This window comes from Pseudomonas sp. FA-1 (assembly GCF_056856075.1).
In genome coordinates this window covers 273,523-328,121 of sequence record NZ_JBWXTH010000006.1, presented here as the reverse complement: position 1 = coordinate 328,121, position 54,599 = coordinate 273,523, and the positions used below count along the sequence as shown (strand labels likewise).

The 54,599-nt window shown below is 64.3% G+C and carries 39 protein-coding genes and 1 pseudogene (1 of these 40 running past the window's edge); 19 read left to right on the top strand and 21 right to left on the bottom strand.

All coding sequences use genetic code 11. The annotated features are described in order from the left end of the window. From AC1MHZ_RS13985 to AC1MHZ_RS13975, 3 genes are all read right to left on the bottom strand, one after another. The coding region (locus AC1MHZ_RS13985) for a hypothetical protein (protein ID WP_482966506.1) at positions 1-329 on the bottom strand (329 nt) is incomplete at its 3' end. Then, a complete protein-coding gene (locus AC1MHZ_RS13980) occupies positions 326-5,440 on the bottom strand; it encodes a SpvB/TcaC N-terminal domain-containing protein (RefSeq protein ID WP_482966505.1) in 5,115 nt (1,704 codons plus the stop codon). The genes AC1MHZ_RS13980 and AC1MHZ_RS13985, both read right to left, overlap by 4 nt. Then, positions 5,440-9,816, bottom strand: a complete 4,377-nt coding sequence (locus AC1MHZ_RS13975; RefSeq protein ID WP_482966504.1) for a SpvB/TcaC N-terminal domain-containing protein — start codon at positions 9,814-9,816, stop codon at positions 5,440-5,442. The genes AC1MHZ_RS13980 and AC1MHZ_RS13975 overlap by 1 nt, the downstream gene beginning before the upstream one ends. 407 nt (positions 9,817-10,223) lie before the next feature. Between AC1MHZ_RS13975 and AC1MHZ_RS13970 the strand changes: the two genes are divergently transcribed. The 5 genes from AC1MHZ_RS13970 to AC1MHZ_RS13950 all read left to right on the top strand — a co-directional run bounded on the left by AC1MHZ_RS13970 (position 10,224) and on the right by AC1MHZ_RS13950 (position 16,134). Then, on the top strand, positions 10,224-10,541 hold the full coding sequence (locus tag AC1MHZ_RS13970; RefSeq protein ID WP_482966503.1) for a DUF2388 domain-containing protein: 318 nt from the start codon (positions 10,224-10,226) through the stop codon (positions 10,539-10,541). Between the two features lie 252 nt (positions 10,542-10,793). Next, positions 10,794-11,849: a GlxA family transcriptional regulator gene (locus AC1MHZ_RS13965; RefSeq protein ID WP_416768093.1), complete on the top strand. Its 1,056-nt coding sequence runs from the start codon at positions 10,794-10,796 to the stop codon at positions 11,847-11,849. A 92-nt stretch (positions 11,850-11,941) separates the two neighbouring features. After that, on the top strand, positions 11,942-13,144 hold the full coding sequence (locus AC1MHZ_RS13960) for an NAD(P)/FAD-dependent oxidoreductase (protein ID WP_084857991.1): 1,203 nt from the start codon (positions 11,942-11,944) through the stop codon (positions 13,142-13,144). 270 nt (positions 13,145-13,414) lie between these two features. Further along, positions 13,415-14,251, top strand: coding sequence for a glutathione-dependent disulfide-bond oxidoreductase (gene yghU / locus AC1MHZ_RS13955; RefSeq protein ID WP_084857990.1), 837 nt, complete (start codon positions 13,415-13,417; stop codon positions 14,249-14,251). 179 nt (positions 14,252-14,430) lie between these two features. Beyond that, positions 14,431-16,134, top strand: a complete 1,704-nt coding sequence (locus AC1MHZ_RS13950) for an amidase (protein WP_084857989.1) — start codon at positions 14,431-14,433, stop codon at positions 16,132-16,134. A gap of 183 nt (positions 16,135-16,317) precedes the next feature. Here AC1MHZ_RS13950 and AC1MHZ_RS13945 read toward each other — a convergent pair whose 3' ends face one another. Continuing rightward, entirely contained in the window at positions 16,318-16,488 is a 171-nt protein-coding gene (locus tag AC1MHZ_RS13945; RefSeq protein ID WP_084857988.1) for a KGG domain-containing protein, read from the bottom strand. 416 nt (positions 16,489-16,904) lie between these two features. Here AC1MHZ_RS13945 and nspC point away from each other — a divergent pair, with 416 nt between their 5' ends. Both nspC and AC1MHZ_RS13935 read left to right on the top strand, forming a co-directional pair. Next, complete coding sequence (gene nspC / locus AC1MHZ_RS13940; RefSeq protein ID WP_084857987.1) at positions 16,905-18,002, top strand: carboxynorspermidine decarboxylase; 1,098 nt, start codon at positions 16,905-16,907, stop codon at positions 18,000-18,002. Positions 18,003-18,035: 33 nt separating this feature from the next. Beyond that, positions 18,036-19,280, top strand: a complete 1,245-nt coding sequence (locus AC1MHZ_RS13935) for a saccharopine dehydrogenase family protein (protein WP_482966502.1) — start codon at positions 18,036-18,038, stop codon at positions 19,278-19,280. 220 nt (positions 19,281-19,500) lie between these two features. On the opposite strand, the gene AC1MHZ_RS13930 is transcribed toward AC1MHZ_RS13935, so the two are convergent. Together AC1MHZ_RS13930 and AC1MHZ_RS13925 are read right to left on the bottom strand one after the other, a co-directional pair. Then, positions 19,501-20,547, bottom strand: a complete 1,047-nt coding sequence (locus AC1MHZ_RS13930) for a class I SAM-dependent methyltransferase (protein WP_465002122.1) — start codon at positions 20,545-20,547, stop codon at positions 19,501-19,503. Between the two features lie 148 nt (positions 20,548-20,695). Beyond that, positions 20,696-21,541, bottom strand: coding sequence for a type 1 glutamine amidotransferase domain-containing protein (locus AC1MHZ_RS13925; RefSeq protein WP_084857984.1), 846 nt, complete (start codon positions 21,539-21,541; stop codon positions 20,696-20,698). Between the two features lie 111 nt (positions 21,542-21,652). Between AC1MHZ_RS13925 and AC1MHZ_RS13920 the strand changes: the two genes are divergently transcribed. After that, positions 21,653-22,564: a LysR family transcriptional regulator gene (locus AC1MHZ_RS13920; protein WP_084857983.1), complete on the top strand. Its 912-nt coding sequence runs from the start codon at positions 21,653-21,655 to the stop codon at positions 22,562-22,564. Positions 22,565-22,662: 98 nt separating this feature from the next. On the opposite strand, the gene mqo is transcribed toward AC1MHZ_RS13920, so the two are convergent. After that, on the bottom strand, positions 22,663-24,246 hold the full coding sequence (mqo, locus tag AC1MHZ_RS13915; RefSeq protein WP_324816734.1) for a malate dehydrogenase (quinone): 1,584 nt from the start codon (positions 24,244-24,246) through the stop codon (positions 22,663-22,665). Positions 24,247-24,564: 318 nt separating this feature from the next. Between mqo and AC1MHZ_RS13910 the strand changes: the two genes are divergently transcribed. Next, positions 24,565-25,620 carry a zinc-binding metallopeptidase family protein gene (locus tag AC1MHZ_RS13910; protein ID WP_084857981.1) on the top strand — a complete coding sequence of 352 codons (1,056 nt, stop codon included), beginning with the start codon at positions 24,565-24,567 and terminating at the stop codon, positions 25,618-25,620. 144 nt (positions 25,621-25,764) lie between these two features. Here AC1MHZ_RS13910 and AC1MHZ_RS13905 read toward each other — a convergent pair whose 3' ends face one another. Next, positions 25,765-25,983: a hypothetical protein gene (locus AC1MHZ_RS13905; protein ID WP_324816737.1), complete on the bottom strand. Its 219-nt coding sequence runs from the start codon at positions 25,981-25,983 to the stop codon at positions 25,765-25,767. A 68-nt stretch (positions 25,984-26,051) separates the two neighbouring features. Beyond that, positions 26,052-26,516, bottom strand: a complete 465-nt coding sequence (locus AC1MHZ_RS13900) for a hemerythrin domain-containing protein (protein ID WP_084857979.1) — start codon at positions 26,514-26,516, stop codon at positions 26,052-26,054. A gap of 186 nt (positions 26,517-26,702) precedes the next feature. Here AC1MHZ_RS13900 and AC1MHZ_RS13895 point away from each other — a divergent pair, with 186 nt between their 5' ends. Beyond that, the gene (locus AC1MHZ_RS13895) at positions 26,703-27,212 is read left to right on the top strand and encodes a ferritin-like domain-containing protein (RefSeq protein WP_482966501.1); all 510 of its coding nucleotides are present in this window, start codon (positions 26,703-26,705) and stop codon (positions 27,210-27,212) included. Positions 27,213-27,286: 74 nt separating this feature from the next. Here the strand turns inward: AC1MHZ_RS13895 and AC1MHZ_RS13890 are convergent, their stop codons facing one another. The 3 genes from AC1MHZ_RS13890 to AC1MHZ_RS13880 form a co-directional block, all read right to left on the bottom strand. Next, positions 27,287-28,162, bottom strand: a complete 876-nt coding sequence (locus AC1MHZ_RS13890; protein ID WP_084857977.1) for a manganese catalase family protein — start codon at positions 28,160-28,162, stop codon at positions 27,287-27,289. 59 nt (positions 28,163-28,221) lie between these two features. Then, a complete protein-coding gene (locus AC1MHZ_RS13885) occupies positions 28,222-28,644 on the bottom strand; it encodes a con-10 family general stress protein (RefSeq protein ID WP_084857976.1) in 423 nt (140 codons plus the stop codon). 159 nt (positions 28,645-28,803) lie between these two features. After that, positions 28,804-29,289: a VOC family protein gene (locus AC1MHZ_RS13880; RefSeq protein ID WP_084857975.1), complete on the bottom strand. Its 486-nt coding sequence runs from the start codon at positions 29,287-29,289 to the stop codon at positions 28,804-28,806. A 125-nt stretch (positions 29,290-29,414) separates the two neighbouring features. On the opposite strand from AC1MHZ_RS13880, the gene AC1MHZ_RS13875 reads away from it, so the two are divergent. Then, complete coding sequence (locus AC1MHZ_RS13875) at positions 29,415-30,230, top strand: protein phosphatase 2C domain-containing protein (protein ID WP_084857974.1); 816 nt, start codon at positions 29,415-29,417, stop codon at positions 30,228-30,230. Here AC1MHZ_RS13875 and AC1MHZ_RS13870 read toward each other — a convergent pair. The 9 genes and pseudogenes from AC1MHZ_RS13870 to AC1MHZ_RS13830 form a co-directional block, all read right to left on the bottom strand. Next, positions 30,210-32,831, bottom strand: a complete 2,622-nt coding sequence (locus AC1MHZ_RS13870) for a bifunctional diguanylate cyclase/phosphodiesterase (protein ID WP_084857973.1) — start codon at positions 32,829-32,831, stop codon at positions 30,210-30,212. The two genes, AC1MHZ_RS13875 and AC1MHZ_RS13870, sit on opposite strands and share 21 nt — an antisense overlap. A 203-nt stretch (positions 32,832-33,034) precedes the next feature. Then, on the bottom strand, positions 33,035-33,748 hold the full coding sequence (locus AC1MHZ_RS13865; protein ID WP_084857972.1) for an HvfC family RiPP maturation protein: 714 nt from the start codon (positions 33,746-33,748) through the stop codon (positions 33,035-33,037). Continuing rightward, the gene (locus AC1MHZ_RS13860; protein ID WP_084857971.1) at positions 33,741-34,574 is read right to left on the bottom strand and encodes an HvfB family MNIO-type RiPP peptide maturase; all 834 of its coding nucleotides are present in this window, start codon (positions 34,572-34,574) and stop codon (positions 33,741-33,743) included. Before AC1MHZ_RS13860 ends, AC1MHZ_RS13865 begins: the two co-directional genes overlap by 8 nt. Before the next feature lie 147 nt (positions 34,575-34,721). Then, positions 34,722-34,991 (bottom strand): annotated as a pseudogene (locus AC1MHZ_RS13855) (HvfA family oxazolone/thioamide-modified RiPP metallophore); the annotation flags it as partial. Between the two features lie 166 nt (positions 34,992-35,157). Then, positions 35,158-35,709 (bottom strand): DUF4174 domain-containing protein, encoded by a 552-nt coding sequence (locus AC1MHZ_RS13850; RefSeq protein WP_084857970.1) that lies wholly within the window; start codon positions 35,707-35,709, stop codon positions 35,158-35,160. A 285-nt stretch (positions 35,710-35,994) separates the two neighbouring features. Next, positions 35,995-40,584 (bottom strand): NEL-type E3 ubiquitin ligase domain-containing protein, encoded by a 4,590-nt coding sequence (locus tag AC1MHZ_RS13845; RefSeq protein ID WP_482966500.1) that lies wholly within the window; start codon positions 40,582-40,584, stop codon positions 35,995-35,997. An 85-nt stretch (positions 40,585-40,669) separates the two neighbouring features. Further along, on the bottom strand, positions 40,670-45,214 hold the full coding sequence (locus AC1MHZ_RS13840; RefSeq protein WP_482966499.1) for an NEL-type E3 ubiquitin ligase domain-containing protein: 4,545 nt from the start codon (positions 45,212-45,214) through the stop codon (positions 40,670-40,672). 78 nt (positions 45,215-45,292) lie between these two features. Continuing rightward, positions 45,293-47,653, bottom strand: a complete 2,361-nt coding sequence (locus tag AC1MHZ_RS13835) for a DNA polymerase II (protein ID WP_084857967.1) — start codon at positions 47,651-47,653, stop codon at positions 45,293-45,295. 101 nt (positions 47,654-47,754) lie between these two features. Next, positions 47,755-48,675: a LysR substrate-binding domain-containing protein gene (locus tag AC1MHZ_RS13830; RefSeq protein WP_084857966.1), complete on the bottom strand. Its 921-nt coding sequence runs from the start codon at positions 48,673-48,675 to the stop codon at positions 47,755-47,757. A 156-nt stretch (positions 48,676-48,831) separates the two neighbouring features. On the opposite strand from AC1MHZ_RS13830, the gene AC1MHZ_RS13825 reads away from it, so the two are divergent. From AC1MHZ_RS13825 to AC1MHZ_RS13790, 8 genes are all read left to right on the top strand, one after another. Beyond that, positions 48,832-49,608 (top strand): YqcI/YcgG family protein, encoded by a 777-nt coding sequence (locus tag AC1MHZ_RS13825; RefSeq protein ID WP_324813343.1) that lies wholly within the window; start codon positions 48,832-48,834, stop codon positions 49,606-49,608. 2 nt (positions 49,609-49,610) lie between these two features. Then, positions 49,611-50,243 (top strand): LysE family translocator, encoded by a 633-nt coding sequence (locus AC1MHZ_RS13820; RefSeq protein WP_084857964.1) that lies wholly within the window; start codon positions 49,611-49,613, stop codon positions 50,241-50,243. A 40-nt stretch (positions 50,244-50,283) separates the two neighbouring features. After that, positions 50,284-51,378, top strand: a complete 1,095-nt coding sequence (locus tag AC1MHZ_RS13815; protein ID WP_482966498.1) for a hypothetical protein — start codon at positions 50,284-50,286, stop codon at positions 51,376-51,378. Between the two features lie 177 nt (positions 51,379-51,555). Beyond that, complete coding sequence (locus tag AC1MHZ_RS13810; protein WP_480463355.1) at positions 51,556-52,233, top strand: SEL1-like repeat protein; 678 nt, start codon at positions 51,556-51,558, stop codon at positions 52,231-52,233. A gap of 89 nt (positions 52,234-52,322) precedes the next feature. Continuing rightward, the gene (locus tag AC1MHZ_RS13805; protein WP_084857961.1) at positions 52,323-53,024 is read left to right on the top strand and encodes an AzlC family ABC transporter permease; all 702 of its coding nucleotides are present in this window, start codon (positions 52,323-52,325) and stop codon (positions 53,022-53,024) included. Then, positions 53,021-53,335, top strand: coding sequence for an AzlD domain-containing protein (locus AC1MHZ_RS13800; protein WP_084857960.1), 315 nt, complete (start codon positions 53,021-53,023; stop codon positions 53,333-53,335). The genes AC1MHZ_RS13805 and AC1MHZ_RS13800 overlap by 4 nt, the downstream gene beginning before the upstream one ends. Then, positions 53,332-54,165: a helix-turn-helix domain-containing protein gene (locus AC1MHZ_RS13795; protein WP_482966497.1), complete on the top strand. Its 834-nt coding sequence runs from the start codon at positions 53,332-53,334 to the stop codon at positions 54,163-54,165. The genes AC1MHZ_RS13800 and AC1MHZ_RS13795 overlap by 4 nt, the downstream gene beginning before the upstream one ends. A 268-nt stretch (positions 54,166-54,433) precedes the next feature. Next, on the top strand, positions 54,434-54,599 hold the 5' portion of the coding sequence (locus AC1MHZ_RS13790) for a hypothetical protein (RefSeq protein WP_043206911.1). It continues 62 nt past the right edge of the window; only the first 166 of its 228 coding nucleotides appear in the window; the start codon lies at positions 54,434-54,436; its stop codon lies beyond the right edge, outside the window.

Here is a 54,599-nt window from a genome sequence, read left to right as displayed (position 1 = left end):
CCCTGGGCATTGCGCGACCACAAGGGCCGGCCTGCCACGTCGGGCAGCGTGAAGGCGGCATCGCCATCGGCGGTATGTAGGCACAGCGGTTGACCGGCCAACCCTGAAACGGTGACCGCATCGGCATTGCCGGTGGCGGTATTGTTCAAGGCGCGGGCACCGAACAGCCGCGTGGTGCGGCTGAACGGGTGGACTACCGTGCGGCTGACCAACAGGCGCGCCGGTGCCTCGGGGGCCGAGGGGGTGCGTAAAAAGGCCAAGGCCCGAAAGGGCGCAGCCACCGCCGGAGTGGCTGCATGCATGGCGACGGTTCCATTCGCCTGGTTCATGGCACCTCTCCTGTTGCCTGACACGCCAACACCTCTGCCGCGGTATCGTTTTCATCTTCCGCTACCGTGAACCACGGGAAGGCCTGCGCCCGACGCTCGTACCCAGCCGCCGTCATCACCTTGAACTCGCGCCCCAACGCATCGTAGAAGTGCGTATCGGCATAGATACCGTCCCCGCTGACCAGACGCCAGTCATCGAGATAATAGGCGTGCCACGCCCGTACCGTGTTGCCCTTGTTGTCGTACTCGGCCCGGCCGGTCACGGCCCAGCGGATCGCCGCGTGCTTGACGATGGGCTTACCATCGGCACCGGTTTCCAAGGCGCCCTCGGCAGTGCGCACGAACGCTTCGCCCGGCGCGTTCAGCATGGCTGTCTGCAGTACCTGCCCACCACCGTGCATGATCACTTGCACACGTACTTGTTGCTGGGGATCGTCGTCGTAACGATCGGTCTGGACTCGAATGACATGGGGAGGCGTCCGTGCGGCCATGACGTCCGGTGCGGTGATCGCATCCCGTCTCAGGCACGCATCCTGCCGGGCCCGGGCCAAGCTGCCGCAGCGTTGCCCTGTGAGCTGGCCGTCGGCCGTGACCGCCAGGGGCATCCAGCTGTCGATGACGGTGGTGAAGGCTTCATGAACCGGTACCCCCTTGGCAGTATTCAACGCCAGGGCCTGCTCCACGGTGGCGGGCGGCGTGAACGGTTTGTCACGGGACGTCGAATAGCCAACGCTGACCGCTTCGCTCGCCCCGGCCGGGGTTTCGCTGCCATGAAAACGGGTGTGCTGTACGCGCCCCAGTGCATCCAGGGTGGCTTCGCTGGTATTACCGTTGGCGTCCGTGACCTGCACAGGGCTCAGGAAGCGCCAATCCAGGGCCGTCACCTGGGACGTGAAGCTCGAGCCATCGGTCGCGCCAACGACCGACAGAAGGTGCGGTGAATACGTCAAGGCAATCTGGGGAACCTGTTCATTTTCACGTACGCCCTTGGCCACCCAGAACATCGACTGGTCGTGGTACGCGGTGATGTTCTGCAAACCGCCCCAGACGTCCTTGACCTGCGGTTCGAACGGTACGGCCAGAGGCTTGTAGCCACCGCGTTGAAGCAGGTCTGCCAGGCTTTCTGATTGCACAGGTTGACCAAGGGTGTCCCTTAGGGTGGCCAAGGCTTGGTGATGCTCCTGGCCCGTGGCCAGTGCGCCGGACACTACCTGCCAATACAGTAGATCTGGCGTGATGGCGGGGTCGATGAGCGCCTGTTTCAGCGCTGCAAGGGCCTCATCATCACCAGGGTGTTGGTCAGCATAGGCCTGCACCGCCGAACACAGTTGAGTTCGTGGGACGCCGCCGCTAGCGCCGTGGGTACCCAAGGCTGCCCACAGAACGTCGGTCTCGATGGATCGCCGCCCACTGCTTTGGCCCTTCAGTGCCTCTTGCATGGCTTGCAGGGCCGCCTGGTACAGGCTGCCGCCCCCTGCCGATACCTGCTCCTGATGCACGGCGAATGCCATGAAGAGCTCAAAGAACACGTCCGGCGTCATGTGCACCTGAACACGTTCACGCAAGCGGCGCAATACCGCCGGGTCGATCACGCCGCCGGTATCGTTCAGGCAGGCATCGACCAGATCTGCCAAGGTCTGGTCGAAGTTCGGCCGTAGTACCTGCAGGGATATCTCATCCAACAAGGCGGTTTCGGTCCAGGCGACCAGGCCCTGGCGCGTGGGTATGTCCAGTTGTTCGTTGCCAGCGATCCCGCGCCATTGGGTTTTCGTATAGCCGGAAAACACCAGGGAACCAGGCTCTGCCAACAGATCAGCCATCGCCAGATTGTCGGCAGTGAAACCTCCCTCAGGGAGTGGGCGGTTCTTGCGCGCCTCGGGATTACCGTCCGGGTGGGTGGTGCCCCACCAGACCAGATCGGAGCGAGCGTCCTGCCCGAGCCCCACGACAAAGTCGTGGCCTGCCGTCAGGTGGTGTACACGGTTGCGGGTCAGCGTGACCCAGCAATCGTATTGCTGAGTGTCAGCGGTTTCCTTGATCACGCCGCCAGGCAGGGTCTTGGGATAGATGTCACGTGCGCGTTCTTCGGCCTCGACCTGGGCGGGCGTCAATTGCCGTGGGTAGCTGATGCTCACGCTATCGAGCGGCACCCCATAGGCGTCCAGCTGCAATACGATGGTCTGGGTCACCAGAGGATCGACCGCGATGCGCTCGCAGGCCAGCGACAAGGTTTCCAGCACAGTCACCTGGGTAACCGGATTGTTGCGGTCGGGCTTGCCATCCCGGCCGAGGCTGTCGCAGGCGCGGACCTGCAGGCGCTGCCTGGAGATGCTGTAGGGGGTCGCCGCTGCCGGGTGATCGTCCTCGCCGTACACCTCGGTGCGCATCACCTGGCCACGCACGGCCCGATACAGTTTCCGTCGCCGCTCGGCATTCGCCCCGGGCTCCTCGGGCTTGTCCGAACCCTCTTGCCAGGCGGTGAAGCGGATCTGGCCTTTGTTGAAGGCCTTGTCGATGTCTTCCCGAGCGTGCTCCAAAGGCTTGCTGTCGACCGCCTCGTTGCCGGTATAGAACCAGGTGCAGGTGCGCACGGGAGGGGACTCCACAGCAGCACGGGTCGCGGCATTGGCCTCGCTACGGCTGTTGCGATCGGTCTGCACGACACAGCGAAAGCCCGCGAATTCACGCTCGCTGCCATCCCATACGCCCCCCAGGTAACGGGTTTCGCTGCCCAGCGTCAGCCCAGTGATTTCATTGATCTGGGTGACCGTGCGAACCGTGTGCACCGGAAACGGGAGACAACTGACGGCGGCTTGCCCGCTCGCCTGCAAAGCCGCCTTTTCATCCAGCCAGCCCTGGGCCGAGCTACGATACGCCAGTTCGGTACGGCCACCGATATTGTCGACGACTGTGGTCAGCAGCCAGGGACGCGTGGCACTGAAATTCAGCACCCAGCTGCGCGGCATCATGTGCGGGACCGTCAACACCAGGCTGCCCATCCCCAGGCCTTGCACGTCTGCCACCTGCAAGCGCCAGGTGGCATCCGGCGTGACACCGGCAGGCGGTGGGATCACGCCTTTGTAGCGAAGCGCATTACCGCTCTGGTTGGCGAACACATGGATACCTTTTTGGCCGATCACCAGCAGGTCCGCAACGCCTGTGCCATCCGTATCGGCGAGGTAGATCCGTTCAGGGTCGAAGGCCAGGGCACTGCCGTCCTTGGCCCTGAGCAACTGCAACGAAAAGCCTGGCAACGACAGCGGGTTGCCGAAACGGCCATGCCCAAGCGATGGCCAGGCGGTGACGCCGTCGGCGGTGATTTCCACCAGGTCCGAAAGCCCTCCCCCGGTGATGTCACTGATCGCGACCATACGGGTACCATCGCCACTCGGGTAAGGCAATGAACGGCCTGGGTGGGCTACGGTCCTGTCAGGTTCCCACCCCTTCGGCCCGGCGGAGGGCCACAGGCGCACACTGGCAGGGCCGATCATCACCAGGTCGGTCAAGCCCGTGCCGGTCAGGTCGGCCTGCAGCGCTGCCGGGTGATCGAACTCTGCCGGAAAACGTGCGAAAGGCTTGAAACCACCCCAGCGCCCGTTCGGTTGCAAGGTGAAACTGCCCCGCATCCCGTGCACCGCTATTATCAGCTCGGGTTGGCCATTGCCCTCTAGGTCGGTCAATTGTGCCCTGCCGCCAAAGGGCAGCCGATGCAAGGGGGTCGCCGCAGCCCAGGTCACCCGGTCGTCGAGGGGAGCGTCGAAAAGCCCGGCATAGCCGGGCGCCATCTTGGACGCAGCGCCTTCGCCATCCCGAACCGGCGCCCGGTACCACCAGGCACCATCATCCTGGTAAAGCAACCCTGGGATACCCTCGCCGTAGAGGTCGGCCATTTGCCAGGACGAGTGGTTGAAGCCGTCCAGCGCAGGCACGTGTTGCCAGTGCGTCGCATCGGGTAATTCCTCAGGAGGCTCGGACAAAGCGAACTCCACCGGCGGCATGGACACCACCGTGCCATCGGCCTCGTATGCCAGTATCTGGGCGGCGCACAGTTGGGTGAGCAACGTGGACGATGCATAGCTAAGGTGAAGGCGCGATACCAGCTGCGCCGTCGCATCCTGGGAGGCGTCATCGGCCATCATCGCCGTGCGGTGCCAAAGCAGGATGTCGTGACACAGCCGGCGGGTGCGGACCTCGAAGCCGTAGCGGCGCAGCGACAGCGCATCTTCCCGGGCGGGCCAGGCCGACGTGGTGACCAGCGGCGGCGGCTGGTCAGTCGATGTACCGCGCTCGCCATAGTCGAACACCAGCAACGCCAGCCATTCGTTTTCCCAAGCATCGCCCGGGCCCATGCCAGGCCGCAGGAAATGCAGCGCCGGCGTGCGGTTCATCCAGTACAGGGTATCGGGGTACAGGCCGGCCACGTGCGGATGGTCGGCAAGCTCCTGTGCCGAGCATTGCTCGTTGTCTTCCTGACGCCAACGCCAAAGAATGTGCTCGCCTCGTGCCGTTACTGTCTCCTCGATATGCCACTCGGCCACACGCGAGGGGTCCTGTGGGTCGGCCAGCCTGGCATCGGCCGACCAACCGTACAGGGCCAGGCCGCCGTCGGGCGTGAAGTCGATCCAGAACGTGCGGCTCACCGCGCCGTCCGTACCAACCTCCTGCCAACATTCGATACGCGAATTCAAGCCCGAGAAGCGGTCCAGATAACGGGTAACGGTGTAGGTACCACTGTCGGTATCGGCAAAGGGAAGGCGCGTTTCGGTACGCACGGCCTCCTGGGCACGCAGCAGTTCATCGCCACGGGGCCCGTTCAGGCGGTCGGTGCCATCGTAACGGGGAACACCGTGTTGCGTACGCAGCCGGATGGCCGGTAAGGAAAGCTGCCAGCCCATCCCGTACACACCATTGCCGCCACCGTTGCTGTAGGCCAGCGCCAGTTCGGGCGCCAGGCCACGGGCCGGCGCTGCCGACACGGGCAGTGGAATGTGCCAACTGGCACCACCGTCCGGCCCGCCCACCGACAACGCCCCAGAGCTGCCGCCAAGGGTGCCACCGCCCTTGGGCAGGGATGGTGGTGTGAAAAAAGGGGTTTCTTGGTTCTCATTCATCATGCTTCTCGCTCTCGCAGTACATCATGGGCGGTGTCGTTTTCATCCTCGGCCACCGTGAACCACGGATAGAACTGCGTGCGCCGCTCCCAACCCGCCGCGGTGATCACCCTGTACACACGCCCCAGGGCGTCATACAGGTGGGTGTCGGCATAAACGCCCTCGCGGGCGCTGTCGTCGTAGACCGGGCGCCAGTCATCGAGGTAGAACGGCAGCCAGGTGCGAACGGGTTGCCCTTTGTTGTCGTATTCGGTCTTGCCAGTCACGGCCCAGCGCACCAAAGCGTGCCTGGTCACAGCCTTGCCGTCGGTGCCCGCCTCGAGCCCGCCCTCGGGCGTGCGCACCAGGGCATCACCTGGCGGGTGCAGGACGGCGGTCTGCAACAGGTTGCCGCTGCCGTCGCTGTAGGTGACGTTCAGGCGCACCTGCTGCTGCGGATCTCCGTCGTAGCGATCGGTCTGCAGGCTGCAGATGTGCGGGGGCACGCGCCCCTTGGCCAGGTCCACCTGCCCGAGCTTGTACGCCCTTGCCAAGCGTCGCAGCGCAAGCTCCCCGATGCGGGAGGCCAAGGGATGGCCCTGCCGGTCGCGCGCCAGCGGCATCCAGCTATCGGCCACCACGCGATGGGCAGTCGCCACGGGCACATCGCCGCCCTTGAGCGCAAGCATGCCTTCGACCGTTTCCGGCACCACAAAAGCGCGCCCACTGCAATAGCCGGTCATGATGCCTTGCTCGGTGCCATGGAAACGCGTCTGCGATACCCGGCCCAGGGCATCGACGACCACTTCCCGTACGTTGTCGTTCGGGTCGGTCAGCGATGTCGGTGTCAAGAAGCGCCAGTCGTAGCGCAAGGCGGTCTGCAGGCCGGCTGCGTCGGTCACCTTCGCCACCTGCAAGGCGTGGGGGGTCCACTCGATCAGCGTTTCGCCCACCAGCTCGCTTTCCCGTACGCCAGCCAGCCGATAGAAACCGGCGGCGCCGAGATAACGGGCCAGGCCATGGCGGCCGGTGTGCACACGCAGGCCATCCTCAGGCAGCGCAACGGCGTGATAACCGGCTTGTTCCAACATCCGCACCAACGCCTCGTCCGACATCAGGCTCTTGAACACCTCTACACAGGCTTCGTCCAGCATGGCGGTTTCGGTATAGGCAGCCAGGGCCTGGCGTATCGGTACAACGCTGGGGTTGCCCGCCTCGTCACACCACTGGGTACGGACATGGCTCGCCAGCGTGGCGTCGCCCAGGTCATCGAGAGGTCCCCCTGCCGACGACAGGCTTTCGATGCTGAAACCGCCCTGCGGTACCTGGCTTGGCGTCAGTTGCAGGACATCCGTGCGGGTCGATTCCACCAGGCCGACCACATGGCTATGGCCGGCGTCGAGGTTGTGCAGCCGGTTGCGCGTCAAGGTCAGCCAGGTGGGCTGCTGCTGAGGGGTGCGCGCGGCCAGTTCCAGGCCTTCAGGGAGGGTATCCGGATAGGGCGACGGCGTGGGCGCAGGCCTACGCGGGTAACGCACCTCCACGGCACGCACCACATTGCCGTAGCGGTCCTGTTCGAGCACGACCGACTGGGAGACCACCGGGTCCTGCACGATGCGCTCGGTAGCGAAGGTCAGGGTTTCCACCGGCGTGACCAGCGCCGCAGGCCTGCCGGCATCCGCGGTCTCGTACATACGCACCTGCCAGCGCTGGCGGGTGATACTGTAAGGCTGCGAGGCCAATGCGCTGCCATCGAGGCCATAGGTTTCGGTGCGCACCGGCCTGCCCTTCAGGGCTCGCAGCAACCAACGACGTACCTCGCCTTCAAGCTCGACAGGCTCATCCTGGCCACCGGCATCCAGACGGGTGATACGCAATGGGTTGAGCGTAAAGTCGCCCTCCACCGAGCCTTGCCCTGCAAAAGCGCCTTCCTGGACGCCGTCATACGCTTCGATGCCGCTCAAGAACCAGCTATGCACCTGTGCGGCCGGCGAGCGCTGCACGCCGGTACCTTGGGCATCGCTCAGGGTGTCGGTCTGGATCAACCGGGCAAAACCACGGAACTCGCGCTCGACACCATCCCAGATACCCTGCAGGTATCGCATGCCGCTGACAGTACGCAAACCGCTAATGTCATCGATCGCCGTGACCCGGCTGAGGATGTGCACAGGGAACGGCAGGCGGCAGACCGCAGGTTTGCCCTGGGCCTTGAGCGCCGCCTTCTCATCCAGCCAGCCCTGGGCCGAACTGCGGTAGTGGAACAGGGTGCGGCTCCCGGTATTGGTGCACACTTCGGCAAGCAGCCACGGCCGGCTGTCGTTGAACCGATACGTCCAGGTGCGCGGTGCCATATGCGGCACGGTCAGCACCAGCTCGGCCGTACCCTGGCCACGCAGGTCGGTCACCTGCAGCAGGCAGGTGTCGTCGAGGATGACGCCTGCCGGTGCCGGCACGGACGGCCCTTCCACGAAGCGATTGCCCGACTCACTGATGAATACACGGATACGGTCTGGTGTTACATAGAGGATGTCAGTGGTGCCGCTACCGTCGGTGTCCCCCAGGAATACCCGCGACGCGACGAAATCGTTCACTGCGAAGCCTGGCACACGCACCGGCTCACCGAACCGGCCGTGGCCGAGGGATGGCCAATAGGTCACGCCCTGGCCGGTGATCTCCAGCAGATGCTGCTGGCCACTGCCTGCCGGGTCGGCGAATGCCACCAGGCGGTGCTCGCCGCCTTGTATGGGCAACGGCGTATCCCCGTCATAGCCTGTTTCGCTCCCTGCGCGCCAGCCCGCACTCGCGGCGCTGGCCCACAGGCGCACACTCCGCGGCCCGATCATGACCACATCCTGCAAGCCGCCCCCGGTCAGGTCGGCCAGTTGCGCAGAGGGGTGCAGTAGCTCTGTGGGCATGGCCTGCAGCGCGATGAAGCTGCCCCAGTGGCCGTCGGGCGACAGGGTGAAGCTGCCTTGCAGCCCAGGCTGGGTGACCAGCCATTCGGGGCGGCCATCGCCGTTCAGGTCGGTCAGCGATCCGCCGGCCAACGAAGGGGTCAAGGGCAATACCTGCGGCTCTCCCCAGGTCACCGTATCGGTAGTGGGTTCCCCCTTGCGCTCCGGTGCCCGGTATCGCCAGGCGCCGCCGTCCTGATACAACAGCCCGGGCACCCCTTCCCCGTACAAGTCGGCCATCTGCCAATGGGGCGGGCTGAAGCCATCGAGCTCCGGCAGTGCCTCCCATTGCGGCGCCTCGCGCCCTGGGCGGCTCAGTTCGAACTCCACCGGTGGCAGCGCCAGCGGCGTGCCGTCGGGCTCGTAGGCGACCTGCCGGGCCGCCACCAGCAGGGTCGCTATGGCGGACGGTTCATAGCTCAGGTGCAGTCGGGAAACCAACGTGGGGGTCGGGTCGCTTTCCCCAGCCATCATCCGTGTGCGATGCCACAGCAGTACGTCGTGGCACAGACGACGGATCCGGTTATTGAACCCCCAACGCCAGAACGAAAGGCAATCCTCACGCACCGGCCATTGCGCCGTGCTTGCGAATGGCGGCGGCGTGTCCAGGTCGGTGCCGCGTTCGCCATAGTCCAGTAGCATCACGCGCATGAAATCGTCGGCACGAAAGGCCTGCTCCGGCACCAGCAGCGCGGACGCAGGCGTGGCGTTCATGGCATAGACGCCCGTGAGGTACTGACTCGCGACCTTCGGGTGGGCAATTCGCTCGTCTTCGTTGCAGCCGACGGCATCTTCACCGCGGTAGGTGTACACCACATGCTCGCCTTTGGCGGTCACGGTTTCCTCGGCGTACCAGCCGGCCACCCGCGCCGGATCGTGCGGGTCGCTCAAGCGGGCGCTGGCCGACCAGCCGAACAGCGTGATGCTGCCATCGGCGTGGTAGTTGAGCCAGAAGCCGGGGGACTCGGGAGCCGCCTGCGCGCGCCAATGCTCCAGGCGCTCATCCCGCCCACCACTGCGCGATACCCAGTTGGTCACGATGTGTGGCGCCGTTTTAGCAGAAAACGGCAGGGTCGCCTCAACCCGCGGCGCGCCCTTGGCGCGCAGGATTTCTTCGCCGTCCGGCCCCGCCAGGCGGTCGTCTTCGTTGTAACGAGGGATACCGAAACGGCTCATGCGGAACACGGCGGGTGGCGAGCAACTCCAGCCGGCACCAAAGGCATCGTTGCCCCCGCTGGAGCTGTAGCCCAGCGTCAGCTGCGGTGACAGTTCACGCCCGATAGGCAGTGGCAACGGCAGGGACCAACCCGCCGCACCATCGGCGTTGCCGACGGACAACATCCCGCCACCTGCGGAAACGGTACCGCCCCCCTTGGGCAGCGCGGGTGGGGTGAACAGGGGTTCACGGCTCGTCCCTAAGGGAGCGGCAGGTGTATCGGACATGATCTGACTCCGTGTCGGCCCTCCCGGTTGCCCTGGGAAGGTGAGGAAATGGAAGAAGCATCGGGCGTTGGCACCCAGGGTGATCAGCGCCACCTAGGTGCAGGGTGATGCCGCATTGGTGAGGGTTATCGATACGAAAAATCTTATGCAGGTACGCCCGGGCGATGAACTCGCAGGGCTGCGAGCTAGACAAGCCGCACAGGCCTGGACAACCTGGACAACCCCTTTCCTGATCCGTCCCGGCCGTTGTATTGGCGCGGCCACCGGCGGTGCGCCAATGATGAAAACAACAGGTTCACCCATGATGCGGCGGGGGCGGCTGCAGTCGGCCCACGGAACTCCCAGACACCTTCGCCGCTCTTAACAACATGCGGTAAATCCCTTGGGCTTCATCTGGAGGTCTCGCCATGCGCCACTTACTGCTCGTCCCTTCGCTGTTGCTCCTGCTGCCTGCAGGCGCAGCCCTGGCCCGTGTGGATGCGGGCGATGTCGCCACGTCGGCGGGGATCTCCGCCTCGCTGTACTCAACCTTCAAGGACGACAAACGGATCATTCCCGCACGGGATGAACTGTCTGCCTTCATCGCCAGCGGTTGCGCCATCCGGGGTGCCTATGTAGAGTCGGCACTGGAACAGGCCCGCAAGGCCAACCCAGGCCTGCAGGTCAGCGACGAGGAACTCGCCAAGGCCCTGCTTTCCCAGGACCAGCCGCTGACCGATAACTGACCCTAATGGGGCTGCTTCGCAGCCCATCGCGACGCAGGGCCACTCCGACCTCTGTGTGTACGGCCTTGCGTCGCGATTGGCCGGCCCTGCCACCGCGGTTGTATGGCAAGGGCTTCGCCCTTGATCGCGGGACAAGCCCGCTCCTGCAAAGACCCCGCAAAATCAAAGCGTTGTGCGTTTTTCCAGAGGAGCTGCCTTCGCCGCTTCATGCTGTGTAACATGGGCACATTCGTCCCCCTTGCGATGTGCACCATGACCCATCCCGCCACTGTGCCCGACGCCTTGCCGCCCTCGGTGGACCGCCCTCACCGGGTGGTATTTCTCGCCTACCCGCAAATGGGCCTGCTTGACCTCACGGGTGCGCAAACCGTGTTCTGGGCCGCAGGCAAGGCACGTGCCGAGCGAGGCCTGCCCGGTTATGAAATGCACACCGCCAGCCTCGATGGCAGCCTGGTCGCCACCGCCGAAGGCCTGGCGGTGGGCACCGAGCTGCTGGAGCCTTTGTTGCACAGCACGATCGACACCCTGGTGGTGCCCGGAGCGCCGGAAATCGTCCGTACCCTGCCTGAACATGCCGAGCTGGTCGGCTGGCTGCGCCTGGCTGCCGCGCGCGCCCAACGCACCGCTTCGGTGTGCAGCGGCACCTTTCTGCTGGCCGCCGCGGGGTTGCTCGACGGCCGCCGCGCAGCCACCCACTGGGCCATGTGCGAGGCCCTGCGCCGGCGCTTCCCCGAGGTCGAGGTGGACGCTGAGTCGATCTTCGTGCAACAGGGCCAGGTCTGGACCTCGGCAGGCGTCAGCGCCGGCATCGACCTGGCCCTGGCCCTGGTGGAACTCGACTGTGGCCGCGAGGTGGCCATGCAGGTGGCGCGGGAACTGGTGGTCTTTCTCAAGCGCCCCGGCGGTCAGGCCCAGTTCAGCGAACTGCTCAAGGCCCAAGGCGAGGACAATGGCGCCTTCGAAGCCTTGCACCTGTGGCTCAACGACCATCTGGGCGACCCGCAGCTGACCGTCGAACGCCTGGCCGAACAGGCACGCATGAGCCTGCGCAACTTCACCCGGGTGTACAAGCACAAGACCGGCCGCACCCCGGCCAAGGCCATCGAAGTGTTTCGCCTGGAGGCAGCGCGCCGCCTGCTGGAGAACACCGCCCAGCAGGTCGAGCAGATCGCCCGCCAGTGCGGCTTCGGCTCGGAGGAGCGCATGCGCCTGGCCTTCCAGCGCCACCTGGCGGTGACGCCGCGCGACTACCGTGCACGCTTCGCCCGTAGCGTGCCCTTGGCCGAAATCCAGGGATCTTTGGCCTAGGGCCGGCCACCCGCTGCGCTTAGCATCGTTGTTTCCAAGGCGCCAAGACGATGGGCGCCAGGCCTTCCCTTGCAATCGCCAGGAGCACAACGATGAAACAGATCCTGATCATAGGCGCAGGCTTCGCCGGCCTGTGGAGCGCCCTGGGCGCGGCGCGCCAGCTAGACCTGCACGACCGCGACGACGTCCAGATCACCGTACTCGCGCCCCAGGCCGAGCTGCATATCCGCCCGCGCTTCTACGAGCCCGATGTCCATAACATGGCCGCGCCACTGCAAGCCTTGTTCGATGCGGTCGATGTGCGCTTCGTCAAGGGGACCGCCTACCGGATCGACGAGGCCTCGCGCAGCGTGGCCTACCGCGAACCATCCGGGCGCGAGGCACACCTTGGCTACGACCGCCTGATCATGGCCTGTGGCAGCCAGCTCAACCGCCCTGACCTCGCAGGCTTCGAGCATGCCTTCGATGTGGACAAGATCGAGTCGGCTGTGCGCCTGGAGGAACACCTCAAGTCGCTGGCCGCCCTGCCCGAGAGCCCCGCACGCAACACCGTGGTGGTGGCCGGTGGCGGCTTCACCGGCATCGAGACGGCCACCGAACTGCCCGGACGCCTGCGGGCGATCCTTGGGCCGCAGGCAGGCCTGCGTATCGTGGTGGTCGACCGCGGCGCGAGGGTCGGCGCAGCATTGGGCGAAGGCATCCGACCTGCGATCGAACAGGCCTCCCAGGCATTGGGCGTGGAGTGGATCTGCGGCGCTACCGTCGCGTCGGTGGATGGCGAGGGTGTGGTGCTGGACAACGGCCAGCGCATCGCCGCCAAAACCGTGATCTGGACCGTGGGCTTCAAGGCCAACCCGCTCACCGCGCAGATCCATGGCGAGCGCGACCATCAGGGCCGCCTGCATGTGGACGGCAACCTCAAGGTCAAGGGCAACGATGCGGTGTACGCAGCCGGCGACGTGGCCTTCGCCGCCTGCGACGAAGTCGGCAACCATGCGGTGATGTCCTGCCAGCACGCCATCCCCTTGGGGCGCTACGCAGGCAACAACGCCGCCGCCGAGCTGATCGGTGTGGCGCCGATGACCTATAGCCAGCCCAAGTACGTCACCTGCCTGGACCTCGGCGCCTGGGGGGCGGTGTACACCGAGGGGTGGGAGCGCAGGGTCTCGCCACCGACAGACAAGGCCGAGGCGAAGCAGCTCAAGGCGCAGATCAACTCCGTATGGATCTACCCGCCGGCCGCGGATCGAGCCAGTGCGTTGGCAGCGGCGGACCCGCTGATCCCGGTTGCCTGAGCGCCTTGACGAGCCGATCCGTGTGGCACCCACAGAGATTTCGCAAGTCTTGAGAGCGGCGCAATATCGGTAGGAACTGGCGACGGCCTGCGATGGGCTGCAAAGCAGCCCCAAGCCCTCAAACGGTGGAGCCCTCCAGACTCAAGGGGCCGCTTTGCGGCCCATCGCAGGCTCCGCCACACACAGCATTTGCCCTTCGCGCCGAACCCATGGCATAGATGCAGGTCCACGTTCTACGTGACTGCTTCGAGCCTTCAGGAGATCCCGCGCATGAGCAAGCCCTACGTTCCACCCAAGGTCTGGACCCACGAAGCGCCATCCGGCGGCCAGTTCGCCAGCATCAACCGCCCGGTCGCCGGCCCGACCCACGACCAGGCGCTGCCGGTGGGCAAGCAGCCGTTGCAGCTTTACTCCCTGGCCACACCCAACGGCGTCAAGGTGACCATCCTGCTCGAAGAGCTGCTGGCCCTCGGGCACGCCGGGGCCGAGTATGACGCCTGGCTGATTCGCATCGGCGAGGGCGACCAGTTTTCCAGCGGCTTCGTCCAGGTCAACCCCAACTCCAAGATCCCCGCCCTGCTCGACCGCAGCGTCGAGCCGCCGGTGAGGGTGTTCGAGTCCGGCTCGATCCTGCTGTACCTGGCCGAGAAGTTCGGTGCCTTCCTGCCCAGTGCCGGCGCTGCGCGTACCGAGTGCCTGAACTGGCTGTTCTGGCAGATGGGTTCGGCGCCCTACCTGGGCGGCGGCTTTGGCCATTTCTATGTGTACGCGCCGGAAAAGTTCGAATACGCCATCAACCGCTTCACCATGGAAGCCAAGCGCCAGCTCGATGTGCTCGACCGTCGCCTGGCCGAAAGCACCTACCTGGGAGGGGCTGAATACAGCATCGCCGATATCGCCGTGTGGCCCTGGTACGGCCAGCTGGTGCTCGGCAACCTGTATGGCGCGGCAGAGTTCCTGGCGGTGCATGAGTACCGGCATGTGCTGCGCTGGGCCGAGGCGATCGGCCAACGACCGGCGGTACAACGTGGCACCCGGGTCAATCGGACCTGGGGTGACGAGGCCAGTCAGGTGCCGGAGCGGCATTCGGCAGCGGACCTGGGCTGAGTGCACAAGGGCCGCTCTGCGGCCCCGACACTACCCGCCCCACATGCACCAACGCACACTTCTCCGGCGCCGACACTGCCGCCATGCAAATAACCATTGCCACGGTGCATGCCTGCGCCGGGCCTGGGCTTCTTGCTACACTCGCGCCACGAGTTTCCACCTGCACAACTGGTGACAGCATGATCGAGGTAACCGAGGTTTCCATTGCCGAGCTGCGCGATGCGCTCGAGACCGGCCGCACGACGGCGGTCGAGCTGGTCAAGGCCTATCTGGCCCGCATCGACGCCTATGACGGAGCCGACACCGCCACTGCCCTGAACGCCGTGGTGGTGCGCAACCCTGACGCACTCAAGGAGGCCGAAGCCTCCGACGCCCGCCGGGCACAGGGCAAGACCCTCGGCCCGCTGGATGGCATCCCCTACACCGCCAAGGACAGCTACCTGGTCAAAGGCCTGACTGCCGCATCCGGCAGCCCGGCATTCAAAGACCTGGTCGCCCAGCGTGACGCCTTTACCATCGAGCGCCTGCGCGCCGCCGGGGCCATCTGCCTGGGCAAGACCAACATGCCGCCAATGGCCAACGGCGGCATGCAGCGTGGCGTCTACGGCCGCGCCGAAAGCCCGTACAACGCTGCCTACCTGACCGCACCGTTCGCCTCCGGCTCGTCCAACGGTGCCGGCACTGCCACCGCGGCCAGCTACGCGGCCTTCGGCCTGGCCGAGGAAACCTGGTCCAGCGGGCGCGGCCCGGCATCGAACAACGGTCTGTGCGCCTATACCCCTTCGCGCGGCGTGATCTCGGTGCGCGGCAACTGGCCGTTGACCCCGACCATGGACGTCGTGGTGCCCTATGCCCGTACAATGGCCGACCTGCTGGAAATCCTCGACGTGGTCGTGGCCGACGATGCCGACAAGCGTGGCGACCTGTGGCGCCTGCAACCCTGGGTACCGATCCCGGCTGCCTCGACCGTACGCCCTGCTTCCTACCTGGACCTGGCAGTCGATGCCAACGCACTCAAAGGCAAGCGTTTCGGCGTACCCAAGATGTACATCAACGCCGACCCCGAGGCCGGCACCTCGGAAAAACCCGGTATCGGCGGCCCCACCGGCCAGCGCATCCACACCCGGGCCAGCGTCATCGACCTGTGGCAGCAGGCCCGCCGGGCCCTCGAGGCGGCGGGCGCCGAAGTGGTCGAGGTGGACTTCCCGCTGGTGTCCAACTGCGAGGGTGACCGCCCTGGCGCCCCAACCGTGTACAACCGCGGTATCGTTTCCAAGGAATTCCTGCATGATGAGCTGTGGGAGTTGTCTGGCTGGGCCTTCGATGACTTCCTGCGCGCCAACGATGACCCGAAGCTCAACCGCCTGGCCGATGTCGATGGCCCACAGATCTTCCCCCACGACCCGGGCACCCTGCCCAACCGCGAAGACGACCTGGCGGCGGGCATGGACGAGTACGTCAACATGGCCAAGCGCGGCCTGAAGACCTGGGACCAGATCGAAACCCTGCCCGATGGGCTGCGCGGCCTGGAGAAGACCCGCAAGCTCGACCTCGAGGACTGGATGGACAACCTTGGCCTCGATGCAGTGCTGTTCCCCACCGTCGCCGACGTGGGCCCGGCCGATGCCGATGTCAACCCCGCCTCGGCGGACATCGCCTGGAGCAACGGTATCTGGGTCGCCAACGGCAACCTGGCCATTCGTCACCTGGGCGTGCCGACCGTGACCGTGCCCATGGGCATCATGGCGGATATCGGCATGCCGGTCGGCCTGACCTTCGCCGGTCGCGCCTACAGCGACAACGACCTGCTGCGCTTCGGCGCTGCGTTCGAGTCCACCGGTTCGCGGCGCAGGGTACCGCCGCGTACACCGCCGCTGGGTTGATCGAAACACAGGGCCGCACTGCACGCTTCATCGCCGGCAAGCCGGCTCCCACCTGTCCTGCGTTATTTTCAGAGCCTGTGGGAGCCGGCGATAGCCGGAGCAAGCAACTCAAGAACATTGCATCCCCACCAGGCCCGCGCTGCCCTCACAAGCCGTGCGGTACTGGGGCGGTGTTCCGGTCTGTCAGCCCTCGCCACGCCGCGGGGTACCCCCGTGGCTGTGCTGGCCTCCGACCCGGGCCTTCTCGGCCCGATCGGTCTTCACATCCTGCTTGGTGCTGCCCTTGCGGCCAGCCTCGCTGACTTTCTGTGGATCGTCGGCGAAGCCATGGCCAGCGTCGCGGTGCTTGCTCATGGAAACTCTCCTGATCGATTGGATTGCCTCATGTTCGAGCTCGCGCGATGCCGTGGGGTCCATTGCCTCGACCGACGGTCGTGGGCACAGAGGCAGTTCTCAGCACACCGCCCAGGCACCGTCCAGGCGCGCCCCCTGAACCGTCAGAAGCACAGTACCCATTAGACCCAGGAACCTGTCGGCACGGATGCCCTGGCCAGTTTGGCGAATATCGCAATGGTCACATTGCGCTGTTCAAATGGGCTTGGCGCCGGACGAGGAGCGCTGCTCGAAGGGTGCCCACGCCGAACGGCTGGCACAGGGCGGATAAATGCGTTGGCAAGTCGGACGAAATGCGCCTTCCACCCTTTCGATATAGGCTAAGTGAAGGCACAATGCGTGTCCTTTTTTTGGCCGGCCTGGCCGGGGGCCTTTAAATGATCAAGACGCCGTACTACCTCATCGACAAACAGAAGCTGCTGGGCAACATGCAGAAGATTGCCTACGTGCGCGAACAGTCCGGGGCCAAGGCCCTGCTGGCACTCAAGTGCTTCGCCACCTGGTCGGTGTTCGACCTGATGCAGCAATACATGGATGGCACCACGTCGTCCTCGCTCTACGAGCTCAAGCTCGGTCGCCAGAAGTTCGCCGGCGAGACCCACGCCTACAGCGTGGCCTGGGCCGACGATGAAATCGAGGAGATGCTCGAGAACTGCGACAAGATCATCTTCAACTCCATCGGCCAGCTGCAGCGCTTCGCCGAGCAGTCCGAAGGCAAGGTCCGCGGCCTGCGTGTCAACCCGCAGGTGAGCAGCTCCGACTACCTGCTGGCCGACCCTGCGCGCCCGTTCAGCCGTCTGGGCGAATGGGACCCTGAGAAGATCGAGAAGGTGATCGAACAGATCTCCGGCTTCATGTTCCACAACAACTGCGAGAACGGCGATTTCGGCCTGTTCGACAAGATGCTCTCGCACATCGAGGAGCGCTTCGGCCACCTGCTGCACAAGGTCGAGTGGGTCAGCCTGGGTGGCGGCATCCACTTCACCGGCGAAGACTATGCCCTGGATGCGTTCTGCGCACGCCTGAAGGCCTTCTCCGAAAAGTACGGCGTGCAGGTGTACCTGGAGCCAGGCGAAGCGGCGATCACCCAGAGCGCCTCGCTGGAAGTCACCGTACTCGACACCCTGTACAACGGTAAGCACCTGGCCGTGGTGGACAGTTCCATCGAAGCGCACATGCTCGACCTGCTGATCTACCGCCTGAACGCCAAGATGGCGCCCAACGATGGCGAGCACACTTACATGGTCTGCGGCAAGTCGTGCCTGGCTGGCGATATCTTCGGCGAATACCAGTTCGACAAGCCGCTGGCCATCGGTGACCGACTGTCGTTCGTCGATGCGGCAGGCTATACCATGGTCAAGAAAAACTGGTTCAACGGTCTGAAGATGCCGGCCATCGTGGTCAAGCAGCTCGACGGCAGCGTCGAGGTGGTGCGCGAATTCGGTTTCGAAGACTACGTTTCCAGCCTGTCCTGAGGCAGGCCCTTTAAGTAAGGAGCAACAGGTAAATTGAAGAAGAACGTTCTTATCATTGGTGCAGGAGGTGTCGCCAAGGTGGTGGCCCACAAGTGTGCGCAGCATAACGACGAGCTCGGTCGTATTGCCATTGCGTCACGGAACATCTCCAAATGCCAGGCCATCATCGACAGCGTCAAGGCCAAGGGTAGCCTGAAGGTACCCACCGACATCCAAGCCTTTGCGCTCAATGCCCTCGATGTCGAGGCGACCAAGGCACTGATCCGCGAGACCGAATCGCAGATCGTGATCAACGTTGGCTCCGCCTTCCTCAACATGTCGGTGCTGCGTGCCTGCATCGACACCGGTGCCGCCTACCTGGACACCGCGATCCACGAAGAACCAGGCAAGATCTGCGAAACGCCGCCCTGGTACGGCAACTACGAGTGGAAACACCTCGAAGAGTGCCAACAGAAGAACATTACCGCCATTCTCGGCGTCGGTTTCGACCCGGGTGTGGTGAACAGCTACGCCAAGCTTGCGCAGCAACAGTATTTCGACCGCATTGACTCGATCGACATCCTCGACGTCAATGCCGGCTCCCATGGCAAGTATTTCGCCACCAACTTCGACCCGGAAATCAACTTCCGCGAATTCACCGGGCAAGTCTGGAGCTGGCAGAACAGCCAATGGACCAGCAACAAAATGTTCGAGGTCAAGCGCACCGACGACCTGCCGGTCGTGGGCTCGCAGAACCTCTACCTGACCGGCCACGACGAAGTGCATTCGCTGTCGAAGAACCTCGACGTGCCGAACATCCGCTTCTGGATGAGCTTCGGCGAGCACTACATCAATGTGTTCACCGTGCTGAAGAACCTGGGCCTGCTCTCCGAGCAGCCGGTCAAGACCGCCGAAGGCCTGGAAGTGGTACCACTGAAGGTCGTCAAGGCCGTCCTGCCCGACCCGTCCTCGCTGGCTCCGGGCTACACCGGCAAGACCTGCATCGGTGACCTGGTCAAAGGCACCAAGGATGGCCAACCGCGCGAAGTGTTCATCTACAACGTGGCCGACCACGAAGAAGCCTTCGCCGAGACCGACAGCCAGGGCATTTCCTACACTGCCGGCGTACCGCCGGTGGCCGCGGCCCTGCTGGTCGCCCGTGGCGAGTGGGATGCCAAGCGCATGGTCAACGTCGAGGAACTGCCGGCCGAGCCGTTCCTCAAGGCGCTGGACGTGATGGGCCTGCCGACCCGCGTGAAAGACGAAAAAGGCGACCGTCCCTGGGACGCGCAAGCCTAAGCAGCAAACGGAAGGGGCGCCAGATGGCGCCCCTTCTGCTTTCAGGTCCGGTTTATTCGCAGATCCTGTTATCCCCGCTGTACCGGTGGGAGCGGGCTTGTCCCGCGATCAAGGGCGAAGCCCTTGCCAAGCGCCGGTGATATCAGGCCCGCCCCAATCGCGGGACAAGCCCGCTCCCACAGAGGGCGGCGCTCGCCAATCGTGAGCACCACGGATCCTGCTACTTGCGCGCCTCCAGGATCAGGTTGAACGGCGTTTGCGTCGCGCGCCGGAACCGGCTGAACCCCGCCTCCTCGAACACCGCCCGCAAGCGCGACTCCCCGGCCTGCGCCCCCAGGCCCAGCCCTACCTCCTGGGACAACGAATTCGGCGTGCAGATGAACGTCGAGGCCGCATAGAACAACCGCCCCACCGGGTTGAGGTTGCCCTCCAGCGAGTCCTCGGCATAGGGCTCGACCAACATCACCGTGCCGTCGTCCTTGAGCGCCTGGTAGGCGTGTCGCGCCGCGCCCACCGGATCGCCCATGTCGTGCAAGCAGTCGAAGAAGCACACCAGGTCATGGTCATGCCCCGGATAGTCCTTGGCCGACGCCTGCTCGAAACGCACCTGGCTGGCCACGCCGGCCTGTTCAGCGCGTTGACCGGCAATGACGATCGAAGGTCCATGGTAGTCGTAGCCGACGAAGCGCGAGGCAGGAAACGCCTGGGCCATGACGATGGTCGAGGCACCATGGCCGCAACCGACATCCGCCACCTTGGCCCCCGCCTCCAACTTGGCGGTGACGCCCTCGAGCGCCGGTAGCCAGTCGGCCACCAGAAACGTGCGGTAACCCGGGCGGAAGAACCGCTCGGTGCCGCTGAACATGCATGGATGATGGTCGCCCCAGGCCAGGCCGCCATCGCCGCGCATGGCCGCCACCAGCTTGTCCTTGTCGTGGAACAGGGCCGCCACCACCGCTGCGCCGCCCGCCATGTAGGCCGGGGACTCCTCGATGGCCAAGGCCATGGCCTGCTCCTCGGGCAGGCTGAACGCACCGTCCTGGTGGACCATGTAGCCCGCCGCGACCTGAGCGCTCAGCCATTCGCGCAACAACCGCGGATGACAGCCGGTGCGCTGCGCCAATACATCGGGTGTGACCGGCTGGCTGTCGGCCATGGCCCGGTACAGGCCCAGTTCGTCCCCCAGGATGACATTGGCCAGGCTCGCCGCGGCGCCCATGTCGCCCACCAGCTTGCCCATGAATTCATGAAGCCGTGCCTCGTCCATGACCTGCCCTCCTCTGCAAGAAGGCCACCGTCGGCGACGTCCGGTCCGGGGGGCGGTGGTCGGATGGATAGGATGATAAGGGCCTTGGCGAGGCCCGGGCTTTAAGTGTAGACGAGCATTGCCGGCCTCTCTCAGGCCTTCGCAGACCCTAGTGTTGTTTGCGCTCCAGTTGCTCGATCAACGCCTTGGCCAACGCCTTGTCGGAGAACGGGTTCTGCCCGGTGATCAGCTCACGGTCGACCACCACGTAGGGCTTCCAGGCCTCGGCGTACGCCATCTGGCCACCTGCCGCCGCCATGGCCTTGGCCGGGTAGAACTGCAGGCGTCGATCCTTCAGCGACCCTTCGAATACCTGCTCCTCCGGGTCGGAGAAAATGGTCATGCGATAGCCTTGATAAACCCAGTCACGGGCGGCGGGTGCCTCGCTACGGGCCAGGGCGGTGCGGTAGCCGACCGGGTCACGCTGAGCCGATAGAAGTGTGATCGGGCCATGGCAGATGGCGGCCGTGGGTTTGCCGGCCTGGTGGAAATGCCGTAGCAAGACCCCTACGTCCGGGTTGTTGGCCAGGTCGATCAAGGGTGCATGGCCACCGGGAATGAACAGGCCGACATAGCGGTCCAGGTCGCCGTCGAGCACCTCTTTCACCGACAAGGTGTCATCGATGCCCGGCAGGCCTTGCACCAGTTGATGGATGCGCTGCATCTCGGCGACTTCGCCGCCGAAGTACTGCGGGTCGATCGAGCGTTCATCGACACTCGGCGCATTGCCCTTGGGCGTTACCAGCACGAGCGTGTAGCCCGCTTTGAGTAGCTGGTCCGCAGGTACGCCGAACTCGTTGAGGTAGTAACCGGTCGGGTAGTGCTTGCCGTCCTTGAGTGGTAGCTGGTTTTCGCTCGAAAGCAGTACCAGCACCTCGCCTTTGCTCGCGGCAGTGGCGTTTCCCGCCAGCAATGCACCGGCAATGGCCAGTGCTACGGTCGTTGTCTTGTTCATGGTCGAGCTCCTGCTCAGGCGAAAAGGGGACGGTATCGAAAAGTGGGGCCATGCTAGCCCGCCGCGCTATGATTCGATAATTCGAAAGCACTTATTTCTTCGATCCAAAATATGAATATCGCCAACAAAGACCTCAACCTCTTGCTCGTCTTCCAAGTGCTCTACCAGGAGCGCAACGCGTCCCTGGCTGCGGCACGCATGGCCCTCAGCCAGCCGGCCCTGAGCCACAAGCTGAACAAGCTGCGCCATCAGTTCGGCGACCCGCTGTTCGTCCGGGCACCCCGGGGTCTCACCCCCACACCTCGTGCCCATGAGCTGGCGCCGCACGTGCAGCGGCTGGTCGAGCAATTGGAAATGTTCTACGAGCGCAGCGATGGCATGGACTTTCTCCTGCGACCGGCCCGCATCCACCTGTACAGCACCGACTACATGGAATTGACCCTGCTGCCACGCCTGCTACCGATGCTGCGCAGCCAGGCACCGAACCTCACGCTGGTGACCCACAACACCCGGGGCCAACTGCCCCGAGAAGCCTTGGAAAAAGGCACCTGCGACCTGGCCATCGCCGGTTTTTTCACCGACCTGCCCGACACCTTCCATCAGCAGGCATTGCTCAGCGATGACTTCGTGGTACTGGCAGCGAAGGGCAATCCACATCTGGTCGAAGGGCTGGACCTGAAGGCCTTCCTGACCTGTGAGCATGTGCTCACCACCCTTACCGGCGACCTCGATGGCCTGGTGGACCGCGCCTTGCGCACCCTGGGCCACAACAGGCGGGTGGTCGCCGGGCTTTCCAGTTTTCTGGCGCCGCCGCGCCTGGTGAGCGGGAGCGACCTTCTGTTGACGTGCCTGCGTTCGATCGCCGAACACGCCATCCAGCAGGATCCGACGCTGACGATCTACCCGTTACCGCTGGCAATGCCCCGTGTCGAAGTGACGCAGATCTGGCATGAACGCACCCATGCCGACCCGCTGCGCCAATGGTTTCGACAACAGCTACGGGCGGTCGCAAAGGGCTTGTGAAGGTTCTGACGCACTCAACCCGCCGCCGTGTCGAACAGCGACCTGCCCTGGGCCCTCGACGTGGGTCCCAGGGAGCGCGCTGAATCAATGGCTGGCCCCTAGGGCGCAGCCACCTGGGTTTCACTCTGCTGCGGTGGAGCCAACTCCAGCATCCGGTTGGTATAGGCCCATTCCTCTTGGAGCTTGTCGGGGTGGTCGTTCAAGCGAAGGCCATAGGACGGGATGATCTGCCGGAACTTCTCTTGCCATGCCGCGGAGGCGGCCTTGTCCTTGAACACCTTGTGCAGCAGGTCGAGCATGATCGGCGGCGCAGTCGAAGCACCCGGCGAGGCCCCCAGCAGACCGGCGATACTGCCGTCCTGGGCCATGACCACCTCGGTACCGAGCTTCAGTACGCCACCCAGTTCGTCGTCCCGCTTGATGATCTGCACGCGCTGGCCAGCCTGCCAAAGACGCCAGTCTTCCTTCTTGGCGTGCGGGAAGTAGGTCTGCAACGCTTCGAAGCGATCATCGTCGGACTGCATCAGCTGGCCGACCAGGTACTGCACCAGGTCGAATTCACGCACGCCCACCCGCACCATCGGCCAGGTGTTGTGCAGCGACATGCTGGCGAACAGGTCGAGCAGCGAACCCTCCTTGAGAAAGCGCGTGGAGAAGGTGGCGAATGGACCGAACAGGATCATGCGCTTGCCGTCGAGTACCCGGGTATCCAGGTGCGGCACCGACATCGGTGGTGCCCCGGTGGCGGCAATACCATAGGCCTTGGCCATGTGGCGCTGGGCAAGCTCCGGGTTCTCGGTGACCAGGAACGAGCCACCGACCGGGAAGCCGGCGTAGTCCTTGGCCTCGGGGATGCCGGACTTCTGCAGCAGCGGCAGCGCGGCACCACCGGCGCCGATGAACAGGAACTTGGCGTCGGTCGCGGCCTTGGTGCCGTCCTTGAGGTTCTTGTACTCGACGTGCCAGGAGCCGTCGTCGTTGCGGGTGATGTCCTCGACTTCGGTGGACAGCTTCAGGTCGAAGTTCGGCCTGCCCTGCAGGTAGCCGACGTATTGGCGGGTGATCTCACCGAAATTGACGTCGGTGCCAATGGGCGTCCAGGTCACCGCGAGCTTCTGGTTGGGGTCGCGCCCTTCCATCATCAGCGGCACCCATTTGCGGATCTGCTCGGGGTCTTCGGAATACTGCATGGGCTTGAACAGCGGGCTTGCCTGCAGCGCTTCGTAGCGTTTGCGCAGGAACTGGATGTTGTCGTCGCCCCAGACGAAGCTCATGTGCGGTGTGGTGTTGATGAACGAGCGCGGGTTGTTCAACACCCCTTGCTTGACCTGCCAGGCGAGAAACTGCCGGGTGATCTGGAACGACTCGTTGATGTCGATGGCCTTGCTGATGTCGATCTTGCCGTTCTTCTCCGGCGTGTAGTTCAGCTCGGCCAGGGCCGAGTGCCCGGTACCGGCGTTGTTCCAGCCGTTGGAGCTCTCCTCGGCGACCTTGTCCAGGCGCTCGACCATTTCCATGGACCAGCCGGGCTCCAACTCATTGAGCCACACCGCCAGGGTCGAGCTCATGATGCCGCCACCGACCAGCAGTACATCGACCTTCCTGGCCTCGGCGGCCTGGACATTGAGCACGCCGCACGTCAGGCCCAGCAAGGCCCATTTCAAGGTTCCCGTGATCTTCATGTGTTCTCCTGCGAGGCCTCTCGCCTCGATCTGTACTCCATGTGTTCCCCTGGGGCATGCGCCCTGGAATCGGCCTCGCAAGCGAAGTCAGCCCTTTAGATAGTTAGCGCAACTTTCCCGGCCTCTCCAGTTGGATTGCGGCTGTCGTTCGAAACAAGGGCGTGGCGACCATTCGTCGCCGGGTTGCGAAACAGACCGGAGGATCCGCACTGTTTGCCACTCAGAAGCCATGTAGGGTCGGTTCGACTCTCCACATCAGGTCTTGGCCCGTCTTCGGACGGGCTTTTTTTAACGTCCCCCGCCTTAGGATGAAGCGCGATGCAGACCACCCGAACGCTCCTCGATGCCCTGCTCCTGGCCTACGGCCCCGGCGGACAGGAAGACGAAGTCCGGCAGATCTGCCAAGCCGCCCTGGCCGAATGCTGCGATGAGGTGCAGGTCGACCGGGCGGGCAATGTGCTGGGATTGTTACGCGCCGCAACGTCCGCCCAGGCGCAGGACAGCATCCGGGTCATGGCGCACATGGACGAGATCGCCATGATCGTGAAGCGGGTCAGGCAGGACGGCAGCTTGGAAGTCACCGCACTGGGTGGTGCACAACCGATCAGCTTCGGTGTGTGTCCGGTGGAGATCCTCGGCGACCACCAGCTCCTGCCGGGCGTGCTGTCGTATGGCTCGATGCATGCCAGCAGCGGCTCGGCCATCGGCCAGCATGTGACCTCGGGTGCGGTGCAGTGGCAGGATGTGCATGTGGTGACGCGCACACCCGTCGATGAGCTTGCCCGCCTCGGGGTACGCCCAGGCACCCGGGTCGTGTTCAGCCGCCACTGGCGCCAGCCGTATCGCTTGCCGGATGCCGTGGCCGCGCACTTTCTCGACGACCGAGCACCGCTGGCTGCGGCCATCGCGGCTGCGCGTATCCTGCGCAGCCGCCGTGACGCGCTGGCGCAGGATGTCTGGTTCGTATGCACCACCTTCGAGGAAGAGTCCAATGCCGGCGCCATGTACGCCGCGTCGCGATTGCCGGGCGATACCACCATCGCCCTGGAAGTCGGCCCGGTGCTGGAGGAGTACGGCACGCGCCTGTGCGCGGATCCGATCGTCAATACGGGCGACCAGAAAGGCTATTACACCCCGTCGGTGGTCCGTGCGCTGATGCGCGCCGCCCGGCGCGCCGGCTACCAGGCCCAGGCTGCGCTGCTGGTGGACTTCGCCTCCGATGCCAGCGCGGTGATGAGCTCGGGCGTGGCGGCACGGGCAGGTTGCCTGGCGATCCCAACGGAAAACACCCATGGCGTCGAGATCGTGCTCGACGAAGGTATCGAAGCTTGCGCGGCGACCCTGGTCGAATACCTGCTGGAGCCGAACAGGTGATCTTCGTCTGTGCCATGGTTGAAAACGTGATTGCATGGCAAGGGCTTCGCCCTTGATCGCGGGCAAGCCCGCTCCCACAAGATTACCGTTGCCCATGGGTGAGCGAGGTCCCGCGATGGGCCGCAAAGCGGCCCCGGCAAGGGTTCAGGGTTGCTGGTAATGCGCAGGCGAGGTGTCCGGTTCATGGTCGTGCTCCAGGCGCTGGACCTGGACGTCGGTGAACGACGACGCCTCCGCCCGATGCAATCCTTGCAGGTAGCTACGCGCCTGCTCGTCGCTGACGGTTTCGTCATCGCTGCGCATTTCGCAGGTGCCCGGCTGGTTGTCGAGGATGTAGCTGATCAGAAACAGGTGCTGGGCCATGGTCGGTTACCTCGGCAGGTTCACGGCAGGGAGTCCACGGCCGGGCGATGCCGACCGTGGATACAGGGTCAGGCGGCGCGGCGCTCGCCCTTGAGCAGTTTTTTCTGTGCCTGCATGGCCTGGCCAAGCTCATCGAGGGCGGCCTCGTCGAACAGTTCCTGCGCCCGCGGGAACATCTCGCTCTCTTCTTCCTCGATGTGGTGCTCGAGCAGTTCCTTGAGGACCTTGACCCGGCCGGCGAACTCCACCGTGTCGGGCTGGGTCTGCAGCAGGTCGGGCAGCACCAGCGAATCGACGGTGCGGTGCTCTTCCTTGGCCTCGTAGTACATTTTCTCGTCTTCCTTGCCGCCGACTTTCCTGAGGGCGGGATAGAAGATCTCTTCTTCGATGGTGGTATGGATCTGCAGCTCCTGCTCCAGCCGCGCCAGCAGCTCACTGCGCTTCTTCACCGCGCGCTCGGTGGTCGTCGACAGGTCGGCGAGCAGCTTCTTCACGGTTTCATGGTCATGGGTCAACAGTTCGATTGCGTTCATTCAGCACCTCGTCAGTTGCTCGAAAACACGGTTTGCCTTAGGTGGAGTCATGCCCATGAAGCGGGGTTCAATCCGCTTGACCATTGACCGTGCGAACGGCCGATCCGGGCCCGCCTGTCGGTTGCATCGACCTCGCTCGAGCCGCTGTCCTCCCACGCTTACCAACCCAGGAAAAGGAGGTACCGTATGAGTACGCCCACAGACAACCTGCTCGATTGGCTACGCGACGCTCATGCCATGGAGCAGCAAGCCGAAAGCATGCTCAAGGCCCAGGCCGAGCGACTGGAGCACTACCCCACGCTCAAGGCCAGGATCGTCAAGCACATCGAGGAAACCCAGGGCCAGCAGCGGTTGCTGGTGGAATGTATCGAGCGCCTCGGAGGCAGCACTTCCACCCTGAAGGACCTGGCCGGCAAGCTCATGGCCTTCGGCCAGGCGGTAGGCGGCATGGCCATGACCGACGAGGTGGTCAAGGGTGCGATGGCAGGCTATGTGTTCGAGAACCTGGAGATCGCCTCGTACACCGTATTGATCGAGGCCGCTGAGAGGGTGGGCGACACGGCCACGGCGCAAGCCTGCCGGTCGATCATCCAGGAAGAAATCGCCATGGCCGAATGGCTGAAGGAACACCTGCCGGAAGTGACCCGCGCGTTTCTCGAACGCTCGGCCGATCCGGATGCCGAGGCCAAGCGTTGAATTGATCGAGCGCTCAGCATCCGGGGCCGCGATGCGGCCCCGGATGCGTTGCGTCCATGGTTGAAGAAAGCCGCTTAGTCGTCATCGCCGTTGACCCGACCAAGCTCCGCCGCAGTCAGCGGCTGGGCAGTAGGGTCGCAAGCCGTCCTGGCCTTGAGCGCCGCAAGTGCCTGCGCCGATTCTTCGTCGAGCTGCACCGAGGCGCTGCCATCGCCACCGTCGACCGCCGGTTGCGGCTCATCGACATAGACCCAGTCCTGGCCTTCATTCCAGGCACCCCGGACTTCGCCCCCCTGGGACAGATTGAAGAAGGTTCTGTTGAACTCAGGATCACCGGGCAACTTGCCCTGCGGGAAGTTGGGTTGGATGGCGTGCAAGGCCTTTTCGAACGAGCGCTGGTGAGCAATTTCACGGCTCATCAGAAAGCCCAGCGCGTCCTTGATACCGGGGTCGTCGGTCAGGTTGATCAGCCGCTCGTAGACGATCTTGGCGCGTGCCTCGGCGGCGATGTTCGAACGCAGGTCCGCGGTCGGCTCGCCAATGGTGTCGATGTAGGCCGCGCTCCAGGGCACGCCACCGGAATTGACCAGGGGCGCGCCGGCGCCATACAACAGGCTGGTGACATGGGAGTCATTGCCGGCACCGGTCAGCGATCGGTACAGCTCACCCTCCTGCTCGATGCCTTCGGCCAGGCGCCCCTTGGCCCCTTTGTTGAGCATCACCACGATCGAACCGATCACCTCCAGGTGGCTCAGTTCCTCGGTAGCGATGTCGAACAGCATGTCCTTGCGCCCTGGGTCATCCTCACTGACGGCCTGAGTGAAATAACGCATGGCAGCAGCCAGTTCCCCCTGCGGGCCACCAAACTGCTCGAGCAGCAGGTTAGCCAGGCCAGGGTTGGGCTGCGCCACGCGCACCGTATATTGCAGTCGCTTGTTGTGCATGAACATGGGCAATCCCTCGTCAGGCAGCCAGGGCGCGGGTGCGCCCTGGCAAGGTTCAACACAGGTCAGCGGTTGTCATCGTCGCTCTTGCGACCACCGCCATGGCTGTGCTGACCACCGACACGGCCGGCCTCGGAGGCACGCTCACGGTCATTGGCGAAATTGCCACCGGAAGCCTGCCCCCCTTTGCGACCGGCCTCGGAGGCCCGTTCGGGGTCGTTCTTGAAATTGCCACCGGATACCTGGCCACCCTTGTGGCCCGCCTCGGCGGCACGCTCAGGATCGTTCTTGAAGTTACCGCCAGACACCTGCCCCCCCTTGTGGCCGGCTTCGGCTGCGCGTTCCGGATCGTTGGCGAAGTTGCCACCGGAAGCCTGGCCGCCCTTGCGGCCAGCTTCGGACGCCTTCTCCCGATCATTGGCGAAATTGCCTGGGTTGTTCTGTGCGCTGCCACCTTGGTTCTTACGGTCGTCTTGATTGCTAGCCATGATTTTCACCTCATGTCAGTTTCACACAGCTGAGTCTGTGTTCATGTACGACGCGAGGTACCCCTGGCTGCGCTCAGTCGATTTACCGACTGGCTGACGAAATGCCTTAAACACTGGAGCCGGTGATTTCTTGCGTGCCAATACTCCGTTCGCTGTCAGCTATGCCGTGCCCTTGAGTGCCGCCTCGATCCGGGCCACGTCGATCTTGCCCATCTGCATCATGGCCTCGAAGGCCCGCCTGGCCGCCGCCCGGTCGGGGTTGTCCATGGCTTCTAGCAGCACGCGTGGGGAGATCTGCCAGGAGATGCCCCACTTGTCCTTGCACCAGCCGCAGACACTTTCCTGGCCACCGTTGTCGACGATTGCGCTCCACAGGCGGTCGGTCTCGGCCTGGTCCTCGGTGCAGATCTGGAAGGAAAAGGCTTCGCTGTGAGTGAAGGTCTTTCCTCCATTTAGCCCGACACAGGGGACACCGGCGACCGTGAACTCCACGGTAATCACATCGCCTGCCTTGCCTGACGGGTAGTCTCCCGGCGCGTGGTGCACAGCACCGACCGCGCTGTCGGGAAAGGTGCTTGCATAAAAAGTCGCTGCCTCCAGTGCATCGTCATCGAACCAGAGGCAGATCGTGTTCTTGGCGCTCATGGACGTTCTCCACCATCATGTTGGACAGATGCAGTCTAGCCCCTCGACCTGGGCTGGCGAGCGAACCTCGGGCCGGTGGTCCGGGTCGTACAAACTTTCCCCTACCACGAAACGTTCGAGGGACCATGCATTTCGATCTGATTCAAAGCCTGAGCCTGGCCGGCAAAGCCGACGTGCCCAACGATGATCGTATCGGCTGCGCCGACCGCCACGCCTGGGTCATCGACGGAGCGACCGACCTTGGTCCTCCAGGCCTGCTGGGCGAGCGCGGCGGCGCGGCCTGGCTCGCCGCATCGGCCCAGCGCGCCTTCGCCATGGCGACGGGCCCCTTGCAGTCGGTGTGCGAGCAGGTGTTCGACGACCTGGCCCGGGCCTATGCGCGTGACCGTCAGCGCGAGCCGATCGCCGGCTGGGAGCTGCCCCGCGCCGCCTTCGCGGCCGTGGCGCTGGAAGGCGACGAGCTGGTGTGTGCCCACCTGGCCGACTGCGTGGTGCTCCACCGCAGTGCCAGCGGCATCGCATTCCTGACCCCCGAGCCGGATCGTGAAGCCGAGCGTGCCGAGGCTCGGGCCCTTGGGCCCGGTACCGGCGCCCATGGCGTGCGCACACCGGCCGTGATCGCGGACCGGCGCATCGCCCGTGAACGGCCCAAGGCCGTGCTCGGCGTCGATGCGCTGCTGGCCAAGGCAGGCACGCGCTATACCCGTGCCCCGGTGGCCCGGGGCGACGACCTGGTATTGATGAGCGACGGTTTCGCAGCCTTGTTCGACACCTATGATGCCTGTACCCCCGACACGTTCATGGCCCGGTTGCTCGACCAAGGCCTGGATGCCCTCGCCCAGGTACTCAGGCGCATCGAGCACGACGACGCTGCCTGCCTACGCTACCCGCGCTTCAAGATGAGTGACGATGCCTCGGCGCTATGGCTGCGAGTGGGCTGAGCCTGTACGGCCACGTCGTGCCCCATCGCCGGCAAGCCCGCGCCCACCTGCGGGCCTTGTGGGAGCGGGCTCGGCCATCATGCGCACCAGCACCTCGTTTTCCACCGGTTTGCTGAGCAAAAAGCCCTGCACCTCGTGGCATTGGTCATCGCTGAGCAGGGCCAACTGTTCGGCGGTCTCGACACCTTCTGCGGTTACGGTCATGCCCATGGCATTGCCCAGGTTGATGATCGCCTGGACCACACTCCGGTCACTGCCACTCTTGCCCAGCGACTGTACGAAACGCTTGTCGATCTTGATGCTGTCGAATGGGTAGGTGCGCAGGTAGCCGAGGGACGAATAGCCGGTACCGAAATCATCCATGTTCAGCCGCACGCCCAGTTCCTTGAGCGCGTTCATGGTGTGCAGGGCACCTTCGACGTCATTGAGCATGACGTTCTCGGTGATCTCCAGCTCCAGCCGGTGAGCCGGCAGACCAGTGGCCCGCAGCGCATCGCCGACATCACGAACCACGTCGCTGCGGCTGAACTGCGCCGGCGACATGTTAACCGAGACCATGACCGGCTGCGGCCAGTCCCGGGCCCTGGCACAGGCTTCGCGCAATACCCAGTTGCCCAGCAGCACGATCAGGTCCGATTCCTCGGCCAGGGCAATGAAACGGTCCGGGCGCAACAGCCCGAGCCGGGGGTGCTGCCAGCGCACCAAGGCCTCGACCGAGGCCACCGTGGCGCCATCGACCTTGAAGCGCGGCTGGAAATGCAGCACCAGCTCCCCACGCGGGATGCCCTCGCGCAACTCGCCCTCGAGCATGCGCTTGTCCATCAGCGCGGCGTTCATCTGCGCCGAGAAGTAGCGCCAGGTATTCTTGCCGGCCTGCTTGGCGCTGTACAAGGCCACGTCGGCGTAGCGGATCAGGTCGCTCGGCGTGCCGGGGTATTCTGCCGACAGCACCACGCCGAGGCTGACCCCAATCTGCACGGCCTGCCCTTCCACCTGCATGGGCCGTTTGAGCGCCTCGATCACGCGCAGGCAGAAGCGGTCCATGTCGTCACGGTCACCCGGGCGGGCCAGCACGACAATGAACTCATCGCCGCCCAGCCGCGCCACCAGGTCGCTGTCGCGGGTGACCTGGCCGAGGCGTGCGGCCACCTCGATCAGCACGGCATCGCCCGCTGGGTGGCCAAGGCTGTCGTTGATCGGCTTGAAATTGTCCAAGTCGAGCATCAACAGCGCCACCTGGGGCGTCTCCGGGCCCTGCCCGGCCTGTTCGAGGAAGCGGAACAGCTTGTTGCGATTGGGCAGGCCGGTGAGCGCATCGTGTAACGACAGGTGCTGGATCTGCGCATGGGCGGCCACTTCGTCGGTGATGTCACTGCAGGTGCCCCTGAAACCCGAGCACACGCCGTGGTCGACGATGGCGCGTGCGGCGATCCGGCAGATCCGCTGCTCGCCCAGGTGATCCTTGTACTGGCAGCGCAAGCTGCCAGACGCACTGGTGGCGGCCAGGCCATGCAGCCACGTCTCGACATGGCTGGTATCGCAGGACAACAGCTCGGTGATCGGGCGCTGCAACCAGGCCTGCACGGCATGCCCGGTGAGTTCGGCGAAGCGGGCCGAAAGGTAGGTCAGGCGTAGTTGTGCGTCGGTTTCCCAGATCCAGTCCGAGGCCGCTTCAGCCACCGCTTTGAAGCGCTCCTCGCTGGTTTCAAGAGCCGCTTTGGACGCGGCCAGCTGACGGTGACTGTGATCGATACCGGCACTGGCGCGGATCGCATGACGGGCGAACAGCGCCATGGCCAGGGCGATCAGCAGCAGGGCAATGGCCAAAGGTGGGATCACTGTATGGATCAGCTCGGTACCCGGTTGTGGAATTGCCCAGGTCAATGCATGCCCGCTTCCCGCCAGCGGCAGAAACCCGCGCCCAGGCCGTTCGTCGGCCACCTCGCTGAGGGCAAAGCTGGACAACCCCACCGACCGACCAAGCGACTCGAGCACAGCCGGCGAAAGCACGCGGATGAACACCAGCACCGCAGTGGGGCGCGGCAGGTAATGGGCCAGGGATGGCGGGCGGATCACCGCGGCTGCGAACACCGCCGGCTGGCCACGGTACACCAGGTAGCCCGAGGCGGCCTGCTCGGTCTGGTCGGCAGCGCGGGCCATCTGCAGAACGCGCCCGGCATTGTCGCTGTGACGCGCCAGGTCTTCATCGCTCAGTTGCCCATCGACAAGGGCATAGTGGGTGCCGTCGTCATCCAGGACATAGACGCCAGCGTAACCATCGACGGTATAGAGCGTGGCCCCGATGTTGTCCTCGTCATAGGCCCAATGGCTGTCGACCGGCCCGGCCATATGGTCGTAGGCTGCCTGCCAGTGGGCATGGGTCAGCAGGAAGCTCCTCTCATTCTTTTGCAACTGGGTCAGGGCCGATACTGCATAGAACCGGCTTCGTTCCACCTCCCGCCGGTCCAAGGTCTCGGCGAGACGATAAAGGGAGACCAGGCCAAGCACCAGAGCCAGCAGCAAGACACCGGAAAACACCAGGATCAGTTGCCGTACCACATGGCTGCGGGTTGACATTTCCTTGCCAGGGTTCACATCCATCCATTCACCGTCGCAACCTGAGGGGGGTTACCACGATTGACCGGAGCGCCAAGGCAACAAATCGATGCAACTGACGACCGGCTATCGCGGGGCATGTCCAATCGACCGTAGAAGCGACTGCTTGTTTTGTACAGAATAGCCCTGCCGCCACGCTGTCCAGGGATGTTCCGTAACTCGCTTGCGCACCCATTTCCAGCCGGTGCTCATGCCGCTGTGCAAGTGCCCACGATCACGCCTTGCTTTCGTAGCCGCTCCAGCAATGCCAGCCCTTGACGTTGGAGCTCTGCGTCCCCCAGCGCTTGCAGGCGCTCGCGGCCGGTTCCGGCAAGCCCCATCAATAGCTGGTAGGCCATGGGCGTCAAGCGCGCGAACCGGACCTTGAACGCAGCATCCCGATACACCAGCAACAAGGTAGGTACCTGTGGCGGCTCATCGGGTTGGTAATCAGGGCCTATCTGTTCCACGGGCCAGCGGTAGGCCAACACGCGGGCCACGCATGACAGCAACGGGACCTCGTCGAGCAGATCGCCCTCGGGGTTGTGCGGCGCATCCCGGGCGTCACTCAGGTACAGCTGCGCTTCGATCCACTCATAGTGCGCCAGCTCCAGCTGCCAGGGCGTATCGGCTTCGATGCCCTGCAGGTAGTCGATGAAGGTTTCAGCGACCTCGGTGAACAGCGGCGTGTGGCTGCGGTAGTTGGCATAGAAGCCACGCACCCTGGCATGCCAACGCGCCTCGCCCAACGTTTCACGCATGACCGGGAAACTGCCGGCCAATAATCCCTCCACGGCGTTGTAGAACAGCTCCCGGTAGACCTGCAGGCGCCGTTGCTCGATGCCCGGCGGCGGCGGGTTGGCGTGAGGGTCGCGCAGATGGCGGGCGAAGGTCAGTTGTTGGGCGCGCAAGGTTTCATCCATGGTGAACGCTCCTGACGGCGTCTTGCAGGGCGCGGATGCGCGCCGTTTCGGCGAGCAGCTCAGCCAGCGGCGGGTAGTTGAAATCGCGCTCGAGCACCGTCGGCTGCACACCGAAGCGCTGGACGGCCAGGGCGAACAACAACCACACGGCATCCTTCACCGGTGCGCCATGGGTATCGACCTTCAGGTCCGGCGCTTCATCGTAGTGGCCGGCCACGTGCATGCCCACCACCCGTTCGGGGGGCAGGCCATCGAGGAACTGCGTGGCATCGTAGCCATGGTTGCAGGCATTCACATAGACATTGTTGACATCCAGCAGCAGGTCGCAATCGGCCTCTTCGAGCACCGCACGGATGAACTCCAGCTCGCTCATGGCCTGATAGGGAGCGGCGTAATAGCTGATGTTCTCCACGGCGATACGCCGCTGCAGAACGTCCTGGGCCTGGCGAATGCGTGCCGAGACATGGTGCACAGCCTCATCGGTGAACGGAATCGGCATCAGGTCGTAAAGATGCCCATCGTCGCTGCAGTAGCTCAGGTGCTCGCTGTACAGGCGCACCTGGTAACGCTCGAGAAACTGCTTCGTGCGCGCCAGAAAATCCTGGTCCAGCGGCAGGCTGCCGCCCAGGGACAACGACAGGCCATGACAGGCGATGGCAAAGCGTTCGGCCAGGCGGTCCAGGCCCTGACCATAGGCGCCGCCGACGCCGATCCAGTTTTCCGGCGCGCATTCGAGAAAATCGACCGCCCCCTGCTCCATCGCCAGTAATTGGGGTAGCAGACCACGGCGCAGGCCCAGCCCGGCCTGTAAAGAAGTGTCGCTCATAAGTTCGAGGCTCCTGGTCGTGTGCGGCCCGAACGAACAGGTCTCGACCTGTCCGTGGACCAGCAGCAAGGCTTCTCGCCAATGCGCACAAGCCTTGCTGCAACTCAATCAAGCGTTGGTCGGTCAACCATGGACCTTGCCATCGCCGCCACACTTGCCTTCGCCGCACTTGCCTTCGGCCTTGGTGGCTTTTGCGCCACCGCCGCATTTGCCCTCACCGCACTTGCCTTCGCCCTTACCGGCTTTTTCGCTGGCGCCGCATTTGCCTTCGCCACACTTGCCCTCGCCCGCTGCCTTGGCCGCGGCCAGTTGGTAGCCCTGTGTCAGGGGTTCGGCTGCGAATGCGGTGTTGCCAAGGACCATGCCACCGATCAGGGCAGCGCCAAGCAGGCCAAGGGTGTTTTTCGACTGTTTCATGGTGTTGCTCCACTGTGGTTGGGAAGTGGAGCCATTTCATCGCGGTGGTGTATCGAGGGTGTATCGGTGACGGCGGGGTTTTGTATGGGAATCGGTCGAACAGAGAGATTGATACAGTGCGATACATAAACCTGGCCTGGGCGTGCGGACCCAGGCCAGGCGGCCGTCAATCCTCCAACGGCTTCGGTGGGGCCGCCGGCTTGGCGGGCTTGGCAGGTTTGCTGTCCTTGGGCTTGGCCTCGCTGGAGGTCGCCACAGGCTCCGGCGCAGTCACCGCCTTTTCACTGGCTGGCAGCTCGTCCACGGCCTTGAAGATCACTTGCGGGTCCAGTTTCTCACCGCTGTCGTCGTCCTTGAGCACATGCCGTTCACCGTCCTTGCCCACCAGGATCACCTTGGTGCCTTTGCTGGCGCCGAGCTTGAGCTCGCGGATCAAGGCCATGGTGGTTTGTTGCTCGAGGTGCTTGTCCTCGCGTTTGCCCATCATGTTGGCGACGCTGTACAGGACCAGGCTGCGTTCCTTGAACCCGGCTTGGGTGGCCGGGTCCTTGAGGGCCTCGGTCAACCCTCGCAGGGTCGGGTCGGCGCTACTGGGCGCGATGATGACCAACGGCCTGGCCTTGCCCAGCTCCTTGGCCAGCGGCGCATCGCTGTCGGCAGCGAACAGCGGGCCAGCGATGGCGAGCAAGATGGCGAGGGTGAGTGACCGGACGAGCATGCGCATCTCCTTATTTTCTCGATAAAGACTACTGATCATGGAGAAAGATCCGACCTGCGAGCCTAAACCAGCTGACGGAATACAGGCTCGGGCGAAAGGTAACTGGTCGTTTCCATGCTTCCTCCAGAACGGGCCGATGGCACCTGAGGAACTGGCCCTTCCCACCTGAGCATAGCCCAAAGCCACCCCGATGAAGCGTGCTACAACGCCCGGTACCAGCGGGCGTTGTTGGGCTCATTGCACAGTGCAAAGGGAAAAGCGGACACCGCAACGGCTTCGAGAGCGCTATCGCACAGGGACGGAGGCCTCATCGAACACCGTTTCCAGGGCTTGGCGTGTCAGCGCCTTGATCTTGTCGTTCTCGGCCAAGCGTTGCGCCTCGCCGAGATCAGCGATCCTGGCCAACCGCTCGGCCTCCGGTACTTGATGATCGGCCATCAAATGTTCGATTCGCTGGCTGTAGGTGGCATCGAGCTCGGCGAATGCCTCGGCGTGAGCGCTGCGCAGGTACGTACGCCAGAAATCGCGGGCAACCAGCGAATCCCGAAGCCTGTCTTGCTCACGCTCCCCGTCCAGCACCCAGGCGCGCGCCCGAGCGATCTGCGTCTGCCCTACCTGGGCCAGTTCGCCGAACTGCATGCTATGGGTCTGAATGGGTAGGTCCAGGTCAATGCGCAACGCCAGACGGTAGGCCAGCACGACCTCGATCTCGTCCGGTTCCTGTCCTGCGGCCAGGCGTTCCGTTAGGTCCTGCCTGGCAAAACTGTCGAGCGCATCCAGCCGCGATAGCTGCCTGCCGAGACGGAGCAAGGCGATACCCCGCTGAGGGCCGGTCGCGCTGCGTTCGGCCTGCCAGACGAGCCGGCGCACTTCAAGGTCGCTGAAACACAACGCAACGCTGTCCACGCAGGTGAAATCCGAAGCCGCACTGAACAGAAGATCACGCAAGGCCGGATGCTCATACATGCCGGCCAACATGTCGAGCAACCGCCTCGCCAGGCTCGATGCGCCTACCGGGCTGCGGAACTCGGCAGTCCCGAGCATCGCCTGGAGCACCTGGAAAAACGGCTCGGCCCGCGGCTCGGCTTCCAGCAAGGCCCACAAGCTGGCCAGCTCATCGCGGTCCTGACTGTCCACGACATCGAGCCAGCGCGTGCGTGCGGGGACCGGATCATTCGGCGCCACCTGAGGCGCCCTGGGGGCTTGCAACGCGGCCCGGAAACGCTGCGTTTGCGCCTCGGTGAAAGGGTTGCCATTGAAGCGAACCTCACCTTCTCGCCACACGCGAGCGTCGAAAAAAGTGGTCGGCAATGTAGTGATCTGGTTGTTGGAGAGGTCGAGCGTGCGTAGTTGCTGGCACTCCAGAACGCCGTACGGAAGCTCCCGCAGGCTGGTATTGCGCAGGTGCAGCTCGACCAGGTCGGGCATCGCATGAACCGAGAATGTGCGCCCCAGCGGGTTATGCGAAAGGTTCAGGTAAACCAACGACTCACAATTGGCCAGGATCGTGGATTGCCCTGGGTCCAAGGCGATCTGGTTGCCGTAGAGATCCAGGAATTTCAGATTCGGCAGTTGGGTCAGGTGCAGGGGTAGCCGGGTCAGGTTGTTGCTCGAAAGCTCAAGCAATCTCACGTTGGGAAAAGCTTGCAGGAACTCATCCGGCACGGCTTCGAGGGACATGCCTCGCAAGGACAGCGCGGTGACATGGCTCAAACGCACCTGCTCCGGCAATGCCGGCAATATGCGAGGCTCGGCACCAGACTGGCTCCACCAATAATGCTCGATCAATTCCGGCTCGTCCGGTTGGTCAGGCAACCTGCGCTGCCAGCAATCGAGCAACCCTTTGCCGAAGAAATGGCGTTGTTCCGCCTCTGTGTCATCTCGGGCACTACTAATCCATGTGTTCAAATCGCGAATCAGCACGCGATATTCCGCCTCCAGCCGCGTCAGGACGGTATCGATGCCACCTGGCTGTTCGGCCTGCTGGTTCAGCCAGAGCGTGAGCTGGGCATCGTTGTAGCTGGGGTACAGGTTACGCAGCCTGGCCCGCAACGATTGCGCCCTTGGCCCGCGCCCGCTGAGCGGGTAGCCGATGCGACCGTCGGCCAGGCGCTGCGGAGGCTGGAACCAGCCTCGAGGGCCATTGTCGCCCAGCAGTTGCGCCAGCTCTTCGCGTCGGGATACAGCCAGGCGGCCGATCATCACCCGCAGGTTATGGGCCATCGGTTCATTGATTGTCATGGCAGCGCGCTGTGCCGGTGTATAGGCCGCGGCGAGCACGTCGAACAACTCGCCAGGCTCGCCTTCAGCCATGCCATCGGCGTCGAAACGGCAAAACCGGCCATCGACATGAACCAGGTCCAATGCTGTGGCGCCCTCTTCCATTTGCGCCAGCAAGGGCCCATTCACACGCTGTTCGAACAAGCGCCAGCGTATGCCCTCGGTACCACCGGGAAGATGTTTGAGCATGCCCAGAACCACGCGCGCCAGGTCCGAATCCTGTGGGACATCTAGGTACAAAGCCTCACAGGCCCGTGCCACACGGATGCGCAGGACGCGGCGCCTGGCTGCCTCGGCCAGGTGCAACGGCACCCGTGAGCTGTCCTCCAGACGCTGACGGTCAGCGGCGCTCGCCGTATCCAGTAACGCCTGTGCGCTGCGCGGGTGCAGCCTGGGGAACATTCGGCGCAAGGCCGCGACCTGCACGCTGTCGGGCGCGTGAAGCGTATCCTGGAACTGCTGCAGCAGCGCCCGGCGCTGGTCGGCGACCCGTTGCGCCAATGCCAGATCGTCGATATCGCCAGCTCCCGGCAGTCGCCTGGCCTGCTGCAGCAACGGCATATCCGTCACGGGTTGGCCAGCACGCAATTGCCCGATCAAGGTACGGATGCGCTGGTCCAGCTGGATACGCTCCACGCTGTCCACGACCTCCGCTTCCGGTACCTGGCCGTACACATGCCAAGCACGCAGCTCGTCCTCCCCCAGGCTATGGAAACTCAAGACCTGGTCGATCTGCTCATCGTCCAGTTCGGCGAAGCGCCCGCCCAGGCGTCGGAACAGGTAATGGCTACCCGCCCATTGAACCGGCTGCTCCGTCCAGAGCCGCCAGGCGCCCGCACCGTTATGGCGCAACAAGGGGCCGTGGCCTTCCTGTGGCAGAAGCTGCCACTGGCCGTCGTCGACACGCTGCACGACTGGAAAGTACTGGCCTTGCATCTGAACCCAGGATTGCCCCTCCAGGCGCTGGATGCCGGCAGCGTCACCCAGCGCTGTCGGCGGTGGCGAGGCACTGCGAAACGACGAAACATCTTCTTTCCACAGCTTCACCGAGCCGTCCTCGAGCAGCGCCGGTAACATGCTGTCTACCAGGGTCGAGCGCGACCAGGCCCGCTGTGCCAGGCCCACGCCTGCCGCGGAGGCACCGAGCACAGCAAGGTCGGTGGCGACATTCAGCAAATGGTCGAGGGCATCGCTGCTTTCGCCTTGGCGCCAGGCTTCGATGCCATGATAGGCCTCCCCCAGCAGTGCCCAGGTACTGGCGGCCAGCAATCCAATGCCGATGCCCGGTACGAACAAGCCTGCGAGGGTCAACAGCGCCCAGCCTTCGGCCTTCAGCCGCAGCTCATGCTTGCGCTGGATCTCGCGATCGAGCTGCGCGGTCGGCACCGCGATCAGGCTGGCATCATCCTTGAGCTGCTCAACCCGGCCCTGCCCGAGGCTGGCGAACAGCTCTGCAGGGTAGTCCCGCAGACGTTCGCCCAGATCGATGTTGGCCAGGTCCGACACGCCGCGGTAGCCCGTGATGACGGCGTGGAAGAAATCATGGCTGTCGCGTCGGCGCACGAAGCGTGCAAAGACGCGCTGGTAGGCCGGCGTGCGCAGGCGCTTGCCCAGGGCATTGGCGAAATGGCGCAGGTCTTTGTACGAGCCCCAGGCACCCTGCGGGTCTGCGGGGATATACACCAGCACCCGGTTGACAGTGTTGTAGACAGCCCCTCGATCGAACACTTCGATCACCACGATCTGTTCCAGGTCAATGCCCAACAGATGCAGGCGGCGGGCCTTGAACGGTTTGCCATCGAGCTGCCTGGGCCTGCGCAACAGGCACAGAGCGACCAGAAACTGGTATTCGGTATCGGACAACACGCCTTGCATATGGGCCACACAGGCATCGACCAGCATGGCGTAGCGCTGCGCACGAGCCAGCAGCGTGGCGGCAGCCACGGGCTCCTCCTTGCTTGGCTGCAATACCTCATCGAGGTGCCGCTGATACTGGCCGCCCAGGTCCAGGTCACGGCACAGGGCTGCGAATGCCTGGGGCGTCGGCGTGGCCTGGGCCTTGCCTGCCGGGTCGACCAGGCCGTTGCCCGGTGCCTGCAAATCGGTCTTGCCATCGCTGCTGAACAGATTCGCCAAGGCCTGTTGGAGCCTGGCCAATACACCGCCTTGCGCAGGGGCCTCCACGGGTTTGGCCTCGGCCTCGGTGAAGTTGCGTAGCGCTGCCTCGACCAGGGACACCCGCTCATAACGCGCCTCGCTCAGGTGGCTGCCTACGGGCTGGCTGCCGATCACCGGCTCCCAATAGCCCAAGCGAAACTGCCACTGGCGGGCCGGGTAATCGGCGTTGAACTTGACCTTCAAGGCCGTCTCCAGCTTGCTCACGGCGAAGGCGTCGATGTGTTGAAGCTGCCCAAGCCGTGCCTGCGCACGCTCCTGGTGGTACAGGTTCAGTGTCATCGCATCCTTGAGCACCTCGAGTTGATCGGCCGGGGCCAAGCGCAACCAGGCGGGCAATCGCTTGGCGATGATCCCGTCCTGATGCGCCTGGTCATGGTTCTTGTCAGCCGAGGGGCGATCTGGCTCACGCGCGTCCATGGTGCATTCGTCTCTGTGAAATGGAGACGCCAGCGTAGGCAGCGCAAGCGCGCCCTGGGCACTAGATAACTATGCCTCACATGTATCACCGAACGTCGATTGCAGTGTGCTCGCAAGCCGCCTCCAGCGCTTCGCTGGTCAAGCGACGCATCAGGTAGCGCTCATCTGCCTTCTGGAGCTGGTGCGCACGACGGATCTTCGCCTCGATCTGCTCCACCAGGGCCTGCCGGTCAGTGGGTGACACGTCCTCGCGGGCCTGGGCCGCCTCAAGACGGGCGATCAAGCGCTCCAGGCGTTCATGATGAGGCGCGTTGAGCGTGCTGAACGCCTCCTGGTGCGCTTGCGCCAGGTGTTCCTGCCAGAACGTCTGGTCCACCATCCAATCGGTCAGGACCTGGTGCTCTTCGCCTGCCAGTACCGCGCTGCGGATTCGCTCGACCTGCGAGGGATCGATACGTGAGCTCCACGGGTATTCCATTTCGCTGTCGTGCACCGGCAGGTCCAAAGGCCCCCGCAGGGCAAGGTAATAGCCCAGTTCCACCTCGATGGGATCGGCTGGCGTACGCGCCGCGTCGAGAGCATGTATGTAATGACTGACCCGTGTCGTGACCTGGTCCATCCGCCACAACTGGCGCCCCAGGCGCAGCAGGGCGTCCTGTAGGTGAGCCGGTGGCGTCTGTGCACGTGTGCGCGCGGCCATTACCCGCACCTCCAGGTTGATAAAGCGCCAGAGCACGCTGTCCTGGCAGGTCAGGGCATCGTCGGCGTGGGCGAACAGCTCTTCACGCAATGCGGCGTCGTCCCGCAGGCCGCGCAAGAGGTTGGACACCCGTATGGCCAACTGCTGTGGCTGGGTTCGAAACGCCTGCGTGTCCAACAGCCGTCGCAGCAGTTCCATGACGCCTTGCGAACCCTCCATTGCATCGATCACGCACCATGTCTGGAGCAGTTCGTCCCGATGCCGCGGCGGGGCCGCATCGCGCCAGCGCCGTGCATGGATGTTTTGCTGTTCGAGGTCTTGGGCCTGTTCCCTCAGGGCCACGGCATCGGCCTGGGCCAGGGGGTTGCCGGCCAGCCGCAGCCGATGGCGTAGCCAGAGCGGCGCCTGGTAGAGCGCCTGGGGCAACTGGACGATGCGGTTATCGCTCAGGTCGGCATGCTCCAGGGCCTGGCATTCGAGCAACCCGGGCGGCAACTGGGTGATCTGGGTATGGCGCATCAACAGCCTGTGCAGCCGCTCGAAGCCCACCAACGAGAACGTACGGCCCAGCGGGTTATACGACAGGTTGATGCATTCAAGGTAGGTACACCGTGACAACTCCGCGGCCTGCCCGGCATCGAGCGCGATCTGGTTGCCGTACAGGTCCAGCTCTCGCAGTTGCGGCATCTGCCCCAGCCGCGGCGGCAGGCGGTTGAGCTGGTTGTTGGCGATCTGCAGGATGCCCAGACGTGGGAAAGCCTGCAGGAAACCCGCCGGTACACGCTCCAGGCCCATGCCGATGATCGACAGCTCGATCACGTGGGAGAAACTGCGCTCGGGCAGCTCCGGCAGGTGGCCGGGTTGGCGGTTGTTCAGTACCAGCCTGGCCTCGGTGGCCTGCACGGCCATTGGCAGGCCATCGCCGATCCGCTGCCAGCACGCCAGCAACTGCGCCATGATGGCTCGCCGGTCCGACCGGGTGCGGCGGTCCCTGGCGGTGTCCACCCACTCCGCCAGGGATCGCTGCAAGGTTCGCAACTGCTCGCGCAGCGCCCCAAGTTCGACCACCAGGTCCCTTCCCGCCCGTTGCAGGTCCAGCGCCCAGGTGGTGATCTGCTCTTCGGTGTAACCGGGGTAGACCCGCCGCAGTTCCATCTGCAAGGTCCAGGGCACCAGCCCTTGGCCAACATGGCGAGGCCGCCTTCCCCCCAACGGGTAGCCAAGGCGCCCATCAACCTGACGCAAGGGGGCACGCATCTCGATGCTCGAGCGCGACACGCCCAGCAGGCGCAGGGTTTGTTCGCGCCGTTGGAGGGCCTGGCGCGCCAACAGTACCCGCAGGTTGTGATCGAACGGATCATGGATGCCCATGGCATCGCGTTGGTCGACCCGATACGCCTGGGCCATCACCTCGAACAGCTCGCCGGTTTCACCTTGCACCTGCCCTTGGGCATCGAGCAGGATGAACCTGCCATGCACATGAACCAGGTCGAAGGCAGTCTCACCCTGCGGCACGCTGAACAGCAAAGGCCCGTTCGAATAGCTTTCGAACAGCCGCCAGCGTATCCCCTTGGCGGCGCCGGGCAAATGTTCGAGCATGCCCAACACCACTCGGGCCAGGTCGGCATTCTGGGGCGTATCGAGGTGGAAGGCTTCGAACACCCGTACCGCCCGCACCCGTAGCATGCGAGCCCGTGCGGCTTCAGACAGGCGCAAGGAGACGCGTCCACTGTTCAGCAGCCGCTCACGATCCACAGCACAAGCTTGCTCGATCACAGCCTGTGCGGCGCGTCGGTGCAAGCTGGGGAATACCTTGCGCAACGCACGGGTATCAGCGGTATCGCTGTCTTGGGCACTGTCGTACAGGCGCTCAAGCAATAGCCTACGATCGTCCCACGCCCGCTCAGCAAGTGCCTGGTCCGACAAGCCGTTCGCACCAGGAAGCTGCCTGGCATGCTGCAACACGCCCTGGTCCGACACCGGCTCACCGGAGCGCAGTTGGCCGATCACCACGCGAATACGCAGGTCCAGGCGCACACGCAGGACACTGTCCGCCAACTCGGCGTCCGGGGCCAACCCCCTGACATGCAAGCCGCGCAGGTAGTCGCCATCGATCGCGTGGATGAGCATCAGCTGGTCGATCTGCTCGTCGTCCAGCTCACGGAACCGACCGCCGAAACGGCGGAACAGGCCATACGCATCCGACCATAGGGCAGGCTGCTCCGAACTCAGGCGCCAGGCCCCGGCGCCGTTGTGCGCCAACAAGGGCGCATGGCCCTGGCGAGGGCGCAGGCACCATTGACCCTCGACGGTACGCTGCACCGAATAGTAGTACCCATCCATCTCAACCCAGGCCCACTCCCCGAGGCGGTACACCCCCTGTGGGTCACGGGCAGCGTCTGGCGGCGGCGGTGGGCTGCGAAATGGTGCAAGGTCATGGTCCCAGAACTTGACGGTACCGTTCTCCAAGTACGCCGGAACCAGGCTGTCGACCCTGCTCGACCGCGCCCAGGCCCGACTGGCCGCGCCCAATGCTGCAGTGGTGGCGCCAATCAACACCACGTCCTTGGCCACGTTCATGATGTGGTCCAGCGCCAGGGCGTCATCACCTTCACGCCAGGCTTCGACCCCCAGGACAACGTCCTCCAGCAACTCCCAGGCCGTGCTGGCCAGCAACAGCGCCCCCAGCGCGGGCACGAACAGCCCAGCCAGCCCGACCAGGAACCACCCGCCGGCGATCAATCGCTCGTCGTGCGCTTGCTGCAGGGCCAGGTCCAGCTGCGCCACCGGCGTGGCGATCACGGCTGCGTCGTCCTTGATCTTCTCGATGCCCAAGCGTGCCAGGTTGTCGAACAACGGCAACGGGTAGGCGCTCATGTGCTCCTGCAGGTCCAGGTTGGCCCAGACCGGCAGGTCTCGGTAGCCGGGAGTCACGGTTGCGTAGAAGGCCTGGCTGTGGCGCTGGCGCACGAAACGGGCGAAGAACGCCTGGTAGTCCGTCGTGCGCAGGCGCCGGCCCAATTCGTTGGCGGCATGACGCAGGCTTGGAAAAGCAGTCCAGGCGCCGTTCGGGTCTTCCGGGACATTCAGCAGGACGCGCCGGGTGGTGTCGCGAATCACGCCCTGCTCGATCACATCCAGCACCAGGACCCGCTCCAGCGGGCATCCCAGCAGGCTAAGTTGCTTGGCGACCACTCGATGCCCCTGCAAAAGCCCAGGCTTGCCATGTCGGCAGAGCCCGACGATCAACTCCAGCTCCTGCTCCGTCACATGCCCCTGGAGCCTGGCCTGGTAGGCTTCGACCAGCATGTCCTGGCGCGACGATTGCGCCAGCAGCCAGGCGCCGTCGCCCTCGGCATCGGCTGCCTGCGCTGTCAGCACCTGCGCGAGATGCCGTTGGTACTCAGCTCCGAGGTCCAGTTCACGGCACAAACCGGCAAACTCGATCGCCGAAGGAGGCTTCAGCTTGCCAGCGCGGGGGTGGGCCAAGCGGTTGCCTGGAGCCTGGGTACCTGGCAGGGCCTCGTCCTGGGTGAAGTTGCGAAGCGCCGCCTCCAACAACGGCATGTCCTTGTAGTCCCATGTCGTCAAGTGAGCACCCACAGGCTGCGTATTGATCACCGGTTGGGCGATACCCCGGATGAACCTCCACTGCCTGACGTCGAACTTCGCCCGGTAGCGCTGGTGCAATGCGGTTTCCAGGCGCGACAGGACGAACCGGTCCAGCGGCTCGATCCGTTTGAGCATCCTATCGACCTGATGGCGCAGCCGCAGGCTTTCGCCCAACGCCTGGCCGAGGGCGGTCAATTGTCCGGCCGTGGCCTGGCGAATCCAGCCTGGCAAGCATTGCCCGATGAGGCTGTCCTGAATGGCCTGTTCGAGTCGGGTCAGCTTCGCATCGGTGTCGGCAACGTTGTCGCTGCTGTCCATAGTCATGTCTCCCGGGAGCAAAGCCATGAGGCTATGAGCTCAAGGAGACAGGTAGCCCCTAGATAGCTACCACCAGGTTCAGAAGAGCAACAACTGGCGATCGGTCAGGGCGTTGAATTCATCGCCCACGAACGGCAGGATGGCATCGGCCACGGGCTGCAACTGACGTGACAGGTAGTGCTCATGGTCGATCGGCGACTGCCGGTTTTCCAACGGCTCCGGGCCGGAGGTGGTCATCACGTAGCTGATCCAGCCACCATTCTGGTATTGCAACGGCCGGCCCAGGCGCAGGTTGTATTCATCGGCCAGCCGCGCAGCACGTACGTGGGGCGGCACATTGCGCTGGTAGTCGCGCAAAGGCCTGCGTAGGCGCTTGCGGTACACCAGCAGCGCATCCTGCTCCCCGGCCAGGGTACGCCGCACATAGTCGCGCACGTAGTCGCGGTAGGGCTGGCCACGGAAGATCCGCCCATACAGCTGCTGCTGGAATTCCCGGGCCAGGGGCGACCAGTCGGTGCGCACCGACTCCAGGCCCTTGTAGACCACGTCTTCGTGCCCATCGGCGCGCTGCACCAGGCCGGCATAGCGTTTCTTGCTGCCTTCTTCCGTACCGCGGATGGTGGGCATCAAGAAGCGTCGGTAATGGGTTTCGAACTGCAATTCCAGCGCACTGTGCAGGCCCAGGCTGGCCTCCAGGTGCTCGCGCCACCACTGGTTGACTTGGGCGACCAGCGCGTGGCCGATGCGTGCCGCCGATGCCTCGTCATGGGCCCCCTTGAGCCAGACGAAGGTGGAGTCGGTATCGCCATAGATCACGTCGTAGCCCTGGGCTTCGATCAACTGCCGGGTCTGGCGCATGATCTGATGCCCACGCATCGTGATCGACGAGGCCAGGCGCGGGTCGAAGAAACGGCAGCCACTGGAGCCAAGCACGCCGTAGAAGGCGTTCATGATGATTTTCAGGGCCTGGGCCAAGGGCACGTTGCCCGCGCGCTTGGCCGCCTCCCTCCCCTGCCAGACCCGCTCGACGATCGCCGGCAGGCCGTGCCGGGTACGGGAGAACCGGGCACCGCGAAAACCTTCGACCGAATGGGCATCATCCGGTTGGCCCAGCCCTTCCACCAGCCCCACCGGGTCGATCAGGAAGGTGCGGATGATCGAGGGATACAGGCTCTTGTAGTCGAGCACCAGTACCGAGTCGTACAGGCCTGGGCGCGAGTCCATGACGAAGCCACCGGGGCTGGCTTCGTCGGGCCTGCTGCCCAGGTTGGGCGCGACGTACCCCAAGCGGTGCATCGGCGGGATGTACAGGTGGCAGAACGCGGCTACCGATCCCCCGCTGCGGTCCACTGCAAGGCCCGTGACAGTCGAGCGCTCGAGGAGGAATTCCAGCAGCTTCGTATGGGCGAAGATCCGCGTCACCAGTTCGCAGTCCTTGAGGTTGTAGCGGGCCAGGGCCGGCTTGTCCTCGGCGAACATGCGGTTGATTTCGTCCATGCGCTGGTAGGGCGTGTCGATGGCCTTGCCCTCGCCCAGTAACGTTTGGGCGACGCTTTCCAGGCTGAACGAAGGGAAGCTCCAGGTGGCCGAGCGCAGCGCCTCGATGCCGTCGATCAGCAAGCGGCCTGGGGCATCGGCGAATACATGGCTGCGGCTGCCGTGGGCGCGCAGGGCCAGTGGCGCGCCGTTACGCCCCAATGCCAGCGGCACCTTCAGTTGCGTGGCGAGCTCGTGCAGCAGGCGCAGGTCGAACTGCACCAGGCTCCAGCCGATGATTGCATCGGGGTCATAGCGGGCCAGCCAGCGGTTGAGGCATTCGAGCAACTGGGCGCGGTCGTCGCAGTACTGCAGGTCGAAATCCACTGCACCGGCATCGCCATTGGCCGGCCCGAGCATGTAGACCTGGCGCTGGCCGCAGCCTTCAAGGGCGATGCTGTAGAGCTCGCCGCGCTCGCTGGTTTCGATGTCCAGCGACACCAGACGCAACGTGGGGCGGTAGTCCGGCAAGGGTTTGAGCTGGGCATTGCAGAGCACGCCCTGGGCATCGGCCTGGCCGCTGAACTGCACCGGGGCGGTGATGAACCGCTCCATCAGGTAGCGCTCCGGGGGCCGGATGTCCGCTTCGAAGACGTCGATGCCCGCAGCCCGCAAGCGCTGTTCGAGCTGGATCAGCTGACGGTGCTGGCGGCAATACAGGCCCAGCACGGGGCGCTGCTCGAAATCGCGCAGGCCCAGCGGGCGCAACTCGACACCCGGCTCAGCGCCCACCAGTGCCTGTGCACGCGCAGCCTGCTCTGCCGGGATGAAGGCCACCGAGACCTGCGGCGCCAAGCGCAGCTGGCGCGGCCCTTGGTCGGTGGCGAGCCAGAACTCCACGCAGGTGCCCTCGGGCGTATCGTGCCAGTGTCGGGTGAGGACAAAGCCCTGCTGCAACTCCACCGCGTCGACCTCGAATCGTTTTTTCGTTGAGTGAAGGTGCATTCTACCGCTGTATGGGGATTCCCTGTTCGACCCCATGGGCCTCGTTGCGGGGGCGGGCATCACCCATAGAGGTAGTCGATGTCCTTGTAGGCCAACGGCGGTACCTGGCCAAGCAGGAAATCACGCAGACGCTGCATCTGGCGTGCCTTGGGGCTGGCCTTGAGCCAGGTCATGTAGTAACCGTCGCCTGTGGCCACGGCATGCTTGAAGGGTGTCACCAGGCGGCCGGCGGCCAGGTCGGCACTGGCCAGCACCAAGTCGACCACCGAGATGCCCAGGCCTTGCTGGGCTGCGGAAATGCCCTGGTCGAGCGTATCGAACACCTGGCCCTGGTCGATGCTGATTTCCAGCGCGTCCATCCGTGCCAGCCAGCGGCGCCAGTCGCGACGGTCCGGCGAGGGATGCAGCAGTTCGCAGCGCTCGAGCACAGAGAGATCCGACACTTGATCCTGCAGGTAATCGGGGTGGCACACCGGAATCAACCACTCATCGAACAGCTTGAGCCCCTCGACATCGGCCGGGAAACGGCCATTGCCCAGCAGGATGGCACAGTCGTAGGGCTCGGAATAGAAATCCACCGTGTCGATGTCCATCCACACGCTCGACAACTGCACGCTACAGCTGTTGTCGACCTTCTTGAAACCGTCCAGCGCCCGGAGCAGCCAGCGAACCGTCAATGTAGAAGGTGCCTTCAGGCGCAGGCCGTAGCGGTCCTGGCGCAGCAATGAACAGGCATTCTCGATGATCTTGAAGCCGACCTTGAGCTCCTGGGCCAGCAATCGACCGTGCTCGGTGAGGCGCAGCTTGGGGCCGCGACGTTCGAACAGGTCACAACCGAACAGGGCTTCAAGGGTCTTGACGTGATGACTGACAGCACCCTGGGTCAAGGACAGCTCCTCGGCCGCCCGGGTGAAGGAGCCGTAGCGTGAGGCGACCTCGAAAGCGCGCAGGGCATGAAGTGCGGGGATCCGTTCCGACATCGAGCCATCCAAAGTATGAGTGAGACTAATAGTAGGTCATAGCACCACCCGTTTTACAACCTTGGTGGGTTCTTCGAAAATGCTCTTAAACAATAAATATTCATAGGAAACCGCGTAGAACTCGCGGTCAATTTCATTGAAATACCTGGGGAATACATGTTTACGGGTTATGGAAACTGCTATCGCCTGGATGCGCTAGAGCTGGCCGCCGAACATATCCAGAATCACCCACATTGGACGCATACCGCCATCGAACAATTTCGTACCTTCCTCGCCGCTCCCGATTTTCCTTGCCTGTTCGGACGCAAGGCGGTAGCAACCGCGACTTGCCATGTGGTCTTCGCCCGGGCCGGCGAATGGGCCACCGACATCGCCCGAGGGCTGGCCGGCTATGTCCGTATGCTCGAGCCGATCCCGCTCAAACAGCGCATCGGCATGCCACTGCTGGCATTCCTCGAAACTGACGCCAGCAGCACCTTGGCCGAGCAACAGTCCCTGGCGTGGCAGGTGCTGCAGGATGTGCACCGTCTCGACCCGCTGCCCTGGCCCGCCGGGGTACCCCAGGATCCCCATGACCCCAACTGGTCGTTCTGCTTCGCCGACATGCCGTTGTTCATCAACATGAACTTCCCTGCGCACCGGCAGATGAAAAGCCGCAACCTGGGCGACCACATCGCCTTCGTCATCAACCCCCGGGAAAGCTTCGACGAGGTGGCCAGCGCCGCCACCGAAAGCGGGCGGCGCATTCGCTCGCGGATCCGCGACCGGGTACGCCACTACAACGATGGCATCGTCCCGGATACCCTGGGCTTCTTCGGCCAGGGCGACAACTTCGAATGGCGTCAATACCAGCTTCAGGAACCCGGCTCGCTGAACCCTGCGCGCTGCCCGTTCCATGCCCATGCAACAGCCGATACCCTGATCGAGAACTGAACGTGAATACCGCACTCGCCGCCACCTATGCCCTCACCGTCCTGCTGCTGATCGCCACGCCCGGCCCGGTCGTGGCGCTGGTCGTCAACACCGCAGCCGCCTCCGGCCCGCGCAAGGCCCTGTTCACCGCGCTGGGCACCAACTGGGCCTCCCTGGTACTCATCGGTGCCGCCGCCTGGATCATCATGACCAGCGCCGCAGTCGACAAGGCCTGGCTCAGCGGCCTGAGCCTGCTGGGGTGCCTGTTCATCGGCTACATCGCCGTCGCCACCTTGCGCGAAGCGCTGCAGGCGCCCGCTGCGCAAACAGCGGCGGATACGCCCGAACAACCGGGGCGAGGTGGTTTGCTGCAGGGCTTCATGGTGGGTATTTCCAACCCCAAGGACATCATCTTCTTCATTTCCTTCTTCCCGCAGTTCATCCAGATCACCGAGTCCTTCGGCAAGAGCATGGTGGTGTTGTCGCTGCTGTGGATCCTCATCGATTTCGCCGTGCTCAGCCTGTACATCTTCGCCATCGGCAAGATCGCCTCGCAGCGCAGCAACCGCCTGATCACCCTGGCCTCCGGCGTTGCGTTGCTGCTGATCGCCATTGCCGGCCTTGCCTACAACATCAAGGAACTGGCCGCCATCTGAGCCGCGCCGTTGCCGAGCCTGGAGTGCCAAAGGAGCGCCCATGAGACCGATCGACCACGCCACGAACGTCCAGGGCAGCCCTCTTCCCCTGCAACAGGACTACCAGCGCTTCCTGTTGCTGGGCAGCCGCCGCGCGCCCCACACGCTGTACATGCATGAACGCGGCTATCGCTCCGGCACCATCAATACCGACAGCCTGGGCATGCGCTACAGCCACTGCGGCGAAAAGCGCTTTTCGGTGGCCGAGCACCATGGCACGAAGCGGGTCAACTTGTTGGTGGGCGGTTCCACCACACTGGGCATCGGCGCCAGTTCCGACGAACACACGGTGGCCTCCTACCTGTCGGCACTCACCGGCGAGGTCTGGCTGAGCCTGGCCGGCTGCGGGCTGAATGCTACTCAGGAGCTGTTGATGTTTCTTACTCACCAGCATCGGTTTGGCGAAATCGGCCATGTGGTGGTGCTCAGCGGCCTGAATACCCTGGCCCATGAGGCTTTGGACGAAGTCTTCGCCTGCGAACAGGGCGAGGAACAGGCATTGTCCTACCTGGGCCTGCTCAACAGTTTCAACGAAGGCGTGCAGCACACCGAAGCGCCTCGCAGCTCATCGCTCTGGCAGCGCCTGGGCCAGGCCCTGGCCCCTCGCCGCCACCCTTCCCCACCCAATTGGACGCTGTCTGCCCCCGACAAGCGCCTGGCCCGTGCGGCCGAGACCATCGGCCGCACCCTACGGCAATGGGATCGCCTGCTGGCTGATGGCCATGCAACCCTCACCTTCATTCTGCAGCCTTTATTACCCTGGTGCCGCGACAGCCTGCCCGCCGCCGAGCAAGGCATGCTCGATACCCTGCAACGACAGCCGACCAATTTCGACCGGCTGCTGGCCGACGTGTTCGACAGCGAACTGCACATGGCTTTCTTCCGTCGGATCAAGGCCCAGGCCGAATCCGTGCCCTGCTACGACATGAACTGCATGCTGAGTAGTTCCCCGGTGTTCAGCGAAGCGCTGTTCGTCGATCGCCTGCATTTCAACGATCTGGGCAACAATGCCCTGGCCAAGGTGATCACCGCGAAACTCGGGCTGGCCCAGGAAAAACAGGCCAATCGCAAGGCGACGACCATCAAGCTCGTCTGACAAAGCAGGAATGCTCTTTCAGACTGCCCTTCGGGGTGGCTAGAATACGACGTTGTCGCTCCTGATTCGCTTGAGGCACGTGTGTAACGCCATGACCATCGAAGCTGCCCCGCTGTACCTGGTCGCCAGCCTTGGCCGACCTGCCTGCGAGACCCGCCCGTGAATCGTGCTGTCTTCTTGTCGCCATTGCTCCTGGCCGCGCTTGCGCAAAGTGCCCAGGCACTGGACGTGCAGATCGACCCACACGCCGACCTGCTCTATCGCCAGGCCCTGCCCCTGCTCGAACAGGCCGACAGCCAGGACGACGCCCCCAGCCCGCTGCGCACTGCCATAGGCAGCGACCCGGAGCTCAGCCGCCAAGGCCAGGCTCTGGCTCGTACCCTGCCCACGGCTGTCGCCTTGCTGAAAAAATCAGTGGCACTTGGCCACCCGGTAGCCCAATACCGCCTGGCCTTGTACTACATGACCTACCTGCCCGCCACGCAGATCCCGGACGCCGCCTGTCCTCTGCTGGAGGCCAGCCTGCAACAGGGCTTCGCCCCGCCAGCCCCGGCAATCGCCACCTGGTGCCCGCCGTACAATGCCAGCCCTGCGTACCGCCAGGCACTGGAGGCGATCCCCGGTATGGCCACCCTGTATGCGCCCTACTACCCGCAGCCTGCCGTTCGCCTGGCTTGCAACCGCAGCCAGCCGCAAGGCCTGGAGATGCAATGGGGGCGTCAGCGTGACTACCAGGCCGAGGTGTACCGCCTGCTCGGCGAGCTTGACCCGCAGCGTCGGCAGCTGTTGTTGCAAAAGGCCGTCGAGATCAACGGTTGTGCGGCTGCCCAACAGCGCCTGACCAGCCATCGCTGATCGAATGGCCCAGGGGTAGCAAGAACGTTCAAGCCTCCCCTCTCGTCCTCTGGCATGCTGGTTATCCCTGTCGATTCATAGTCACCATCATGCCCTGCAACCCACCCGTAGCCCGTCAAGCCTTTCTCCACGGCGCCCTTGCCATCCTACCGCTGTCCCTGGCCGTCGCCCCCTGGGGCCTGCTGGCCGGCTCCATGGCCATCGAAGCCAACCTCAGCGCCTGGGAGGGCCAAGGGCTGTCTGCCATCGTCTTCGCCGGCGCCGCGCAATTGGTGGCGATCGGCATGCTCAAGGGCGGTGCGAACCTGTTCTCGATCCTGCTCACCACCTTGCTGCTGACCTCCCAACACCTGCTCTATGGCCTGTCCATGCGCCCGGTGCTTTCCAACCAGCCGCTGCGCTGGCGCCTGGGGCTGGGCTTTTTGTTGACCGATGAGTTCTTCGCCCTGACCAGCCGCTATGACCAACAACAGTTCAACCGTTGGTATGCCTTGGGGGTCGGGCTGACGTTCTATGTGGCCTGGAACCTGTTCACGCTCGCCGGCATCCTGCTTGGCCAGAACATCCCGCATCTGGATCAGCTGGGCCTGGATTTTTCCATCGTCGCCACCTTCGTCGCACTGATCGCGCCCCTGGTACGCAACCTGCCCACCGTGGTGTGCGTGGCCGTGTCACTGTTCTGTTCGGTGCTGTTCAGCTACTGGCACTGGGAAACTGCCCTGGTGGTCGCGGGCCTGCTGGGCATGAGCGCTGGCTTCGCCTGCCAGAAGCTCGGAGCAGGCCGCCCATGACCTGGTTGCTGATCTTCGCCATGGGCCTGGTGGTATTTCTCAACCGCTACGCCTTCCTCGAACCGCGCCTGCCCTTGCGCCTGAGCTCCAATGCCCGGCAGTTCCTGGGCTTCGCCGTGCCAGGCATGCTGACGGCCATCTGTGGGCCGATCATCTTCCTGCCCGGCCACCAGCTCGACCTGAGCCTGGCCAACCCGTACCTGCTGGGGTCGCTGGTGGCGATCGCTCTGGTGTTGTTGACCCGCAGCGTATTGCTGAGCATGCTGGCCAGCATGGCGATCTTCTTCCTCCTGCGCAGTTGGCTGGCATGAACACGCCCCTGCGCGAACAGACCCACCTCTGGCAGGCCCCGGCGCTGGGCGATGTGGAAATGCTGCACGCGCGGTATTTCCAGCAACGTTTCGCCCCGCATGTACACGAAGGCTACGTGTTCACCGTGATCGAGTCCGGCGCCCAGCGCTTCTGGCATCGCGGCAGCGAGCACCTGGCGCCGGTGGGCAGCATGGTGCTGATCAACCCGGACGAGCTGCACACCGGAGCCACCGCCCACGAGGCGGGCTGGCGCTACCGCGGCTTCTACCCCGAGCATGAACGGATCACCGGTGTGCTGGAGGAACTGGAGCTGGGTCGGCATGGTATGCCGCACTTCAAGGCCAGCGTCATCCAGGACCCAACGCTGGCCACCCTGTTCAGCCAGTTGCACCAACGCTCCGAAAACGGTGCCAGCGCCTTGGAGCAACAGACCGCCTGGCGCCAGGCCGTACTGGCCCTGGTGCAGCGCCACGGCCACTGCGCCCAGCCTCCCACGCCGGGCAACGAACCCCTGGCGGTGGCACGGGCCCGTGAGCTGCTGGAAAGCCAGCTGGCCGACCCACCCTCGCTGGAGGCCCTGGCAGCAGCCGTGAACCTTTCGCCCTTCCACTTCGCCCGGGTATTCCGCCAGGCCACCGGCCTGCCTCCCCACGCCTGGCTCAAGCAACGTCGCCTGGCCCGCGCCCGCGAATGCCTCAAGAGCGGCCTGCCCGCCTCAGAAGTGGCCTTTGCCTTGGGCTTTGCCGACCAGAGCCACCTGAGCCGTCAGTTCAAGCAGGCCTATGGCGTGACGCCGGGGGCTTATCGGCAGGCGTGTCGCTTTGTGTAGGCGGGAATAACATGCTCACCATGGCATTTCCCCTGGCGCAGCTCGCAGGCAGAACCCCCTACCCTGACGCCAGTCAAGTTAAGCCTTATCGGCTGCATTTGGGGCTGCTTCGCAGCCCATCGCCGGCAAGCCGGCTCCCAAAGGTTCCGCAGTGTCTACAACAGCAGCGCAGGACAGGTGGGAGCCGGCTGGCCGGCGATGGGCCTCAACTGACAGGCATTCCCCCCTACCCCTGCTAAACTGAGTGGGCTGAACGGAGGATCCTGCCATGTCCGATAGAGAGCTCACCACCCTCCTGACGCTGATGAACCAGCGCCAAGCCTGTTTGAGCAGTGCTTGCAAGGAGATTGCCGACTGGATCGACCGGCAGGGCGATGTGCCCGCTGCTGGCAAGATCCGCGCAAGCCTCAAGGCCCTGGAAGCCGAAGATGCCC

Coding starts and splice junctions, on each gene's coding strand:
- AC1MHZ_RS13970 (WP_482966503.1), top strand. CDS start 10,224: ATGCGCCACTTACTGCTCGTCCCTTCGCTGTTGCTCCTGCTGCCTGCA.
- AC1MHZ_RS13800 (WP_084857960.1), top strand. CDS start 53,021: ATGACCTGGTTGCTGATCTTCGCCATGGGCCTGGTGGTATTTCTCAAC.
- AC1MHZ_RS13905 (WP_324816737.1), bottom strand. CDS start 25,983: ATGGCCCAGCACCTGTTTCTGATCAGCTACATCCTCGACAACCAGCCG.
- AC1MHZ_RS13805 (WP_084857961.1), top strand. CDS start 52,323: ATGCCCTGCAACCCACCCGTAGCCCGTCAAGCCTTTCTCCACGGCGCC.
- AC1MHZ_RS13815 (WP_482966498.1), top strand. CDS start 50,284: ATGAGACCGATCGACCACGCCACGAACGTCCAGGGCAGCCCTCTTCCC.
- AC1MHZ_RS13920 (WP_084857983.1), top strand. CDS start 21,653: ATGAATATCGCCAACAAAGACCTCAACCTCTTGCTCGTCTTCCAAGTG.
- AC1MHZ_RS13860 (WP_084857971.1), bottom strand. CDS start 34,574: ATGAGCGACACTTCTTTACAGGCCGGGCTGGGCCTGCGCCGTGGTCTG.
- AC1MHZ_RS13850 (WP_084857970.1), bottom strand. CDS start 35,709: ATGCTCGTCCGGTCACTCACCCTCGCCATCTTGCTCGCCATCGCTGGC.
- AC1MHZ_RS13870 (WP_084857973.1), bottom strand. CDS start 32,831: ATGGATGTGAACCCTGGCAAGGAAATGTCAACCCGCAGCCATGTGGTA.
- AC1MHZ_RS13880 (WP_084857975.1), bottom strand. CDS start 29,289: ATGAGCGCCAAGAACACGATCTGCCTCTGGTTCGATGACGATGCACTG.
- yghU (WP_084857990.1), top strand. CDS start 13,415: ATGAGCAAGCCCTACGTTCCACCCAAGGTCTGGACCCACGAAGCGCCA.
- AC1MHZ_RS13885 (WP_084857976.1), bottom strand. CDS start 28,644: ATGGCTAGCAATCAAGACGACCGTAAGAACCAAGGTGGCAGCGCACAG.
- AC1MHZ_RS13945 (WP_084857988.1), bottom strand. CDS start 16,488: ATGAGCAAGCACCGCGACGCTGGCCATGGCTTCGCCGACGATCCACAG.
- AC1MHZ_RS13925 (WP_084857984.1), bottom strand. CDS start 21,541: ATGAACAAGACAACGACCGTAGCACTGGCCATTGCCGGTGCATTGCTG.
- AC1MHZ_RS13895 (WP_482966501.1), top strand. CDS start 26,703: ATGAGTACGCCCACAGACAACCTGCTCGATTGGCTACGCGACGCTCAT.
- AC1MHZ_RS13865 (WP_084857972.1), bottom strand. CDS start 33,748: ATGGATGAAACCTTGCGCGCCCAACAACTGACCTTCGCCCGCCATCTG.
- AC1MHZ_RS13980 (WP_482966505.1), bottom strand. CDS start 5,440: ATGAATGAGAACCAAGAAACCCCTTTTTTCACACCACCATCCCTGCCC.
- AC1MHZ_RS13975 (WP_482966504.1), bottom strand. CDS start 9,816: ATGTCCGATACACCTGCCGCTCCCTTAGGGACGAGCCGTGAACCCCTG.
- AC1MHZ_RS13795 (WP_482966497.1), top strand. CDS start 53,332: ATGAACACGCCCCTGCGCGAACAGACCCACCTCTGGCAGGCCCCGGCG.
- AC1MHZ_RS13910 (WP_084857981.1), top strand. CDS start 24,565: ATGCAGACCACCCGAACGCTCCTCGATGCCCTGCTCCTGGCCTACGGC.
- nspC (WP_084857987.1), top strand. CDS start 16,905: ATGATCAAGACGCCGTACTACCTCATCGACAAACAGAAGCTGCTGGGC.
- AC1MHZ_RS13890 (WP_084857977.1), bottom strand. CDS start 28,162: ATGTTCATGCACAACAAGCGACTGCAATATACGGTGCGCGTGGCGCAG.
- AC1MHZ_RS13875 (WP_084857974.1), top strand. CDS start 29,415: ATGCATTTCGATCTGATTCAAAGCCTGAGCCTGGCCGGCAAAGCCGAC.
- AC1MHZ_RS13960 (WP_084857991.1), top strand. CDS start 11,942: ATGAAACAGATCCTGATCATAGGCGCAGGCTTCGCCGGCCTGTGGAGC.
- AC1MHZ_RS13845 (WP_482966500.1), bottom strand. CDS start 40,584: ATGGACGCGCGTGAGCCAGATCGCCCCTCGGCTGACAAGAACCATGAC.
- AC1MHZ_RS13830 (WP_084857966.1), bottom strand. CDS start 48,675: ATGTCGGAACGGATCCCCGCACTTCATGCCCTGCGCGCTTTCGAGGTC.
- AC1MHZ_RS13900 (WP_084857979.1), bottom strand. CDS start 26,516: ATGAACGCAATCGAACTGTTGACCCATGACCATGAAACCGTGAAGAAG.
- AC1MHZ_RS13825 (WP_324813343.1), top strand. CDS start 48,832: ATGTTTACGGGTTATGGAAACTGCTATCGCCTGGATGCGCTAGAGCTG.
- AC1MHZ_RS13840 (WP_482966499.1), bottom strand. CDS start 45,214: ATGGACAGCAGCGACAACGTTGCCGACACCGATGCGAAGCTGACCCGA.
- AC1MHZ_RS13930 (WP_465002122.1), bottom strand. CDS start 20,547: ATGGACGAGGCACGGCTTCATGAATTCATGGGCAAGCTGGTGGGCGAC.
- mqo (WP_324816734.1), bottom strand. CDS start 24,246: ATGAAGATCACGGGAACCTTGAAATGGGCCTTGCTGGGCCTGACGTGC.
- AC1MHZ_RS13965 (WP_416768093.1), top strand. CDS start 10,794: ATGACCCATCCCGCCACTGTGCCCGACGCCTTGCCGCCCTCGGTGGAC.
- AC1MHZ_RS13950 (WP_084857989.1), top strand. CDS start 14,431: ATGATCGAGGTAACCGAGGTTTCCATTGCCGAGCTGCGCGATGCGCTC.